The organism is Streptomyces azureus (genome assembly GCF_001270025.1).
Classification (GTDB): domain Bacteria; phylum Actinomycetota; class Actinomycetes; order Streptomycetales; family Streptomycetaceae; genus Streptomyces; species Streptomyces azureus.
Window position 1 is genome coordinate 1 of record NZ_DF968185.1, and the last position, 57671, is coordinate 57671.

The following is a 57671-nucleotide window of genomic DNA, read 5'->3' on the forward strand; positions in this document are numbered from 1 at the left end:
CGGCGGCTCGTCGTACACCAAGTACAACTACCCCGGCCTGTACTCGTCGTACGACTTCGACGACTGCACCTCCCGGATCGGCAACTACCGGGACCGCTGGAACGTCCAGCGCTGCGAGCTGGTGGGCCTCGCCGACCTGGACACGGGGGAGGGCTACGTCCGCGGGGCCATCGCCGGGTACATGAACGACTTGCTGTCCCTCGGCGTCGACGGCTTCCGCATCGACGCGGCCAAGCACATGGACGCGGCCGACCTGGCGAACATCAAGTCCCGGCTGAGCGATCCGTCGGCGTACTGGAAGCAGGAGGTCATCTACGGCAGCGGAGAGGCCGTGCAGCCGACCGAGTACACGGGCAACGGCGATGTGCAGGAGTTCCGTTACGCGTACGACCTCAAGCGGGTCTTCCAGAACGAGAACCTCGCCTATCTGAAGAACTACGGCGAGGGCTGGGGGTACATGAACAGCTCGGTGGCCGGTGTCTTCGTCGACAACCACGACACCGAGCGCAACGGCTCCACCCTGAACTACAAGGACGGTGCCCATTACACCCTGGCCAACGTCTTCATGCTGGCCTGGCCCTACGGCGCGCCGGACATCAACTCGGGCTACGAGTTCACCGACCACGACGCCGGCCCGCCCGGCGGCGGCCAGGTGAACGCCTGCTGGCAGGGCGGCTGGAAGTGCCAGCACAACTGGCCGGAGATCAAGTCGATGGTCGGCTTCCGCAACGCCACACGCGGCGAGCCGGTCACCGACTGGTGGGACAACGGCGGCGACGCCATCGCCTTCGGCCGGGGCGGCAAGGGCTTCGTGGCCATCAACCACGAGCCGGCCTCCCTGACCCGGACGTACCAGACCTCGCTGCCGGCGGGGACGTACTGCGACGTGCAGAACGACACGACGGTGACGGTGAACTCCGGCGGGCAGCTCACGGCCACCCTCGGCGCGAACACGGCTCTCGCCCTGTACGCGGGCAGGGCGGACTGCTGAGCGCGAGGGCCCCGCATCGCGAACACTCGCCCCTCGGGAACCCCGAGGGGCGACCGCCCGTGGCGGCTGGGTCTGCTGACCCAGACCAACTCGACCTGCTGAAAGTTCTTTCCAACGGTTTCAGGACTCTTGCTGTAAGCGTTTCGGCGGCGATACGGTCGCGCGGGGTCGGACCCGAGAGAGCCGCAATCGCAAGGAGTCCACGTCAGTGATACCGAGATGGCCGGTGCCGTCCAGGCGCCGAACCTCCCGTGCCGGACGGGTCGCTGCGGTCACCGCCACCGCGCTTACCGCAGCACTCGTCCAGCCTCTCGCCGCCGGGGCGACCACCCCACCGGCGCCCCCGTCCGACGCGAAGCTCGCAGCCGAGCCCACCCGCCACGACGCCACCCGTGAGCAGTTCTACTTCGTCCTTCCGGACCGCTTCGCCAACGGCGACCCACGCAACGACAAGGGCGGCCTGACCGGTTCGCGCCTGTCCACCGGTTACGACCCCACCGACAAGGGCTTCTACCAGGGCGGCGACCTCAAGGGCCTGACCGAGAAGCTCGACTACATCAAGGGCCTCGGCACCACCGCCCTCTGGATGGCCCCGATCTTCAAGAACCAGCCCGTGCAGGGCACGGGGAGCAACGCCTCAGCCGGCTACCACGGCTACTGGATCACCGACTTCACCCAGGTCGACCCGCACTTCGGAACCAACAAGGATCTGGAAACCCTCATCTCCAAGGCGCACGCCAAGGGCATGAAGGTCTTCTTCGACGTCATCACCAACCACACGGCGGATGTCGTCGACTATGAGGAGAAGTCGTACGACTACCTCTCCAAGGGCGCCTTCCCTTACCTGACCAAGGACGGCGAGCCCTTCGACGACGCCGACTACGCGGACGGGCGGCGGGACTTCCCCGAGGTCGGCAGCGGCTCCTTCCCGCGCACGCCCAAGGCGACCAGGACCGACAAGGTCCCGTCGTGGCTCAACGACCCGACGATGTACCACAACCGCGGCGACTCCACCTTCGCCGGTGAGAGCTCCACCCACGGCGACTTCTCCGGCCTCGACGACCTGTGGACCGAGCGGCCCGAGGTCGTGCGGGGCATGGAGAGGATCTACCAGCGCTGGGTGCGGGACTTCGGCATCGACGGCTTCCGGATCGACACCGTGAAGCACGTGAACATGGAGTTCTGGACGCAGTGGGCGACCGCCCTCGACGCCTACGCGGCCAGGCAGGGCCGCGACGACTTCTTCATGTTCGGCGAGGTCTACTCGGCCGACACGGACGTCACCTCCCCGTACGTCACCCGGGGCCGCCTCGACGCCACGCTCGACTTCCCCTTCCAGGAGGCGGCCCGCCAGTACGTCTCCCAGGGCGGCAGCGCGCGGAAGCTCGCGAGCGTCTTCGGCGACGACTACAAGTACACGACCGACAAGGCGAACGCGTACGAGCAGGTCACCTTCCTCGGCAACCACGACATGGGCCGGATCGGGTACTTCCTCAAGCAGGACAACCCCAAGGCCACCGACGCCCAGATCCTCGCCAAGGACAAGTTCGCCAACGAGCTGATGTTCCTCAGCCGCGGCAATCCCGTCGTCTACTACGGCGACGAGCAGGGCTTCGCCGGCGCGGGCGGCGACAAGGACGCCCGGCAGAGCATGTTCGCCTCCCGCACCGCCGACTACCTCGACGACGACCGGATCGGCACCGACCGCACCCACGCCGAGGACGCCTACGACACGAGAGCACCGCTCTACCGCCAGATCAGCGCTCTCGCGGGGCTCCGCAAGGCCCATCCCGCCCTGGCCGACGGCGTCCAGCAGCAGCGGTACGCGGCCGACGGCCCGGGCGTGTACGCCTTCTCCCGCACCGACGCCAAGAGCGGCATCGAGTACGTCGTCGCCGTCAACAACGCGGACGAGGCGAAGACGGCGACGTTCGCGACCGGTTCGGCCGGCATGGCCTTCAGGGGCATCCACGGCACCGACGCCTCCCTGAGGAGCGACGGCGACAGCAAGCTCACCGTCACCGTCCCGCCCGGCTCGGCGATCGTCCTCAAGGCGGTCGGCAGGCTCGCCGCGCCCGCCACCGAGCCGACGATCACACTGAAGGCCCCGGCGGCCGGAGCCACCGGCACGGTCGAGGTCACCGCGGACGTCGACGGCGGACAGCTCAACCGTGTCGTCTTCGCCGCCCAGACCGGCAACGGAAAGTGGCAGGTCCTCGGCTCCGCCGACCACGCCCCGTACAAGGTCACCCAGACCGTCACCGAGGACGTACCGCCCGGCACGGCCCTGCGCTACAAGGCCGTCGTGGTCGACTCGGCCGGCCGCACCGCGAGCGCCCTGGCCGCATCCACCACCGGCACCCCGCCCGCCGAGGAGCCGCCCGGCGCCTCCTCCCGCGACTACGCGATCGTCCACTACAAGCGCGCCGACGGGAACTACGCCGACTGGGGCCTGTACGCCTGGGGCGACCTCGCCGACGGCGAGGCCACACCATGGCCCGACAGCCACCCTTTCACCGGCCGCGACGCCTACGGAGCCTTCGCCTACGTCAAGCTCAAGCCCGGCGCCTCGACCGTCGGCTTCCTCGTCGTCGACAAGGACGGCGACAAGGACGTCGCCACCGACCGCACCATCGACGTCACCAAGAACGGCGAGGTCTGGATCGAGCAGGGCGAGGAGACCGTCACGACCGAGCGCCCGGACCACCCGGCGCCCGACAGGACCAAGGCCGTCCTGCACTACCACCGCGCCGACGGGAACTACGACGGCTGGGGCCTCCACGTCTGGACGGGCGCCGCGCACCCCACCGAGTGGTCGAACCCCCTGAAGCCGGTCAAGACTGATACGTATGGTGCGGTCTTCGAGGTACCGCTCAGCGACGGTGCCACCAGCCTCAGCTACATCATCCACAAGGGCGACGAGAAGGACCTGCCCGCCGACCAGTCGCTCGACCTCCGGGCGAGCGGCCACGAGGTGTGGCTGTTGAGCGGCCAGGAGAAGTACCTGCTCCCGCAGCCCGCGGGCACCTCGGCCGCGCTCGACCTGACCACGTCCAAGGCGGTCTGGATCGACCGGAACACCGTCGCCTGGAACGGCTCCGAGGCCGCCGCCTCCACCCAGCTGCTGTACAGCCGGGACGGCTCGATCGCGGTGCAGGACGGCGCGCTGACCAGCGACGACGAGAAGTGGCTCCGTCTGTCACAGAGCACCCTCACCGATGCCCAGAAGGCGAGGTTTCCGCACTTGAAGGACTACGCCGCCTGGACCGTCGACCCGCGCGACCGCGACCGGGTCCGCCAGGCCCTGCGCGGCCAGGTCGTCGCCACGCAGCGGGCGGCTGGGGGCACCTCCCAGGCATTCGGCTCTGGGGGAGGGGCCGTCCTGGCCGCGACCGGTGTGCAGATCGCCGGTGTGCTCGACGACCTGTACGACGCGACGAAGGCCGACCTGGGGCCGACGTTCTCCCGGGGCCGCCCCACGCTGTCGGTGTGGGCACCGACCGCGCAGTCCGTGGCACTGGAGCTCGGCGACTCCACCGTGCCGATGAAACGCGACGACACCACCGGCGTCTGGTCCGCCACCGGCCCGAAGTCCTGGAAGAACAAGCCGTACCGGTACGTCGTGAAGGTCTGGGCGCCCAGCGTCCGCAAGGTCGTCACCAACAAGGTCACCGACCCCTACGCGGTCGCCCTCACCACGGACTCCGAGCGCAGCCTCGTCGTCGACCTGGACGACAAGGCCCTCAAGCCGGCGGGCTGGTCGACGTACACCAAGCCCAAGGCCGTCCCGATGAAGGACGCCCAGATCCAGGAACTGCACATCCGGGACTTCTCCGTCGAGGACCGCACGGCGAAGCACCCCGGCACCTACATGGCCTTCACCGACAAGGCGAGCGACGGCTCCAAGCACCTGCGCGAGCTGGCGAAAGCCGGCACCTCGTACGTCCATCTCCTGCCCGCCTTCGACATCGCCACCATCCCGGAGCGCAAGGCCGACCAGGCGGGCGTCGACTGTGACCTGGCCTCCTACCCGGCCGACTCGGACAAGCAGCAGGAGTGCGTCGGGAAGATCGCCGCGAAGGACGCCTACAACTGGGGCTACGACCCGTACCACTACACGGTCCCCGAGGGCTCCTACGCCACCGACCCGGACGGCACGGCCCGTACGGTCGAGTTCCGCAAGATGGTCAAGGCCCTCAACGACGACGGCCTGCGGGTCGTCATGGACGTCGTCTACAACCACACCGCGGCGAGCGGCCAGGCGGAGACGAGCGTCCTCGACCGGATCGTCCCGGGCTACTACCAGCGGCTCCTCGCCGACGGCTCGGTGGCGAACAGCACCTGCTGTGCCAACACCGCCACCGAGAACGCCATGATGGGCAAGCTCGTCGTCGACTCGATCGTCACCTGGGCCAGGGAGTACAAGGTCGACGGCTTCCGCTTCGACCTCATGGGCCACCACCCGAAGGCCAACATCCTCGCGGTCCGCAAGGCCCTCGACGCGCTCACCCCTCAGAAGGACGGCGTCGACGGCAAGAAGATCATCCTGTACGGGGAGGGCTGGAACTTCGGGGAGGTCGCCGACGACGCCCGGTTCGTCCAGGCCACCCAGAAGAACATGGCCGGCACGGGCATCGCCACCTTCTCCGACCGGGCCCGTGACGCCGTGCGCGGTGGCGGCCCCTTCGACGAGGACCCCGGCGTGCAGGGCTTCTCGTCCGGCCTCTACACCGACCCCAACTCCTCGGAGAGCAACGGCGGTCCGGCCGAGCAGAAGGCCCGCCTGCTGCACTACCAGGACCTGATCAAGGTCGGGCTGTCCGGCAACCTCGCCGGCTACCGGTTCACCGACACCGGCGGCAAGGAGGTCAAGGGATCCGAGGTCGACTACAACGGCTCACCCGCCGGCTACGCGGACGCCCCCGGCGACGCCCTCGCCTACGCCGACGCGCACGACAACGAGTCCCTGTTCGACGCGCTCGCCTTCAAGCTCCCTGCCACGACCAGTGCGTCCGACCGGGCCCGGATGCAGGTCCTGGCCATGGCGACGGCCACCCTGTCCCAGGGTCCGGCCCTCTCCCAGGCGGGCACCGACCTGCTCCGCTCCAAGTCCCTGGACCGCAACTCCTACGACAGCGGCGACTGGTTCAACGCCGTCCACTGGAACTGCGCCGACGGCAACGGCTTCGGCCGCGGACTGCCCATGGCGGCCGACAACGCCGGCAAGTGGCCCTACGCCAAGCCTCTGTTGAGCAAGGTCAGGGTGGGCTGCGAGCAGATCGAGGGCGCCTCGGCGGCCTACCGGGACCTGCTGCGGATCCGTACCACCGAGCAGGATTTCTCCCTCGGCACCGCCGAGCAGGTGCAGTCCCGGCTCTCCTTCCCGCTGTCCGGCAAGGACGAGACACCCGGCGTGATCACCATGCGGCTCGGTGACCTCGTCGTCGTCTTCAACGCCACGCCCGAGCGGCGGGAACAGCGCGTCCCGGCACTCGCCGGGTCCGGCTACCGGCTGCACCCGGCGCAGGCGGCGGGGGCGGACCCTATCGTCAAGTCGTCCTCCTACGCGGCGGAATCGGGCACGTTCGCCGTTCCGGGGCGCACGGTCGCCGTCTTCACCCGGTCCGCCGGATAACCGCACTACGTTGGGTGGGCAGGCCGCGACCGACGGTCTGCCCACCCAGGTACGCCCCGAGGGGCAGTCGAGATGTACGGCAACGGCACGCAGCAGACCCCAGGCATCACCGTGCTGGTCGTGGACGACGTCGCGGCCAGCCGGTACGCCATGGGAGCGGTGCTGAGCCGGGCCGGCCACCAGGTCGTGCCGGTCGCCAGCGGCGGCGAGGCGCTCGTCGAACTCGACGTCCGGCTGCGGGACGGCACCCTGCCCGACGTGGCCCTCGTCGACGTGGGCCTGCCGGACATGAGCGGCTTCGAACTGTGCCGTCGGCTCCGGGCCCGGCCGCCCATGGCCGCACTGCCCGTCGTGCACTTCTCCGCCGCCGCGACCGCGCCCGGCGACCGGTGCCGGGGACTGGACGCGGGCGGCGACGCCTATCTGACCGTGCCCGCCGAGCCGCAGGAGATCCAGGCCGTCGTACGGGCCGCAGTGCGCGGTGCCCGCCGCAGCACGGGCGCCGAGACCGCCGTCCACCGTCTGACGCTGCTGTCCGAGGCCATCGTCACCGTGCAGGCCGCCCGCTGCCCGCGAGAACTCGGCGCCGCGGCCGCCGAAGGCGCCGCACACCTCACCGACTCGCCCGCCGTGGTGTTCGTGATCGGCCCGGACGGCGAGCCGTACCGGGGCACGGCCCGGTGCCGCCCCGCACCGGCGGACAGCGGCGCGCACCAGGCGGCGGCACGGCTCGTCACCCGGCTCGCGGAGGGCCGTACGGGCGTCACCAGCACCGTCGTCCCCGCGCCGCTGTGGCCGGCCGGGATGTTCCGGCCGGGCGTCGAGGAGGACGCCCGCCTGACCGTGGCGACCGCCCAGGACGGCCGGACGGCGGTCTGCCTCGCCACGCCCGTACGGCGCGCCGCGATCACCGACCCCGCGGCCGACGGGCTGCTCGCCCGCCTCGCCCAAGCCTGCGCGCTCGCCGCCGAGCCGCTGCTGCTGTACCGGGTGGAGCGGCATGTCGCCCTCACCCTCCAGCGCAGCTTCCTGCCCCAGCCGCACAAGCTGCCGCATCTGCCCGGCGTCGACATCGTCGTCCGCTATGTGCCCGCCTCCCGGCAGACCGAGATCGGCGGCGACTTCTACGCGGCCCTGCGTACCGGTGAGGGCGTGCTCACCGCCGTCGGGGACGTCGTCGGGCACTCGCTGGACGCGGCCACCGTCATGGTCGAGATCCGGCACGCGCTGCGCGCCTACTGCGTGACCGAGAGCGACCCGGTGGTGCTGGCCGGGCGGCTCGACCGGATGCTCCAGCAGTACCACCCCGACGTCACGGCCACCGTGTGCCTGGCCCTGGTCGATCCCGGCAGCGGGCGGGTGCGGATCGCCAACGCCGGTCACATCCCGCCGTTGATCCTGAGCGACGGGGGCGGTGCCGAGTACGTCGACGCGTGCGGTCCGCTGCTCGGGCTGGGCCTGGACCGGCCCGCGCCGACCGAGCGGCACCTGGCCCCCACCGACCGCCTCCTCATGGTCACCGACGGCCTCATCGAGACCCGCGGCACTCCCCTGGAGACCTCCCTGGAACAGCTCCGCACGGCCGCGGCAGACGCCCCGGCCGGCCTCGACACCCTCTGCGACGTGCTGCTCGGCTGTTTCGGCCGGGACCGGGAGGACGACATCGCGATGCTGGCGCTGCGGTTAGGGTGAGCCAGTCCGCCGCCCAGAAGAGGAGTGCTCATGCCGCAGATCACCGTCGACTATTCCGCCGACCTCGCGGACGACTTCGACCGGCCCGGGTTCGCGAAGGCGCTGCACGAGGCGACGGTCGAGATCGCGGCCGCCAAGCCGTCCGCGTGCAAGACCCGGTTCCGCCGGACCGAGGACGTCGTGGTCGGCCCCGAGACCGAGGGGCACGCCCATGTGCACGTCCACATCGCGCTGCTCGCCGGCCGCACGGAGGAGACCAGGGCCCGGCTCACCGAGGCCACCCTGGAGTTGCTGCGCACCTACCTGAAGGCCGCCGAGGGACGCGCGCTGCACGCCTCCGCCGAGGTGCGCGAACTGGACGCGTCCTACCGGAAGTTCGAGAGCTGAGCCGTCTCAGGTCGCCAGCGCCGGCAAGCGGCCGGTCAGGTTGGCGAACGGGCCGTCGGCCGGCTCCTCCTGGGCGATGCGGCGCAGCAGGGCGGCCATCTCCGCGTCCTGGGCGGCGCTGACGGCGGTGAGCGCGGCGAAGTCGTGGACGAGCTGGACCTCCAGCTCGGCCCGCGGGATGCGCCGGCCGTCCAGCCAGATCAGCGCCGTCGACTCGGCGAGCGAGATCCAGGAACGCACGACCAGTTCCAGCCGCGCGGGCGGATCGGTCACGCCCAGGTGCGAAAGGATCTGGACATACGCGGCCTGCCGTACGGAGTCGATGAGCGCGTTGGTCGTCGAGGAGCCGACCGCCGGACCGCCGCGCATGAGGGCGGAGAAACCGGGGCCGTGCTCGTCCACGAAGTCGAAGAAGCGGCGCATCACACGCAGCAGCCGCGCCCCCAGCGGCCCGTCGTGCGGCTCCACGAACCGGGCCGCGAGATCGTCCGAGGCCCGCTTCAACGCGGCCTCGTACAGGCTGAGTTTGCCGGGAAAGTAGTGGTAGACCAACGGGCGTGAGATGCCCGCGGCCGTCGCTATCTCGTCGATGGAGACCTCGTCGGGCGAGCGGCGGCTGAACAGTTCGAGGGCGACGCCGATCAACTGCTGCCGCCGCTCCTCGACTCCCAATCTGCGGCGAACCCCGGTAGTCATGCGAACACCTTACCGATCGATTCCGGCCTCGAACGGATCGGATCGGTCGGGGATGGTCACCCGAGTGCGCCGGCCGGGCGCCTCAGCCGCCGCTCAGCGCAGCCCGCCGATCGAACGCCCGTCCCGCAGTGTTCCCTTCAGCTCGGCCCGCGCCCCCCGCTCGGCCGGCACGGTCAGCAGATTTGTCTGCGATGACCCGCCGACCCCGCCCGTCGCCCGGATCGAGGCGGTCTCCCGGCTGCCGGCGGCCAGCAGATACCAGTCGCCCGCCTTTGACTTCCACAGCACTCCGGCCAGCACATGCGGCTGGCGCGCGCCGCACGCGAGAACGTTCTCGGCCTTCGCCGCCACCGCCCCGTACGTGCCGCCCGGCGTGTGGAACTGGGCCAGCACCCGCGCCCCGCCGCCCCGCCAGGTCTCGGCCCGGGTGCACACCCACGCGGCCGAGCCGCTCGCGTCCGGCAGCGGCTGCTCGTTGAACGCCCAGGCGCTGACGCTCCGCACACCCGCGGAGCGCACCGTGCCCAGCGAGCAGGCGAACGGCCCCCAGGTGCGCAGCGCCTCGGCGCCGGACGCCTCGCCCGGGGAGCCGGGCCGTCCGGCGGTGAGCCGGGCCGGGACCAGTTCGCCGAGGTCGGTCAGCAGCCGCGTTTTCGTGCCGTCGGTCAGTTGCAGCACGTTCCACGACGTACACGCGCCGGACCGCAGAACCGGACTGGCCAGCGGCGCGGTCACACCGTCCGTGAGGGCCAGGTCCATCGCGCCGGAGCCCGGCTTCATCAGGTCCCGCTCGCCCGCCTTCTTCACCCAAGGGGCGGTCAGATAGCGGACGTTGCCGTCGGCCCGGCCCAGGACCACCGCGCCCGCCTCGGCCCGGCCCGCGCCGTCGACCCGGGCGAAGTCGAGGGCGGCGCCCTGTGTGCCCTCCTTCGGCTCGGCGTACCGGGCGATGCGCAGACCGTCGTAGAGGATCACCACGCGCGCCACGTCGACCGTCCCCGCGTACAGCAACTGGGGCGGTCCGGCCGGGCCGCCGGACGGGGTGCCCGGCGTCGCGGACACCCGGACCGTCTCGCCCGGGCGGGCCCAGACGGTCAGGGCGCGGCGCAGCAGGGACGAGTCGCCGGTGAGGTCGCCGCGGGCCGGCCACACCGAGAAGTCGGTGCGCGCCGAGCCGCGCCACGCGGTGGGGGAGACCCTGGTCAGTTTCGCCGGGTCCAGGGCGGCCTGGGCGGCCGGGTTCCGCGCGTACGGCGGCGCGGCGGCGCCGTCGGGGCCCCAGCCCTCGCCGGGCAGACCCAGCAGCGCCCCGCACACCAGCAGGGCCGCCCCGGCGGCCAGCGCGGCCTTCAGGTGCTGGCGGCGCCGCATCAGGTCGGTGGGGCGGGCCTGGAGCGAGCACGGGTCGAACTCGGAGGAGTCGAGCAGTCCGTACTGCGCGGGGATCCCGTCGGCCTCCAGCAGCGCACCGTCCGCGTCGGCGACCCCCGCGGCCGTGAGCACCTTGCGTACTCCGTCGTCCGCCAGCCGCTCCAGGCCGCGCAGCGCGTACGCGGCCCGGGCCGGGCCGGACAGGGTGGACAGCCGCTGATCCAGGGCGAGTTCCTCGGCGCCGCCGGACCGCGGGAACAGCTTCAGGCCCCACACCTGCGGCAGCACCGGCGGCAGCTGGGACCGCTTCGGCCAAGCCTTGCGCTTCAGTGGCAGCCCCGCCTCCAGCGCCATACGCAGCACCTGGAGACGGACCAGGGCGTAGCCCGGGTCGCCGTCACGGCCGTCCCCCAAGCTCTCGACTCCGCTCGAGCAGGGGGGACCCCCGTGCTGGGCCGGGATCACCGGCGCCGGTGTGCGGTTGCGGGGGAGTGCGCGCTGGGCGAGGGCGTGTGCGGTGAGGACGCGCCTGCTGCGGCCCAGGCCGGGCGGCAGCACCAGATAGGCGAGCCGCACGAGCCGCGGATAGTGCTCGACGAGCGCGGCCTCGGCCTGCTCGACATCGACGACCGGGCCGGCGGAGGAAGGGGGCGCGGGGCGCTGGGCGACATCCTGTGACTGCACGTTCAGCAGAACGAGCGAATCGGAGGATGGTCACCTGACCACGGGGCGTCACGCCCCCGGCTGCTCCCCGGGCTCCACGAGCAGCCGGGCGTAGTTCGCCATCGACCGCTGGTAGCGCGGCAGGTGCGGGGCCAGGGCGCCCAGGGCCAGCGACAGCGCCTCGCGATCGCGACCCAGGCTGGACAGGCACAGCGCGAGCGTCGCGCGCACCGGGTCGTCCAGTTCGTCGGACGGAGCGTCCAGCTCGGCTTCGAGGAGCTTGACGCCCTCCGCTGCCTGCCCGATGTTCCGCAGGGAACTGGCCAGCTGGATCTTCGTCCGGCGGGCCTTGTAGGGGCTGACGTCGGCGAGGCCGAGCCCGAGCGCCTCCCGGTACAGCGGGACCGCCAAGTCCGAGCGGCCCGTGGAGTCCCAGGCACAGGCCTGTTCGAACGGCCCGAGCGGGCTGCCCTCCGGCAGCTCGGCGACGAGGGCGTCGACGTCGGCACGGAAGCGGGCCTCGTCCTCCTCGGTTTCGGCGTAGTCGTCGAACCGGTCCCACAGGGCGGTCACGCGATCTTCCCAGTCCTGGTCCACCGGGACACACTCGCACGGACGTGCCTACGGTCGCACCCGGATTTGAGCGCTGCGCCCGCCACAGCCGTATCGAAGGCGAGAGCCTCTTGCCGGGGCTCCGTGCGGCATGCGTCCGGACCGTGCCGTGACAAGGACCGGAGGAACAGATGAGGGTGACCCGACCGATGCTCGCGCTGAGCGGCGCGGTGGCGATACTGGCGCTGACCGGCTGCGGATCCGGCGGCAAGGGCGAGGCGGCCGTGCCGGAGACGGCGACCGGCAGCCTGGAGCACATCGCGGCCGAGGCCAAGTGCAAGCCGAACATGCAGACCGACGCCGACACCATCCGCCAGGCCCTGTGCAAGAAGGGCAAGGAGAAGTACGTCCTCGCGACCTTCGCCACCGACCGCGGGCAGCGCGAGTGGCTGAACGGGGCGAAGGACTACGGCGGCTACTACCTGGTCGGCCGCAAGTGGGTCGCCGTCGGTGAGGAGAAGACGGTCATGGCGCTCCAGGGCACCCTCGGCGGGACCATGGAGGAAGGCTCCGAGCACATGAATCCCGGTGGCAGTCACAACAGCGGCAACCACGACAGTGGCAGCAACCACGGCTGACCGCGCGGGCCGGGCAGGCGAAAGCCGGCGGTGGGAATTCCCACCGCCGGCTTTCACTTACGTGCGGACTACTGGCAGTCCTCGCCGTTGTTGATGCACTGGACCATCTCGTTCATCACGTTCTCGTCGAAGAAGTTGATGAAGTCGTTGTGGTCGGTGATCGGCTTGTGCAGCTGCTCCGGGAAGCCGTCGAGCGCGTACGCGTTCTGCACCTGCCCGTTCTCGATCTGCGGGGCCGGGATGTCGTAGACCAGCTTGGCCTGCAGCTGGGGGATCGCCTGGAACCCCTGGGGGCAGCTGCCGTCCGCCTGGACGAAGGCCACGTGGTCACGGTGGTTGGCGCTGTCGATGTTCTGACCGTCCCAGCAGCTCTGGAAGTTGGACGTCCGCACCACGGAGCTGCCCTCGGGGCAGATCGGGTACTTGTCCGTCACCTGCCGGTCCTCGAAGCCTGTGCAGCTCCATGAGGTGTTGGCGTTCTTGAGGCCGTTGGTGAAGGCCTTGGCGTCACCGGTGATGATGCGCAGGGCCGTCGGCATCGCGACAACGTCGCTCTTCTTGTTGCCGACGAACTTCAGCTCGACCTGGGCGACTTGCTGGATCGTGCCGACGTTGCCGTCCTGACCGCCACCGGGGGCGTTCGCGTCGACTTCGTTCTGTCCGTCCTGGACACGGAGGACCGGCCAGTAGTACGTCGACTTGTCGCCCTGGTTCTGGCAGCTGGTGTCGGCCTGGAGGAACTGCTCGTCGCTGGTGAACGCGTCGTTGTCCTGGTTGCCGACGTAGTCGTGCTGGTGCTGCGCGCCGTTGGAGACGCCGGGCGCCACGATCACGTTGTCCGAGTTGCGGTTCTCGTTCTCGTTGGTGCCGCAGTTCGTGGTGAACGAGCCCGTGGAACCGCCCTCGCCGTTCGCCGCGAGACCGTTCGGCAGGTTGCGGGAGTTGGGCTGGACGTCCTCGATGTTGATGAAGTCGCCCGCCGCGGGGCCGTTGTCGGCCTGACCGCCGTTGCCGCCCTGACCCTGGTCCTGGCCGTTGTCCTGGCCCTGGTCCTGACCGCCGTTGTCCTGGCCCTGGTCCTGACCGTCGTTGTTCTGACCGCCCCCGGGGTTGCCGTCGTTGGTGTTCGCGTCGGCGGCCATGCCCTTGCACTCGGCCAGCTGGGCGAGGTTGTCCGGGGCCTGGCCACCCACCCGCCGGATGTTGATGCCGATCCGGTCGATCGCCGCGACCCGCTTGGACTTCAGCGGGCCGAGGATGGCGTTGTTGACGAAGCCCGGGTCACCGGCCTGGGCCTGACGCGTGGAGGCGAGCCGGGTGTAGGCCTCGCTGATCTGCTTGTCGAGGTTCGCCAGCTCCTTGTCCACCCCCTGGCGAGCGCCGTCCGGCACGTCGGTCAGCTTCTGTCCGACGTCCGGGCACTGGATCGTGGCGATCTGCGCACCCGCGGCCTTCGTCTGGTTCGCCGAGTTCTCCTCGTGCGCCGAGGCGTAGAAGTTTGCCCAGATCAGCCCGCCCCCACCGAGCGCTAGGGCCGCCGATGCGGCTACGGCCTTGGTGGCCAGCGGCGTCCGGCGTTTTCTTGTGTTGCGTCCCATGGAACTCCTCTGACTTCCTTTTTCGGGGGCATCGAGGCGCCCGACAGGAGTGAAGCGGCTCCCTTCCATACGGAGGCCGTCCCAGGGGTGTTCAGATGTCTCGGAAATTGATGCCAGATTCGTGAGGGAGCTGTGTCCTCAACAGCGTCTTACGCACCGGGAGTTGTTGATCCCCGACAGCGGGTGAATAAGCAGGTCCGGTTTCACCGGCCGTGGTCGAGATACGCGAGAACGGCCAGCACGCGCCGGTTGTCGTCGTCCGAGACCTCCAGACCCAGTTTGGCGAAGATGTTCGCGGTGTGCTTGGCGATCGCCCGTTCCGTCACGACCAGCCTTCCCGCTATCGCCGCGTTGGACCGGCCCTGCGCCATCAGCTCCAGCACCTCCCGCTCGCGGGGAGTCAGCCGGGCCAGCGGCCGGCCGTCGCCCGCCTGTCGAGCCAGCAGCTGCTGGATGACCTGCGGATCCATCGCCGTACCACCGGCGGCGACCCGCCGTACCGCGTCCACGAACTGCTCGGCGTCGAACACCCGGTCCTTCAGCAGGTATCCGACGCCGCCGCTGCCGTCGGCGAGCAGCTCACGCGCGTACAGCCGCTCCACGTGCTGGGAGAGCACCAGCACCGGCAGCCCGGGCCGTTTCCTGCGGGCGTCGAGCGCGCACTGAAGTCCCTCGTCGGTGTGCGTGGGCGGCAGGCGGACGTCGACCACGGCGACGTCCGGTTGCAGCTCGGCCAGCGCGGCGGCCAGTTCGGGACCGGACTCGACGGCCGCCACGATCTCGAAGTCGTGCGCCTGGAGCAGCCGGACGAGTCCGTCGCGCAGCAGGAAGAGGTCTTCGGCCAGGACTACGCGCAAGGGATCTCCATGGTGACCATGGTGGGACCGCCCGCGGGGCTGCTGACGGCCAGGACGCCGTCGAATGTACCCAGTCGCCGCTCCACCCCGGCCAGCCCGGAACCGGCCTCGATCACCGCACCTCCCTTGCCGTTGTCGGTGACGGTCGCCCGCAGATGGCCGTCCGCGTGGTGCAGGTCGACCCAGATCCGGTCGGCGCCGGAGTGCTTCACGGCGTTGGTGAGCACCTCGCTCACGGCGAAGTACGCGGCCGACTCCACGGGCGCCTCCGCCCGCCCGGGCAGGTCCACGTTCACCTCGGCGGCCACCGGCAGCCGCAGCGCCAGCGCCCGTACGGCGTCACCCAGTCCGCGCTCGGCCAGGACCGGCGGATGGATGCCGCGCACCAGCTCGCGCAGCTCGGCCAGTGCCTCGACCGAGGACGTGCGGGCCTGCGCGATCAGCTCCTTGGCCTTGGCCGGGTCCTTGTCGAGGAGCGCCTCGATGGTGCCCAGGTCCATGCCGACCGCCACCAGACGGGCCTGGGCCCCGTCGTGCAGGTCCCGTTCGATGCGCCGCAGCTCGGCGGCGGAGGAGTCGACCGCGTCCCGCCGCGTCGCGGTCAGAACCCGTACGCGCTCGGCCAGTTCGCGCTGGTTCGAGCCGAGGACGGCCCGGGTGAGCCGGAAGTGGGCGTCCAGCAGGCGCGGGGTGAGGAAGTGCGCGAAGAAGAGGATGACGAGGCCCAGGGCGGCGGCGCCGAGCGCGGACACCTGACCGGTGACCGGTACGAACCCGTACCAGTACCCGTCGGGGAAGACCCGCCACAGCCCGGCCGCGATCGCGAAACCCTCCAGCGGGTACAGCCACAGCACGGCCGGCAGCAGTGCGGTGAGGAACCCCGCCGTCATGTCGACCGGCAGCCACCTCAGGTCCCGCCAGGTCGCCGGGTCGCGCAGCATCCCGAAGGTGCGCGTCCACGGGTTGGCGTTCCTCGGCAGCGGCCGGTACGCCGGAGGTATCCGCACCCCGCCCCACTCCGCCGCGAGCGCCCGCCGCCAGTTCGCGAACGCCCGCACCATCGTCAGCACGTACGGCGTCGTGACGAGCCCGATCCCGATCGGGATGAGTGCGAGGGAGACGAGGGACAGGCATAAGCACAGCACCGCCCCCGGCAGGGACACGAGGGCGACCCCCAGCCCCCGCATCGCGGCGAGCGCGACGCCCCGCCCCTTCGTACGCCCGTTGCCGTTCTTCGTGTCGATGGTCATGGAGTCAGTCTCGCCGAGCGGGGTGCCGGGGTCACTGGGCCGGAACACCCGGTCGGGGGGTGGTGCTACCTACACCCCTCACGCCTCAGCCCGTCCCGAGCACCTTCGCCTCCACCTCCGGGTCGAGGCCCGGGCGCGGCCGGTCCGGGCGCTGGGGTGCCACGCCGCCGGCGTCCTGGAGCCACCGCCAGGTGTCGGCCACGGTCTCCTCGACGGGCCGGCAGTTCAGCCCCGCCCCGAGCGCCCGCGAGACATCCGCGCCGTGCAGGGCGTCGTGCAGGTCGCTGCCCGGGGGCACCCACACCGGCAGCTCGGTCCATGGCGCGATGCCGGCATCGAGGATCACCTCGGGCTCGGTCCACCGAAGTTCGGCGCCGCCGCCGGTGACCCGGACACACGTGTCCAGCAACGTGCCCATAGTGGTGTGTCCTTGCGGGCTCATCAGGTTGTACGGCCCGCTCAGCTCCCGCTCGGCCGCGTGCAGGATCCACTCGGCGAGGTCACGGACGTCCACGTACTGGAGGGGCAGGTCGCGCGGGCCCGGGGCCAGCACCGGTCCGCCGCGCGCCGTCCGGGCCAGCCACCAGGGCAGCCGGCCGATGTTCTCGTACGGGCCGAGGAGCAGCCCGGCCCGTGCCAGCACCGACCGGTCCTCGCCGAAGGCGTCCAGGACGGCCAGTTCGCCGCCGCGCTTGTCCCGCGGGTAGTCGGTCTCGTCCGCGTCGGCCGACGCGCCCTCCACCAGGGGCGCGTCCTCGCCGTATCCGGCGGGCGGGGCCCACGCGTACACCGAGCAGCTCGACACGTAGACGTACCGGCGGGCGCGGCCCCGCAGCAGCCGCGCCGCGTCCCGCACCGCGCGGGGCGCCGCCGACCAGGTGTCGACGACGACGTCCCACTCGCCCCGGTCCTCGGCGAGGGCGGCCAGACCGTCGGGCGCGGTGCGGTCGCCGAGCAGCGACCGCACGCCCGGTGGCGCCTCGTGCCGCCCCCGGTGGAAGACGGCCACCTCCCAGCCCCGCCCCAGGGCCGCCTCCACGACGGCCCTGCCGGCGAACTCCGTACCACCCAGCATCAGAAGTCTCATGCCGCTGACTCTGCCCGCCGGGGAGACGGGACGGAACGGGGATCTGCCGTCAGCAGACGGGCGGGCGCCGGCGGCTCAGTGGCCCGCGGGGGGTACTGGGGACACCGGGGGCACGTACTTGTAGCCGACCCGGCGCACCGTGCGGATCGTCTCGCGGTGCTCGGCACCCAGCTTGCGGCGCAGGCGGGCGATGTGGACGTCGACCGTACGGCCGTCGCCCACGTGCCCGTAGCCCCACACCGTGCTGACCAGCTGGTCACGGGTGTGGACCCGGCCCGGATGTGCCACCAGGTGGGCCAGCAGCTCGAACTCCAGGTAGGTGAGGTCGAGCTGACGCCCGGCCACCTCGGCCGTGCGCTGCACGGTGTCGACCCGGATCAGCGGCTCGCCGCCCGGCTCGGGGCCTGCGGGGCTTTCGGGGCGGGTGGCCTCCGACCGGTCGGGCACCGCCGCCGGGAACGGCGGCTGCTGGTCGGCCGGTACGAGCACCAGATAGCCGATCATCGGCGGCTGCCCCGGCAGCGTGGGCAGGGTGTGCTGGGGCGCCGGGAGCCAGGTGGCACCGGGCGGCAGCAGGTCCGCGACGGTCTTCCCCAAGCTCTCAACTCCGTTCGAGCAGGGGAGACCCCGATCCTCATCCCGGTCGACGGCACGCAGCCGGTGCCGGGGCCCGGTGGCCGACGGGGCGTTGTAGGGGGCGGCGGGAGACAGGGAACGAGTGGTCGCCATGAGAGGTCAGCTCTTTCGCGCGAGGAGTTCGTCGGAGAGGTCGACGGCCGCGATTCGTGGTCGGGCTCGCCGAGGGACGTACGCGGTTCGCGCTGGCCGAAGGCCGGGGGTGTACGGCTTTAGATGGCCGGCGCGTTCGTCGCGCGGCAACACACCCGGTCGAAGTCGTGGTCCTGACGGGACGGCCAGAAGGGCTCGAGGTCATGGCGACCCGTCGCGGTGTGCTTCTGGTAGGCGGCCATGAGGCCATTGAAGCAGACGGGGGCCAGGCGACGGGACCCTCCTCTCACAGCTTGGACATCCGCCGAGCGGGCGGACGGCCCAACTCGCACCTCATCCCACCAGGCGCTTGCGCCACTCCAGGGGCGCGACGTCGATCGCCTTGCCCGGGTCACCGTCCCACCGCGCGGAGAGCCCGGCCGCGGCCAGTGCCGCCACGACCTCGTGTCCGACGGCCTTCGTGGTCTCCTCGGAGCCGTCGAACCCGCCGTAGTAGAGCGACAGGCCGTGCCCCTGCGCCGCGCCGCGCGTGCACTGGTGGTGGAAGAAGACGAACCCGCGCACCCCCGGCTTGCCGTCCGCCTCCGCGCCGATCTCCGACATACCGCAGCCGCGGCAGCAGGTGAAGTCCTCCCGGGCGACGATGCCGTCGTCCTCCAGGGTCGCGAAGGCCTGCTCCAGCCGGTCCGGATCGGTCGGCTCCGCCCACGTCTGCTGCTCGCCGAGCCGGTCCAGCCACAGCCGCTCGACGATCTCGCGGGCCTGCGCCTGGGAAACAGGGGAGGCGCCCTCGCGGCCCCCCATCAGGTACACCGTCTCGCGGATCATCGCGTCGATGCCCAGATAGCCGTCCTGGAGCATGTCGCGGACGTGCCCCTCCGCCCGGGCGGCGGCCTCGGGGGCGAGGGCGGGGGCCTCCTCGGGCAGCCCGAACTCCTCGCGCTCCCAGGCGACTCCGGCGTCCCAGTCGTCCTCCTGCCGCGCCCAGCGCGCCATCACCTCGGCGACGAGGCCCGGGTCGGTCGCCCGGGTCACCCACATGTGGGGGACGCGGCCCGTGCGGTGCTGGAGGTCGTATGCCCCGTCCGCATCGCGGGCCGTCTGGATGAAGACCAGCGGCCGGTCAGGTATCCGCTGCACCACGAGGAAGTGGTCGTCGTCCCCGCCGATCCGCTCCACCAGCTCCCGCAACTGCCGCGCCGAGACCCGCGCGTACGTCTGCCCGCTCTCCGTCATGACCTTGACCGGAAGGCCCCCGTCGATCTTCATGCGCCCACGATGGCATGCCCCACTGACAACGCGAGGGGCGCCCACCGCGAACGGTGGGCGCCCCTCGGGAGCCGTTGAGCGTCGAGCCGCGTGGCGTCGAGCCGTGCGGCGTCGGTCAGACCTGGCCGGCCTTCTCCAGCGCCGAGCAGCAGGTGTCGACGAGCAGGCGGGTCACGACGTACGGGTCGACGTTGGCGTTCGGACGGCGGTCCTCGATGTAGCCCTTGCCGTCCTTCTCGACCTGCCACGGGATACGGACCGAGGCACCGCGGTTGGAGACGCCGTAGGAGTACTCGTTCCACGGGGCGGTCTCGTGCAGACCGGTCAGGCGGTCGTCGATGCCGGCGCCGTAGTTCTTGACGTGGTCCAGCGGCTTGGAGCCCTCACCGAGCGACTCGCAGGCGGTGATGATCGCGTCGTAGCCCTCACGCATCGCCTTGGTGGAGAAGTTGGTGTGCGCGCCGGCGCCGTTCCAGTCGCCCTTGACCGGCTTCGGGTCGAGCGTGGCGGCGATGTCGAAGTCCTCGGCGGTGCGGTAGAGCAGCCAGCGGGCCACCCACAGCTGGTCGGAGACCTCCAGCGGGGCGAGCGGGCCGACCTGGAACTCCCACTGGCCGGGCATGACCTCGGCGTTGATGCCGGAGATGCCCAGGCCCGCCTTCAGGCAGTTGTCCAGGTGCGCCTCGACGACGTCACGGCCGAAGATCTCGTCGGCGCCGACACCGCAGTAGTAGCCGCCCTGCGGGGCCGGGAAGCCGCCCTTGGGGAAGCCGAGCGGGTAGCCGTCCTTGAAGAAGGTGTACTCCTGCTCGATGCCGAAGATCGGCTCCTGCGCCGCGAACTTCTCCTCGACCTCGGCCAGCGCGGCGCGGGTGTTGGTGGCGTGCGGGGTGAGGTCGATGTTCAGGACCTCGCACAGGACCAGTACGTCGTCGCCGCCGCGGATGGGGTCCGGGCAGGTGAAGACCGGCTTGAGGACGCAGTCCGAGGCGTGGCCCTCGGCCTGGTTGGTGGAGGACCCGTCGAAGCCCCAGATCGGCAGCGCGTCGAGACCGGCGGGGGAGCCCGCGATGATCTTGGTCTTGGAACGCAGCTTGGCCGTCGGCTCGGTGCCGTCGATCCAGATGTACTCAGCCTTGAAGGTCACGGGCCACATCCTTCGGGGGTGTGTCTGGGCGCGTATCGCGGGTGCTTGCGGCGCTGCGGCACTGGGGCGCCGCGTCAATGCCCGGCAGCCTGTCAACAGGCGATTTCCCGGCCATTGCTCGAATGTGAACCCCGTGTTACCTGGTGTCGCCGTGTCCTGCCTCACGCTGTGAGGGTGTTTGGTCCCGAGACAGGAGCTGGTCACCGGCTTCCCTCCGTCAAGCCGGTGACCGGCGCCGCGTGTCGCACAGCGCGCCGGTCCTGCCGCTCCTGGCCGGGAGCGGCAGGACCGTTGACACGTACGAGGAGGTGGCCGAGGGGTGGCCGCCGCCTCAGTGACTCACTCTTCCTCGCCCGTCCGGCGTCACCCCACCTTCTCGATCACGGCCCGGCGGATCAGGAACTTGCCGGGCTCACGGACCTGTTCGAACGCCGCGTTGTTGAGCAGCACACAGCTGCCGGAGACCGAAGTGACCTCCACCGTCGTGGACTTGTTGTTGTCCAGGTTGGTGACCTTCAGCTTCGTGCCGGCCGGGAACTGGTTGCTGGACGCGGCAGGCGCACCGTCCTCGCCGGAGAGGGTGACGGTGGAGCCGTTGCACACCTGCTGCCCGGAGGCCGCAGCGCCACCGCCGGGGTTCTCCGCGGGGGCGGACTGCGCGGGCTGCGAGGGCTGGGCGCCACCGGCCTGCTGACCGCCCTGCGCGGGCTGCGACGGCTGCGCGGCCCGGGAGTCCTGAGCCGACTCCCCCACCACGCACCCCGACGCTTCCTGCTTCCGCTGGATCTCCGCGACGACCGCCTCGCGGTTGGCGATCCGCGCCTCGGACTGCGCGTCGGGGTTGGCCCGCTGGTCCGCGATGAACTTCTGGTTGTTGCCGAGGGCGGTGGCGAGGCCCTGGCAGACCGTCGACTCCGCCGCCGACTTGGGCGTCTGCGCGGCGTTCGACGTACTCGCCATGACGAAGGCCCCGCCTCCCGCCACGGTCGCCGCGCTCACCAGCAGCGCGATCTTCTTCTTCGTGCCGAGAGTTCTCCTGCGCGACATGCGCGCCTCCTGAAGAGGTAGGGGAGCGTACGCCGCTATGTACGAGATACCGAACGAGGTTACTCAGCGGTTACAGGAGTCACGGAAGTAACGTCCGTCACACAAGAAGGAGACGTCTAACGGGAGAGGGCGTCCCGTACGGCCTCGTCGGTGCGCGCGACCACCGCCGTGCCGTCGTCCGCGGTGATGATCGGCCGCTGGATCAGCTTGGGATGCTCGGCGAGGGCCTTGATCCACCGCTCCCGCGAACTCGCGTCGCGGGGCCACTCCTTGACGCCGAGTTCCTTGGCGGCGGCCTCCTGGGTGCGGGTGATGTCCCAGGGCTCCAGCCCGAGCCGGTCCAGCACGCCCCGGATCTCGTCCTCGCTCGGCACGTCCTCCAGGTAGCGGCGGACGGTGTAGTCGGCGCCCTCGGCGTCGAGCAGCTGCACGGCACTGCGGCACTTCGAACAGGCCGGGTTGATCCAGATCTCCATGGCCCCACGGTACGCCCCCGTGACGCCGGGGAGCGTGGCTCGAAACCCGTTCTCCACTTGTGTCACCGCACCCCCGAAAGCCCTTGTGGCCAGGGCCTTTTGTCAGTGGTGGGCAGTAGAATAGAAGCAGTGTTCGAGGGTGGCGCCGGGATCGCCGAGGACCCCGGTGAGCCGCCCTCACCGCGACAGGAGGATGCCTGTGCCCGCTGCCGCACTCAAGCCGAAGCCGCTGCCCACCCAGTCCACCGCGAAGCGCCCCGTCCTGCTCGACCTGCCGTACGTGCCCGTGGAGAAGCGGCCGCTGCCCCCGGGCCGGCCGCGCGAGTGGTACGTCTCGCACAACCGTCGCCTCAAGGCGATGCGCCTCGCCATCGCCCTGCTCGACTCCGGCGTCTACATGCCGAACCAGGCCCGCAACGAGACGATCCGCGACACGGCGGAACTGATCGGTGTCCACCCGCCGTCGGACACGACGTGCCACATGGTGAGGGCGCTCATGCGCTACTCGCGATGAGCTGACCCGGAGCGCCGGGTGCCCGTTCTTCAGGGCACCCGGCGTCGGTGTTCTCAAGCGTCCTGGCCCGCCGCCAGCTCCTTCTCCAGCGGCGTCCGGAAGCGTGGCGTGATCCTGGTCGTCCCCACCCACCCGCTCAGCCGCTCCGCTTCCTTCTCGATCGCCGTGAGCGCCTCCCGGCCCACCCCCTCCTCGTCGAGGATCCGCCAGACGATCTCCCCGTCGGGCCGCTGGGCCCACCCACCGACCACGCGTCCGTTCCACCACACCGTCGGCCCGACGTTCCCGCTGCGGTCGAACAGCCGGGGCCGCAGCTCCGGCGCGAGATACCAGTCGCGCTGCTGCCACCCCATCGCCGTCGAGTCGAGGGCGGGCAGCAGTGCGGCCCAGGGCTCGCCGGGCGCGGCCACCTCGTCGACGTCGCCGTCGGTCACGTATCCCGTGCCCTCGTCCAGCGACACCGGCTGTGCCCCGATCGCGGACAGCGCCCTGCGGACCTCCGTCACCCGCCATCCCGTCCACCACTTCAGATCGGCCTCGGTCGCCGGACCGCACGCGGCGAGCCACAGCCCCAGCAGCTCCGCCTGCGCCTGCGCCGGGTCCAGTCCGGGGTGCTCGGGCGCCACGGCCCAGCGGAACTGGCTGGACGTCCAGGAGCCGAGCGGCCGGCCGCGTACGACCTTCCCCTCGACGCCCAGTACCTTCAGCAGCCGGGTCGAGACCGTGTGCACGCCCTCGTAGCTCTTGCCGGCCGCGTACACGAACTGCTCCCGCAGCCGCGGCTCGTCCTGGGCGAGTTCGGCGGCCGTGGCCTGCCCACGCCGGGCGAGTGCCGCCAGCGCCGACTCCTCGACCTCCTTCAGCCAGGCCGCGTCCGGCGCCCCGGCCGCCGCCATGTCCTTGAGCAGTGCGGCCCGCTCCCGGGCGGCGACCGCCAGGCCGGTCGAGGCGTGCACGACGGCGGTCAGGGCCGTGGGGAACACGAACACCGTGTGCCGCATGCCGTGCATCCGCACCAGGGAACGGTCGTCGTACAGGGCGCGCCCGGTCTCCGCCGCCGTCTTCGCGGGGTCCGCGAGCCGCGCGCCCACGGCCAGGTACACCGCCGCCGGGTCCGTGCCGTGCAGGGCGACGAGCGAACCGGCGACATCCTCGGGGGTTCCCGCCCGCCCCTGCCCGGCCAGCCGCTGCCGCAACGCGAGCCGGGCCCGCCGCTCCGCCACCCCGATGTACCGCTGAGCCCTACCGTCCACACCGGCCTCCCATCGTCACATCGCTCCGATCCGACCGCATCATCGCGAACACCACTGACAATCGGCCGGCACGCACCGGCCACCGCCTCTCAGGCGTACCGCTCCAGCAGGCCCGCCACATACGCCTCCAGCCGCCCGCCCAGCACCTGGGGCGTCAGATCGGTCCGGCCCAGTTCCCGCCAGGGGCCCGCGAGCTTCACCGCGTCGGGGGCGTAGGCCAGGGCGTCGAGCAACCGCCAGTACAGGTGGTCCGGGCCGTCGGCCAGGCGCCGGCCACCGTGTGCCTCGTAGCGCTCCCGGAAACCGAGGCCGTACTCCGGGCCGTGCAGCAGCGCGAGGGCCGTCGAGCAGTGGGCGACGTCCAGATCGGCGGGGCCCCACGAGGTCTCCACCCAGTCGACGACGCCGCTGATCCGCAGGCCGGTCCCCGAGCCGGTGAACAGCACGTTCCCCGGGTGGAAGTCGCGGTGCAGGAAGCAGCCCTCGTACGGCGGCGGGTCGCGGCGGATCACGTTCACTGCTCGCTCCCACATCTCATCACCCTCGGGCGCGAGCACCCGCTCTGGGGACGTCCAGGCTTGGTACAGCCGCGGGCGCTCCTCGGGAACGACCCGGTGGATCCGGGCCAGTTGGGCAGCCAGCAGGTCCACCCGCAGGTCCAGCTCGTCCTCCTCGTCCTCCTCGTCCACCCGGACCCGGCCCGGCAGCACGGACATCAGCAGGGACGGGTGGTCGCAGTGCTCGGCGGTGGCGTCCACGCCGGTCAGCTCCGGCGCCGGAACGCCCTCCTGCCCGGCCAGCAGCGTGAGCACGTCCGCCTCGCGGGCCAGCAGCCCGGGCGCGTGCCGCCGGAAGAAGGGCTTCACGAAGGTCCGCAGCGCCAGCTCGGTGCCGTCGTCGAGGGTGAGCCGCCGCATCTGGGCGCTCCAACCACCGCTCATGAAGGCCGACTTGTCGACTGTACGGCCTTCCGGCAGCTGCTTGGCCACCCACGCGCGCGTGGCCGTCCAGCCCTGCTCGCCCAGCCCGGTCAGTACAGCCGTGACGAACTCCCGCCGGTCGCCCGGGTTCTCACGGAACCACAGACCCAACCGGTGCCGCGCCCCGGGGAGTTCCCAGTGGGCGAACTGGGCGCGCCGGGCCAGCGCCTCCGAGACGACGTCCGTCACGGCGGGCGGGATGACCTCGTCCGTGCCCGGCACCGCGAGCACCGCCCGCCCCTCGTACCCCCGCAGGACGTCGAGCGCGGGCGACTCCCGCCAGCTTCCGGGCCGCCGGATGATCTCGCTGAACCGCCCGTCACCCGCTCCGAACGGCACTTCCCACGCCTCCGCCGCGTACACCGCCGGCGCGCACAGCCCCAGCGCCGCCACCCGGCCCCCGTAGTGCCGGACGAGATCGGCCACCGTCTGGCCGCTCATGCTGAAGCCGACGAGGACCAGCGGCCCGTCCACGCGCGCGTGCGCGTCGATGACGGACACGGCCTGCTCGAATCGGCGGCGCAGGCTCAGCTCGGACAGCAGGCCGGTGCTCTCCCCGTGCCCGGAGAAGTCGAAGGCGAGGGCGTGGCAGCCGCGCGCGGCGAACTCCGCCAGCAACGGCACCAGCCGCTCCTTGCTGCCGTTGCCCGCGCCGTGCAGAAGTACGGCGGTCGCCCTGGCCGGCTCACCCGGACCGGTGCCGCCGGACAGCCCGCTGAGTCGTTCACCGTCGACGCTATGCGCGAAGGGGATCAGCTCACTCATACGGCCATTCATTCACGCGGCCGGGCCTTGTGAGGGGCGATCACACAGAGGGCGGTCACAGGCCCGGTGCGCCCCACACGGGGAACCAGCGGCCCAGGTCCTGTTCGATCGGCAGGTCGTCCGCGAGCGCCGCCCGCACCTGGAGTTCCAGCGCGTTGTCACGCCGCTGGGATTCTCCCGGCAGGGGTGCGAACGGGTAGAAGGTGCCGCGCTTGTAGAGGTAGACCAGCGCGATCCGTCGGCCCGACCGGTCCCGGAACCCCGCCAAGGAGCAGAGCAGTTGAGGGCCGAACCCGTTGACCTCCATCTGGCTGTTCACGGCGTGCAGGTCCGTCACGAGCGGTGCCAGCTGGTCGGGGGCGCGGTGCGAGACCAGCCAGGAGTAGCCGTAGTCGTCCTGCCGCAGTTCCACCGGCGGGCCGTCGCGGTCGCTGTCCGCGTCCAGCAGCGCCCGCACCTCGCGGTGGGTCTGCTCGAAGGCCGCACCCTCGACCGTGGCGAAACACACCGCGCCCTGACCGGTCGGGGTGAAGCCCGCCGCGGCCTCCAGCGTCACGGCTGCCGACGGCAGCGCGAAGAGCCGGTCGAGATCCGGCGCGACCGGCTTGGTCCGGCCGAGCAGGATGTCCAGCAGTCCCATGCCCCGCTCACACCCCTCCGGGCGCCGCCGCCTCGCCCAGCTCGGCGGAGATCCGGCCCAGCTGGTCGAGCCGCTGCTCCAGGCTCGGGTGCGTCGAGAAGAGCCGCGCGACACCGGGCTCGCGGCCCAGCGCCGGGGTGAAGTAGAAGGCGTTGAAGGCCTGGGCCGTGCGCAGGTCCTTCGTCGGGATGCGGGCGATGTCCCCCGACACCTTGGTGAGGGCGGAGGCCAGCGCCGAGGGCCGGCCGGTGAGCAGCGCCGCCGCGCGGTCCGCGGCCAGCTCCCGGTACCGGGACAGGGACCGGATGAGCAGGAAGCTCACCGCGTACACGGCCGCCGACACGCCCATCACCGCGGCGAAGACCACCGCCGTGTTCTGGTCCCTGCGGCCCCCGCCGAACAGCTGCGAGTAGAAGGCGAACCGCACGATCAGCCCCGCGAGCACGCCGAGGAACGAGGCGACCGTGATCACTGCGACGTCCTTGTGCGCCACATGCGACAGCTCGTGCGCGAGCACGCCCTCCAGTTCGGCCGGCTCCAGGCGCCTGAGCAGCCCGGTCGTCACACAGACCACGGCATGGTCGGGGTTCCGCCCCGTCGCGAACGCGTTCGGCATGTCCATATCGGACACGGCCACCACCGGCTTGGGCATGTCCGCGATGGCACAGAGCCGGTCCACGACCCCGTGCAGCTCGGGATACTCCTCGCGCTCCACGACCCGCCCGCGCATCGCGAACAGCGCGACCCGGTCCGAGAACCAGTACTGGGCGCCGAGCACCGCCGCCGCGACGACCACGACCAGCACCCACGACTTCAGCAGCACGATCAGCGCCGCGACGAACCCCACGTACACCAGCCCGAGCAGGAACAGCGTGATCCCCATACGGGTGGTCAACCGCCGGTCGCTCCGGAAACGGCTGTGCATCTGCATCACCCCGCAGTCAGGCACTCGTCCCACTGCCAGTGTGCACCCGCCCCCGCCCATGAACGGGTCGCGATCATCCCCAGACCGGGCAAAGGCGTCAGCCGCCCCTGACCACCGCGTACCCGGGCACGGACGGCCACCGGACGGTCAGCACGACCGACTCCTCCTCGGCGAACCAGGAGTGATCGACGCCGCGCCCCCACACGACGTAGTCCCCCTGTCGCTCCAGCAGGACACTGCGGCCGGGGAGTTCCACCCGGAAGCGCCCGCTGACGAGAACCAGCAGCGCGGTCCGTTCCTCACCCCGCACCCACTGCGACCGTTCGTCACCGGCCGGGTGGACACCCCACTTGACCTCGACGGCCTCGCTGTGGCGCGGATCGCCGACGTCCTTGAAGTGCCCGAGAAGCCACCCCCGGTCCAGCGCCGCGTCCTTGCCCGCGTTGCCCACGTACACACCGTCATCCACGTGGCCGGACGTTAGCAGCCGCCGCCTTGACCGGTGCCGCGCACGCTCTAGTGCTCCGGCAGGCAACGTTCGCTCCGTCGCGACGCCCGGTACGCCCTCTCGCCGCACCGGCCGAAAGCCCGAGTGCATCCAGTACGAGGGCTTCCGGCCGGCACTCCCCCAAGCTCTTCGAGCAGGGGGTACCCCCAGAGCACGCACCGGACGCCGCTCCTTGACGGGCAAACGTTGCCCGCCGGGGCACTAGTACGGCGCCCGGAAGTTGATGTACCCGAGCAGCACGATCACCGCGGCCACACAGCCGAGCACCACGACCGTCGACACCCACGGCGAGCGGGAGCGACGACCGGCCCCCCTGTGGTCGGGCTCGGGCCGGAAGGGCACGGGCCCGGGCGGGTTGTGCTTCCAGCGCGCGGCGAGCATACGGGCCCGCGCCGAGGGCTCCTTGTGCTCGGCGCTGTCCGCCCATCTGAGGTCGAACTCGCGCTCCTGGCCGTCCTGTTCGTGCTCGGGCATTCCCTCTCCACCCCCGTGTGGGTCCTCCCAGCAGAATAGAACATACGACCGCGCCCCCGCTGTCCGTACGGACAGCGGGGGCGCGGTCGTAGTGCCTCGATCAGGCGTCGATCACACGTCGAAGTACAGCTCGAACTCGTGCGGGTGCGGACGCAGCTGAAGCGGCGCGATCTCGTTCGTGCGCTTGTAGTCGATCCACGTCTCGATCAGGTCCGGCGTGAACACGTCGCCCTGGAGGAGGAACTCGTGGTCGGCCTCGAGGGAGTCGAGGACGGCCGGGAGCGAGGTCGGGACCTGCGGGACGCCCGCGTGCTCCTCGGGAGCCAGCTCGTACAGGTCCTTGTCGATCGGCTCGGCCGGCTCGATCTTGTTCTTGATGCCGTCCAGGCCCGCGAGCAGTAGCGCCGAGAACGCCAGGTACGGGTTGCCGGAGGAGTCGGGCGCGCGGAACTCGACGCGCTTGGCCTTCGGGTTCGAGCCCGTGATCGGGATACGCATGGCCGCGGAGCGGTTGCGCTGCGAGTAGACCAGGTTCACCGGGGCCTCGAAGCCGGGGACCAGGCGGTGGTACGAGTTCACCGTCGGGTTGGTGAAGGCCAGCAGCGACGGGGCGTGCTTGAGGATGCCGCCGATGTAGTAGCGGGCGGTGTCCGACAGGCCCGCGTAGCCGGCCTCGTCGTAGAAGAGCGGGGAGCCGCCCGACCACAGGGACTGGTGGACGTGCATGCCCGAGCCGTTGTCACCGAAGATCGGCTTCGGCATGAAGGTCGCCGTCTTGCCGTTCTTCCACGCGACGTTCTTCACGATGTACTTGAAGAGCTGGAGGTCGTCGGCGGCGGCGAGCAGCGTGTTGAACTTGTAGTTGATCTCGGCCTGGCCGGCGGTGCCCACCTCGTGGTGCTGGCGCTCGACCTGCAGGCCGGCCCGGTTCAGCTCCAGGGAGATCTCGGCGCGCAGGTCGGCGAAGTGGTCGACCGGCGGGACCGGGAAGTAGCCGCCCTTGTAGCGGACCTTGTAACCACGGTTGTCCTCGAGGGCGCCGGTGTTCCAGGCGCCGGCCTCGGAGTCGATGTGGTAGAAGGACTCGTTCGCGGTGGTCGCGAAGCGGACGGAGTCGAAGACGTAGAACTCGGCCTCGGGACCGAAGTACGCCGTGTCGGCGATACCGGTGGAGGCGAGGTAGGCCTCGGCCTTCTTCGCCACGTTGCGCGGGTCACGGGAGTACTGCTCGCCCGTGATCGGGTCGTGGATGAAGAAGTTGATGTTCAGCGTCTTGTCACGGCGGAACGGGTCGACACGGGCGGTCGACAGGTCCGCGCGCAGCGCCATGTCGGACTCGTGAATGGCCTGGAAGCCGCGGATGGACGAGCCGTCGAAGGCCAGCTCCTCGTCCGCGTCGAACGCCTCAGCAGGCACCGTGAAGTGCTGCATCACGCCCGGGAGGTCGCAGAAGCGGACGTCGATGAACTTGACGTCCTCGTCCGCGATGAACTTCTTGGCCTCGTCGGCGTTCTGGAACATCCAGCTCCTCCTACTCCCGACCGTCCCGCCGGGGTGGTAGTTCGTTCGTGCGGCCAGTGCGGGTGGCACACGCTGACCTCGACCCTAGGGACGGGTGGTTTCTCGGGCGTGACTCATTTGTTTCGCACAAGTTAACCGGCTCACCTTCCACCGTAGCCCCGACGCACCCCGCCGTGCCCTGGTCATTTACGGGCGCAGTACCGTGGACGGGTGGACAACAGACAAGCACTCGGATCGTGGCTTTCCGGGCCCCGCGCGGCCGCGGAAGAGGCCGGTGCCGACTTCGGATACCGGGGCGAGCAGCTCGGTCTGCCCGAGGAGGGACCCGGCTCGATCGCCCGCCCGGGGCGACGGCTCGGCGCCCTCGCCGTGGACTGGGGTCTGAGCCTCCTGATCGCATACGGTCTCATCACCCAGAGCTACCACGAAGCGGCCCAGATCTGGGCGCCGCTCATCATGTTCACCCTGATGGTGCTCACGATCGGTACGGTGGGCTTCACGCCGGGCAAGCGGCTCCTCGGCCTGCGGGTGCTCGCCCTGGACACCGGCCGGGTCAGCCCGTGGCGCGCGGTGCTGCGCACCGTCCTTCTCTTCCTCGCGATCCCCGCCCTGATCTGGGACCGCGACGGCCGGGGCCTGCACGACCGGCTGGCGGGCACGGTCGAGGTCCGCATCTGACACGAACGAACGGACATGAGTGAAGGGGCGGCCGGATCACTCCGGCCGCCCCTTCACTCATGTGGTGTGCGGGTTGTCAGCGAGCCTTCGGCCCGCCGCCCTTCGGCATCCGCATGCCCTTCGGCATCGGCCCCTTGGGCAGCGGCATGTTGCTCATCAGGTCGCCCAGGGCACGCAGCCGGTCGTTGGTGGCGGTGACCTGCGGGCCGGTCAGCACGCGCGGCAGCTTCAGCATGGTCGTGCGCAGCTTCTTCAGCTCGACCTGGCCCTCGCCCGTGCCCACGACCAGGTCGTGCACCGGGACGTCCGCGACGATGCGGTTCATCTTCTTCTTCTCGGCGGCGAGCAGGGACTTCACCCGGCTCGGGTTGCCCTCGGCGACCAGCACGATGCCGGCCTTGCCGACCGCGCGGTGCACCACGTCCTGGTTGCGGTTCATCGCCACCGCGGGGGTCGTCGTCCACCCCCGGCCGATGTTGTCGAGCACCGCCGCCGCGGCACCGGGCTGGCCCTCCATCTGCCCGAAGGCGGCCCGCTCGGCCCGGCGCCCGAACACGATCGCCGTCGCGAGGAAGGCGAGCAGGAGGCCCAGGATGCCGGCATAGATGGGGTGACCGATCAAGAAACCGATCGCGAGGAAGACACCGAAGGTGACGATTCCGACTGCCGCGAGTACAAGACCGATCTTCTTGTCGGCCCTGCGGGTCATCTTGTAGGTCAGGGCGATCTGCTTCAGTCGCCCGGGGTTCGCAGCGTCCGCTGCGGTTTCCTTCCTCGCCATGCCCCGAAGTCTACGTGGCCCCACAAGCGCCTACGACGGCAGTGTCCGCGGGAGCGCTCGAGGGGGAGGGGGCGGGTCTCAGGGGTGGACGGAGAGGGACCGGGAGACGGACTGATCGAGGACGCGCTGCGCCTCGACCCGGTCCTTGGCGCGACGGCGGTCCTCCAGCACGGAGGTCCAGGCGTTGCGGCGGGCGGTGCGCTGACCGCTGCTCAGCAGCAGCGACTCGACGGCACGCAGGGCGGTGGTGAAGGACGGAATCGCGGTGGCGCGAACGGGCGCGGCCTGCATGGGTGAGGTCCCCCCTCGGGAGCGGGTGTACGTGCTGTGAGTCCAGCGTCACTGATTGGTGTTACCAGGGCATGACCGACCGGTCAAACACCCATGAAGCCCTGGTTGGGAACCGTCGAACGACGACGCGGTCCTGACATGTGCCCTCATCTGCGAGGACGGTCAGGACCGCGTCATATCGGTCGCTACCGGCGGGTAGTTTCTTGTGCGCGAATTCACACGCTTGTCCCGCCCTTCGGCGGGAAGGGCGATGGCAGCCCGTCAGACCGCCTGGGCCGCGATGCGCGCGTCCCGCTGCTCCATGGCCATCTGGTAGAGCCGCCCGGCACGGTACGAGGACCGCACCAGCGGGCCCGACATCACGCCGGAGAAGCCGATCTGCTCGGCCTCCTCCTTCAGCTCCACGAACTCGTGGGGCTTGACCCAGCGCTCCACCGGGTGGTGGCGCACGGAGGGTCGCAGGTACTGCGTGATGGTGACCAGCTCGCAGCCCGCGTCGTGCAGCTGCTTCAGCGCGTCGCTGACCTCCTCGCGGGTCTCGCCCATGCCGAGGATGAGGTTCGACTTGGTGACGAGGCCGTAGTCGCGGGCCTCGGTGATCACCTTCAGGGAGCGCTCGTAGCGGAAGCCGGGGCGGATCCGCTTGAAGATCCGCGGGACCGTCTCGACGTTGTGCGCGAAGACCTCGGGACGGGAGGAGAAGACCTCCTCCAGCTGTTCCGGGACGGCGTTGAAGTCGGGCGCGAGCAGCTCGACCTTCGTCCGGCCGGCCTCGCGGCTCGCCGTCTGCTGGTGGATCTGGCGGACCGTCTCCGCGTACAGCCAGGCGCCGCCGTCCTCCAGGTCGTCGCGGGCGACGCCGGTGATCGTGGCGTAGTTCAGGTCCATGGTGACCACGGACTCACCCACGCGGCGGGGCTCGTCGCGGTCGAGCGCCTCGGGCTTGCCGGTGTCGATCTGGCAGAAGTCACAGCGCCGGGTGCACTGGTCGCCGCCGATGAGGAAGGTGGCCTCGCGGTCCTCCCAGCACTCGTAGATGTTGGGGCAGCCGGCTTCCTGGCAGACCGTGTGCAGGCCCTCGCTCTTCACGAGGTTCTGCATCTTGGTGTACTCGGGGCCCATTTTCGCCCGGGTCTTGATCCACTCGGGCTTGCGCTCGATGGGGGTCTGGCTGTTGCGGACCTCCAGGCGCAGCATCTTGCGTCCGTCGGGTGCGACTGCGGACACGACCGGCTCCCTAGCGATTGATTCTTCGGCGCCCTCAAGGGTACGCCCGTTGATTTGAATGCCTGTGTGGGTGCTAGCCCGTCCAGGAGCGGCTTTATGCCGCCGGCGTCTTCTCGATCTCCCGCGGCTTCGGCTCCGCGTTCTCCAGTACGTCCCTCAGGTGGCGCTCGACGACCGGCAGGACCTCCTCGATCGTCACGTCGCGGCCCAGTTCGTTCGCCAGGGAGGCGACGCCCGCGTCGCGGATGCCGCAGGGGATGATCCGGTCGAACCACTTGTTGTCGGGGTTCACGTTGAGCGCGAAGCCGTGCATGGTGACGCCCTTGGCCACGCGGATGCCGATCGCGGCGATCTTGCGGTCCTCCCGGCGCTGGCCCGCGTTGGAGGGCGCGTACTCCGGGCCGTTCATGCGCGGGTCGAACTCCTCGTCGTGCAGACGCGGGTCGAAGTCCAGGGCCAGGCCGCCGAGCACGGGCCGCTGCTCGACAGGGTCGCCCAGGACCCATACGCCGCTGCGGCCCTCGACCCGGGTGGTCTCCAGGCCGAACTCCGCGCAGGTGAGGATCAGGGCCTCTTCGAGGCGGCGTACATGGGCCACGACGTCCACCGGGCGGGGGAGCTTCTGGATCGGGTAGCCCACCAACTGGCCGGGGCCGTGCCAGGTGATCTTGCCGCCGCGGTCCACGTCGATGACCGGCGTGCCGTCGAGGGGGCGCTCGTTGTCCGCCGTGCGCCGTCCCGCCGTGTAGACAGGGGGATGCTCCAGAAGCAGCACGGTGTCGGGGACCTCGTCCGCGAAGCGCGCCGCGTGCACACGGCGCTGCTCGTCCCACGCCTCCTGGTACTCGACGGCCTCGTCACCGAACCCCATGCGGACGAACCGCAACCCACTCACGGCAAGCGCCTCCCTCGGACGGGTGTGTCAGGCACGTATCGCGCCCAAGCCACTGTACGTCCGGCCCGGACGCGTCAGTCCTGGGGCCAATCCTCACACGATCGGATGAATGTCCGGGAAAATGTGTGATGGGGTGCTTACTCTCCGCTACATTCGCGCCGTCCAGCAAGCCATAAGGCCTGCTCACAGGTAATCCGGCAGATCACCCACACCGGAAGGCAGGAGACCGCACCGCACCATGACGGAACGACCCGCGCAGCGCACCCCCAACCGACAGCTCGCCGCGCTCATCGCAGAAGCGGGGTTCTCCAACGCGGGTCTCGCCCGTCGCGTGGATCAGCTCGGTCTCGAACACGGGCTTGATCTGAGATACGACAAGACATCCGTCACCCGGTGGCTGCGCGGCCAGCAGCCCAGGGGTACCACGCCGGCGCTGATCGCCGAGGTCTTCACCCGGCGCCTGGGCCGCCGCCTCACCGCCCAGGACCTCGGCCTGGACGCCTGCGCGCCCGTCTACGCGGGGCTGGAGTTCGCGTCCACCCCCGAGGAGGCCGTCGACATCGTCAGCGGGCTGTGGCGCAAGGACTCCGGCAGCCACGCCGAGCTGCGCAAGATCGCCTTCACGCCGGCCGGGCTCGTCGTGCCGAGCCGGGACTGGCTGATCGGCCGGGCCGACGAGAAGGTGGCCCGCGGCGAGCCGCCCTCCGCCCGTATCCCGGCCCAGGGCCGGGCCGCCCTCCGGCCCCCGGCCGAGCCGGGGGTGCCGCCCCTGCCCCGCCAGCGGGGGCAGGCCGAACGCGGACCCGGCCAGAAGGTGACCGCCGGCGACATCGCCGCCCTGCGCTCGGTCGGGGAGCTGTTCCGCACCCTCGACGACGCCTACGGCGGCGGCCACGCCCGCCAGGCCCTCGTGCGCTATCTGGAGCACGAGTGCGAGCCCATGTTGCGCGGCACGTACGGCGAGCAGACCGGCCGCCGGCTGTTCGCGGCCGCCGCCGACCTGACCCGGCTCGCGGGCTGGACGTCGTACGACATCGCCGCGCACGGCCTCGCCCAGCGCTACTTCGTGCAGGCGCTCCGGCTCGCCCAGGCGGCCGGGGACCGGACGTACGGGGCGTACGTGCTGGTCACCATGAGCCGGCAGGCCGTCTACCTCGGGCACGGGCGGGAGGCCGTGCAGCTCGCGCGCGTGGCGCAGCAGGGCGTCGGCACCTCCGCGCCGCCCGTCGTGCAGGCGCTGCTGCACGCCTCCGAGGCACGCGGACACGGCGTGCTCGGCGAAGTGCGGGCCTGCACGGCCGCACTGGTCCGTGCCGAGCGCGCCCTGGAGACGGCCCGGCCCGGGGACGACGTCCCGCACTGGGCGAAGTTCTTCGACGAGGCGCAGCTCGCCGACGAGTTCGGGCACTGCCACCGGGACCTTCAGCAGTTCCGCGCCGCCGCCCAGCACGCGGAACGCTCACTCCAGCTCCGCGCCCCGTCCTACGCCCGCAGCCGCCTCTTCTGCCGTGTGGTCCTGGCCACCGCCCGCCTGGGCCTCGGCGAACTCGACCAGGCCTGTCAACTGGCCGCGGAGGCGGCGGGCCAGGCGGCGGAGATGCGCTCGGTGCGGGCGGTGGAGTACGTGAGGGACTTCGAGCGAAGGCTGGAGCCGTACAAGGACGCGGCGCCGGTGCGAAGTTACCGTGACAAAGTGGCGGCCCTTGGCTGAGTCGGCCTTCTCTTAGGGGCGCGGGGCTGTGTCGCTCTGCGGCTCCGCCGCGTGGGCGCGAACAGCCCCCACGCACCCGCACCCGACGAGCTGCCTACGCAGCCCGTGGCACAGTCGGCTCAGGGTCGGCGACATGCAGAGACCGCCCGGCCCCCAAGTCCGTCAGAATCGCCGCCGACGCCCGATGGCCAGAGTGCAGAGCGCCCTGGACAGTACTGGTGTCCCGGTGGTCACCACACACATACAGTCCCGCGAGCAACCGCACCGGCCGCCGCAGATCATGCGGCGGCCGCATCGCCGGCACAGCCTCCGCCGTGTGACGCACGGCCAACGTCTCCCACCGAGCCGTCGACACCCCGTACAGCCGCGCCAGATGCATCCGCACAGCCGTGTCGACATCCCCCGGCGGCCGCCCCAGCACCGTCGAGGACACCAGCGCCCGCCCCGCCGGAGCACGGGACGGATCGACCCGGCTGACCACAGCCGTGTGCGCGACCGGCCCACCCAGGTCCGCGTCGAGCAGCAGCGACGCCCCCGTCCCCGGCGGCTCGTCCGTCGTGTGGTGCACCACCGTCACGGGGTGGAAGTCCGGCACCCGCAGTCCGGGCAGCAGTTCCGCGGCGGCCCTGGCACCGGTGGCCACCAGTACCGCCCGGCAGCGGATCTCGCCGTGCTCGGCGGTGGTCACCGAGGTCGTGGAGACGGAGGTGACGCGCACGCCGGTGTGCACGGTGCCCGCCGGCAACGTGCCCGCCAGCAGCTCCGGCAGGGCCTCGGCACCGCCCTCCGGCAGGCACAGCCGGCCGCTCGCGAAGGCGCGCAGCGCGAGGTCCGCGCACCGGCTGGACGTCGTCAGGTCCGGGTCGCACAGCAGGGCGGCGAGCAGCGGACGCAGGAAGCCGTCGATCGTACGGGCGGGCAGCCCACGGGCCGCCAGGGCCTCACCGGCGGGCAGCTCCGGGCGAGCCAGCAGCCGTTCGGCCGGTGTGCCCGCCAGCCGGGTCAGGGCGGCTCCCAGGCGGGCCTGGTCGACCGCCGTGCCCAGCGGGGTACAGGACCGGCTCCGGGGCACGGAGACCTGCCGTCCGGGCACCGCCACCGGCCTCCTGGGCGGCCTGGGCGCGGACGGCGACCGGGGGGCGCCCGCCAGGGCGCGCACCGCGTGCAGTGCGCCCCGTGCGCCCCCTGCGCCCGCCTGGACGCCCGCGCGATGGTGGCGTCCGTCGCCGTGCAGCAGGACACCGGGCGCGAAGGGGCGCAGCACGAGCCCGCCGAGGCCGGGTGTCAGCCGTAGTTCCGGGTACGCCGTGGACAGCAACTGGCCGATTCTGTCGAGCCGGAAGCCGTCGACCTTCTCCGTCGCCATTCGGCCGCCGACACCGTGGGCGGCCTCCAGGACCATGGTCGTCACTCCTGCGCTGGTCAGCCGGTGCGCGGCCGAGAGTCCGGCGACCCCGGCCCCCACGACGACCACGTCCGCCTGGTAAGCGGGCTCAAGCACGTGCCCCTCCTCGAGGTTGCGCGGGCGCTGGAGACGTCATGCCCTCAACGGGCTCCAGGGATACGCGAGTTCTGGTCGAGGGTAGGGCTGTGATCGGTCAGCGGAAGTCGCGCATCGACAGGGCACGGTCGCACAGCGGTCGCATAAGGAGGCCTTGTGGGCGTGAAGTGGTCACAGGGGGCTGGGGTGCGGCGCGGAGGGCTGTCTCGGAACCGCCGGTCGCGGTCTCGGGCGCCCGTCACAACGCCGCCCGGATCGCCCCCTCGATCTCCGGGAAGGCGAACCGGAACCCCGACTCCAGCAGGCGCGTCGGCAGCACCCGGGCGCTGCCGAGCACATCCCCGGCCATCTCGCCGAGCACGGTCCGCAGTACGGGCGCGGGCACGGCGAACAGCGTCGGGCGGTGCAGCACGCGGCCCATCGCCGCCGTGATCTCACGGTTCGTCAGGGGGTTCGGGGCGGTGAGGTTGAACGGCCCGGACAGGCCGTCGGTGTCGATGAGATGCCGGATCGCGGCGACCTCGTCATGCAGCGCGACGAACGACCAGTACTGCCGCCCGTCGCCCATCCGCCCGCCGAGACCGGCCTGGAACAGCGGGACCAGCCGCCCCCAGGCACCGCCCTCGCGGGATACGACCAGCCCGGTCCTGGTGAACACCGTGCGTACGCCGGCCTCCTGGGCCGGTGCGGTGGCGGCCTCCCACTCCACGCACAGTTCGGGCAGGAAGCCCGCGCCCGCCGGCGCGCTCTCGTCGACGGTCCGGTCCCCGGTCTCGCCGTAGTAGCCGATGGCGCTGCCGTTCACGAAGACCCGTGGCCGGTCCTTCTCGTCCAGCGAGGCGACGGCCCGGGCGAGCGCCGCCGTGCCGTTCACCCTGCTGTCGCGGATCCGTTGTTTGTAGGCGTCCGTCCAGCGGCGGTTGCCGACCCCCGCACCGGCCAGGTTCACCACCGCGTCGCACCCGGCGAGCCCGGCCGCGTCCACGCGCCCGCCCTCGGGATCCCACCGGACCTCGTCCGCCGCCCGGGGCGTACGGCGCACGAGGCGCACCACCTCGTGCCCGTCCGCGGTCAGGGACCGCGCCAGGGCGCCGCCGATGAGACCGGTCGCACCGGCCACTGCGATACGTGAGCGTTCCATGGGCCCATCCTGCCTGCCGACGCCGCAGATCCGGCGTACGGCCACAGGCCCTCACCGTAGGGTGACGCCATGTCCGAGCCCCTCGAACTCCGCATCCGCACCGCCGTGCCCGGTGACGACGAAGGGCTGGCCCTCCTGGACCGTCTGGCGTGGTCGCACCTGCACGCGGTGATGCCCCGGCCGCAGCCGCCGTACCCGCCGTTCTTCAGCGAGCGGCACACACCCGAGGACTGCCTGGTCGCCGAACTCGGTGACCGCTTGGCGGGCTACGTGCATCTCGGCTTCCCGACGCCGGTCGACTCCAACCGGCACGTCCGCCAGATCCAGGGCCTCGCCGTCTCGCAGGAGGCGCGCGGCCGGGGTGTCGGGCGGGCGCTGGTCCGGGCCGCCGTGGACGAGGCCCGCCGGCGCGGTGCCCGCCGCCTCACCCTGCGCGTCCTCGCCCACAACACCCCGGCCCGGGGACTCTGCGAGGGCGAGGGATTCGTGGTGGAGGGGACCCTGCCCGAGGAGTTCCTGCTCGACGGGACGTACGTCGACGACGTGCTGATGGGGCGCTCCCTCTGAGCCGGGGCCCCTACGACTCGGCCAGCTCGCCCGTGTCCACCGGCGCCGTCGCGTTCGCCGCGCGCTCGGCGTCGGAGGAGACCTCGGCCGCCGTCAGCACGTAGCCCGTCTCGGCGTCCGAGGTGGAACGTGCGAAGACCACGCCGAAGACCCGGCCGTCCGTGGTGAGGAGGGGGCCGCCGGAGTTGCCGGGGCGGACGGTGGAGCGGATCGAGTAGATCTCGCGGGTGACGGTGTCGTCGTTGTAGATGTTCTGGCCCGTCGCCCGGACCCGGTTCGCGACCGTCGCCGCCTGGAGGTTCAGGTCGCCGTCCTGCGGATAGCCCGCGACGACCGCCGAGTCGCCGCGCCGGGCCTCGTCGTCGAAGCGGAGCACGGGCGCCTTGAGACCCGGCACGTACAGCACGGCCACGTCCTTCTGCGGGTCGAAGAGCACCACCCGCGCCTCGTACGTCCGCCCGACCCCGCCGATCTGCACGGTCGGCTCGTCGATGCCGGCCACGACGTGGGCGTTGGTCATCACGTGCTCCCGCGCGTACACGAACCCGCTGCCCTCGCGGCCCTGGGTGCCCGCGACGCCCTCGACCTTGACCGTGCTCAGCTTGGCGGCATTGGTGGCGGCCGCCGTGACACTGTCGCCGGAGGGCTCGGCGACCTCGGCGGTCGACTCGTTCTCGAACGGGTTGAAGACCTGCGGGAAGCCCGCCTCGGTCAGCGCGGACGTGGCCCCCGAGAACCAGGCCGGCGTGGTGTCCGGCATCGTCCGCTGCACGGCGCCCAGCAGCCGCGAGTCCCGGATCGCCGAGGTGACCAGCGGCGAGGAGGAAGCGCCCAGGACGCTCGCGGCCACCCACGCGACGATCAGGACCGCGACCGCGTTGGCCACCGCCCCGCCGATCCCGTCCGCCACTCGAAGCGGCCCGCGGTCCAGCTCCCGCCGCAGCCGGAGCGCGAGGCGCCCCGCCAGTTCGTGCCCCACCACCGCCGGGAGCAGCACCGTGAGCACCGCCGTCACCGTCGCGCGCGTCGTACCCGGCGGCACCAGGTCCATCACCCACGGCAGGATCCACACGCCGACGACCGCACCGCCCACGAAGCCCGCCAGCGACACACAGCCGGCCACCAGCCCGCGCCGGTAGCCGGATGCCGCGTAGGCCATGACGACCAGCAACAGCAGGATGTCGAGCAGGTCCACGCACGCCTTCTTTCTCTCGGAACCCCCTCAGAGGGTGTGGAAAGTGCCCCTAAGTACGTGGGGGAAGGGCCCGGTGATCAGTCACACGCGCGTGGATGATCAGAACCGGCCACGCACGCGTGCACTCGGGAAAACGTCGCGGACCGTGATGATGGTTCCACCGGGTGGCACATCACACATCGCGGACGGACCGGATCAGGCCGACAGTGGGATCATGCGTGTCTTCCGAAGGCGGCGGGGTACGCGCAGGCACCGCGCCGCCGGGGCACCCGGCATAGCCGGACTGCCGCGCGCGGCCCGGGCGCTGCTCGGCTGCCTGCCGGGCGTCGCCGCCGTCGTGGCGCTGGTGCTGTGCGCCCACGGCGTCGAGCACGCCGCCGAGACCAAGGCCCGCACGGGCACGCACCGTCCCGCCGCCACGCCCTACGCAGCCCCGCGCCCCCACATCGTGCCGCGATCGCAGTGGCTGGGCGACGCCGCCCGCAAGCAGCCGCGCCCGCGCTACGACGACCGGGTCGCCGCCGTCTTCGTCCACCACACCGACTCGCCCAACGGCTACGACTGCGCCGACGCGCCCCGCATCCTCCGCGACCTCTACACCGGCCAGACCGGCACCCGCGACTGGGACGACATCGGCTACAACTTCGTCGTCGACCGCTGCGGCACCGTCTACGAGGGCCGCGCCGGCGGCGTCGAACGGGCCGTCACCGGCGCCCACACCCAGGGCTTCAACCACCGCACCACCGGCATCGCCGCCCTCGGCACCTTCACCGCGGGCATGCCCGTACCGCGGGCGATGATCCACGCCATCGCCGCGCTGTCCGCCTGGAAGCTGGGCCTGACCGGCACCGACCCGCGGGCGAGCGTCCGCCTGGTGTCCAGCAACGGCCTGAGCCGGTACGCGGCCGGCACCACCGCGGAGCTGCCCGCCCTCGCCGGCCACAACGACGGCTACATGACCAGCTGCCCGGGCGCCGCCCTGCACGCCCGGCTGCCGGAGATCAGGCAGCTGGCCGCCCGGTTGCAGGGCCGGCCGGCGGGTCCACAGGAAGGCCACAGCCGGCGCGCAGGGTCCTCAGATCCCGGTGCCCTACGGTCACCACCACAGGCAGCCGACTGGAGGTGGGGACCATGAACAACGCTCGTACGGGGAACCCGGGGATCCGAGCCGGGGTCACGCGCGGCCTCTGGGCGGTGCTCTGCGCGGTCGCGGCCGTCGTCCTGGGCCCGGCCGCGGCCACCGCGTCCGCCCTCGACCAGGCCAACGCCGCCCCGCTGCACCACGCCGTCAAGGCCGACCGGACGCACGCGTGCCTGCCGTCCGACACGAGCCGCCGCCGGGGCGCCTGATCAGCCCCTGAAGCGCTCCCACAGCCGGGGATAGCGCTCGGCGAGCAGGTCCTCGTTCTCGAAGTCGAGCGGGGTGCCCTCCGGTTCCGGGGGCGCGGGCGGGATCCCCAGAGCGGGGGCGACCGTGCCGGTGAGCTGCTCGTAGGCCTCGTCCGCCGCGTAGCCGAGCTCCTCGCCGTCGCCGTCGATCTCCTCGTCGAAGTCACCCAGCAGCTCGGCGAGCGAGTCCGGATCGTGCACGGCGCCCTCGAAGACATGGCGGCCCTGACCGATCAGCCAACACCGGAAGAAGTCGAAGGCGTCGTCGCTCGCCCCGTCGAGCAGCACCCAGGCGGCGCCCCACAGGTCCCACCGGTAGGCGCGGTTGTAGCGGGACTCGAAGTGCCGGGCGAAGTCCAGGACCGAGTCCGGGTCCAGCTGCGCGAGCCGCTCCACGAGCAGGTCGGCCTGCTCCTCCGGGTCGCCCTCGGCGGCCTCCCGGGCGTCGTCCACCAGCTCCCAGAACTCCGTCTCGTCCATCACGGGTCCAGCATCGGCCCTGGGGCACAGGGGCGCACCCGGAGTGGGCGGGATCGTTATACGCCGTCCCGGGGGTGGTACAGCCCGGCCAGCCGCAGCGCGTCCCCGGCGAACCGCTCGCGCAGGCTCTCCGGCGCCAGTACCTCCACCTCCGGGCCCAGCGCCGTCAGCTGGGTGTGCGCGACCTCCTCGGACTCCACCGGAAGGGCCACCGTCACCCAGCCGTCGTCGTCCGGGGCGTCCGCGTCCGCCAGGGCCTCGCGGGCGGACAGCGAATCGAGGGCGTACGGCAGTCGGCGCACACCGTCGAGGGACAGCCGCACCACGACCCGGGCCCGCAGGATGGACCGCGCGAACTGCTCCGCCCGCTCCTCCCAGAAGGCCGGCAGGTCGAACTCCGGCTCCCGTTCGAAGCGCTCCCCGGCCGTGTCCACCGCCGTGAACCGGTCGATCCGGTACACCCGGAAGGACCCGCCCCCGGCCACCCGTGCGCACAGGTACCAGACGCCCGCCTTCAGCACGAGCCCGTACGGCTCCAGCTCCCGGACGACCTCGTCCTCCCCGCGCCGGTAGCGCGCGGTGATCCGCCGGTCGTCCCACACCGCGTCGGCGACCGCCGGCAGCAGCACGGGCGTCTTCGGCTCCTTGAACCAGTTCGGCGCGTCCAGGTGGAACCGCTGCGCCGCCGTCCTGGACGCGTCCCGCAGGGACGGCAGCAGCGCTGCCGACACCTTCAGCCGGGCGGCCGAGGCGGCGTCCTCGAGACCCATCTCGCGCAGCGCCCCCGGTACCCCGGACAGGAACAGCGCCTCGGCCTCGCCGCGGTGCAGCCCGGTCAGCCGCGTCCGGTACCCGCCGACCAGGCGGTAGCCGCCGGCCCGGCCCCGGTCCGCGTACACCGGCACACCCGCCTCCGACAGCGCCTGCGCGTCCCGCGTCACGGTCCGCTCCGACACCTCCAGCTCACGGGCGAGCTCGGCGGCCGTCATGGAGGGCCGGGACTGGAGCAGCAGCACCATCTTGATGAGCCGGGCAGCGCGCATGCAGCACATGATGCAGCAGGAGGCCCCCGCCGCAGCGGGGGCCTCCTGCTGACAAGCCCTTACAGGCCGTACTTCGCGCGCGCTTCCTTCACGGCCGTCGCCTTGACCTCGCCGCGCCCCGCGAGCTGGGCCAGGGCCGCGACGACGATCGACTCGGCGTCCACGCCGAAGTGGCGGCGGGCCGCCTCGCGGGTGTCCGAGAGGCCGAAGCCGTCGGCGCCCAGGGAGGACCAGTCCTGCTCGACCCACTGCGCGATCTGGTCCGGGACCTGGCGCATGTAGTCGGAGACCGCCAGCACCGGGCCCTCGGCGCCCTGGAGCGCCTGCCGGACGAACGGAATCCGCTCCTCGCCGCGCAGCAGCGCCTCGTCCGCCTCCAGGGCGTCCCGGCGCAGCTCGCTCCAGGACGTCGCCGACCAGACGTCGGCCGCCACGCCCCACTCCTCGGCGAGCAACTGCTGCGCCTTGAGCGCCCAGTGGATCGCCGTACCGGAGCCGAGCAGCTGGATCCGCGGGGCGTTGGCCGGAGGCGTGATGCCCGCCGACTCCGCCGTGTTGAAGCGGTACAGGCCCTTGACGATGCCCTCGTCGATGCCGTCGACGGACGGCTTCGCGGGCTGCGGCAGCGGCTCGTTGTAGACCGTCAGGTAGTAGAAGACGTTCTGGTCCTCACCCGGGGCCGCCTCGCCGTACATCCGGCGCAGGCCCTCCTTGACGATGGCCGCGACCTCGTACGCGAACGCCGGGTCGTACGTCAGCGCCGCCGGGTTCGTCGCGGCGATGACGGGGGAGTGGCCGTCGGCGTGCTGGAGGCCCTCACCCGTCAGCGTCGTACGGCCCGCCGTGGCACCCACGAGGAAGCCGCGGCCGAGCTGGTCGCCGAGCTGCCACATCTGGTCGGCCGTGCGCTGCCAGCCGAACATCGAGTAGAAGATGTAGAACGGGATCATCGTCTCGCCGTGCGTCGCGTACGACGTCGAAGCGGCGATGAAGTCGGCCATCGAACCGGCCTCGGTGATCCCCTCGTTGAGGATCTGGCCGTTCTGGGCCTCCTTGTAGTACATCAGCTGGTCGCGGTCGACCGGCTCGTACGTCTGGCCCTTGGGCGAGTAGATGCCGAGCGACGGGAAGAGGCTCTCCATACCGAAGGTGCGCGCCTCGTCCGGGACGATCGGCACCCAGCGCTTGCCGGTCTCCTTGTCGCGGACCAGGTCCTTCACCAGACGGACGAACGCCATGGTGGTGGCCACGTTCTGCGAGCCGGAGCCCTTGTCGAAGGAGGCGAACGCCTTCTCCGCCGGGGCGGGCAGCGGCGCCACCGGGTGGACGCGGCGGGCCGGGGCCGGACCGCCGAGGGCGGCGCGGCGCTCCTGGAGGTAGCGGACCTCGGGGGAGTCGGTGCCCGGGTGGCCGTAGGGCACGACTCCGTCGACGAAGTCGCTGTCCTTGATCGGCAGGCCGAGCAGGTCGCGCATGTTCTTGAACTCGTCCACCGTCAGCTTCTTCATCTGGTGGTTGGCGTTCTTCGACGCGAAGCCCTCGCCGAGGGTGTGGCCCTTGACCGTCTGGGCCAGGATCACGGTCGGCGCGCCCTCGTGCTCGACGGCCGCCTTGTACGCGGCGTACACCTTGCGCGCCTCGTGCCCACCGCGCGACAGGTGGAAGCACTCGAGGATCTTGTCGTCGCTCAGCAGCTTCGCCATCTCCGCCAGCGCCGGGTCGGCGCCGAAGAAGTCCTGGCGGATGTAGGCGGCGTCGCGCGTCTGGTACGTCTGGATCTGCGCGTCCGGTACCTGGCGCAGACGGCGTACGAGCGCGCCCGTGGTGTCGAGCTGGAACAGCTCGTCCCAGGCCGTGCCCCACAGCGTCTTGATGACGTTCCAGCCGGCGCCGCGGAACTGGGCCTCCAGCTCCTGCACGATCTTGAAGTTGGCGCGGACCGGGCCGTCGAGGCGCTGGAGGTTGCAGTTGATGACGAACGTGAGGTTGTCCAGCTCCTCACGGGCCGCCAGCGCGAGGGCCGCCGTCGACTCGGGCTCGTCCATCTCGCCGTCGCCGAGGAACGCCCACACGTGCGAGGCGGAGGTGTCCTTGATGCCGCGGTTGGTGAGGTAGCGGTTGAAGCGCGCCTGGTAGATGGCGGAGAGCGGGCCCAGACCCATGGAGACGGTCGGGAACTCCCACAGCCAGGGCAGCCGGCGCGGGTGCGGGTAGGAGGGCAGGCCGTTGCCGCCCGACTCGCGGCGGAAGTTGTCGAGCTGCTCCTCGTTCAGACGGCCGTCGAGGAACGCGCGGGCGTAGATGCCGGGGGAGGCGTGGCCCTGGATGTAGAGCTGGTCGCCGGATCCGTCGGCCTCTTTGCCTTTGAAGAAGTGGTTGAAGCCGGTCTCGTACAGCCAGGCGGCGGAGGCGAAGGTGGCGATGTGGCCGCCGACGCCGTACTTGCTGCCGCGAGTGACCATCGCGGCCGCGTTCCAGCGGTTCCACGCGGTGATCCGCTGCTCCATCGCCTCGTCACCGGGCACGGCCGGCTCGGCGGCGGTGGGGATGGAGTTGACGTAGTCGGTCTCGAGGAGCTTCGGCAGCGCGATGCCGGCGCCCTCGGCGCGCTCCAGCGTGCGCCGCATCAGATACGCGGCACGGTGCGGCCCGGCAGCCGTGGCGACCGCGTCCAGGGAGGCCTGCCATTCGGCGGTCTCCTCCGGGTCCCGGTCCGGGAGCTGGTCGAGCTCGCTCGGCTGGATGGCGTTGGGGTCGGTCATGTCGCCGCCTTCCTCAGTCGAAGGGGGTTCCCTCATCGGTAAGGGTTCGGGGGTGCCCTTTGTCTTTGGCAGGACAGGGCTGGGGCTCGGGTGGCAAGCCCGTCGGCGACTGTAACTCGCTGATCGATGATCGATCAAAGGGTTGAGGGGCAAAACCTCTTGATCACGAGAAAGTAGGCACGCGGTGCCTCCGACGGTGGCACGCGGTGACGGCCCTTCGTGGGGTTTTCGCAGGTCGGAGGCGATTGAGCGGGGGTGCGCTCGGGTGTCACGCCCGGGGCGCGCAGCCCAGGACGTGCGCCTTCACGAGTTCCGCGATGCGGGGGTCGCGGCGCTTGAAGGCGGCGACCAGCTCCTCGTGCTCCTCGGCGTACGACTGCTGCTGGGTGCCCAGCCAGCGGATCGAGAGGGCCGTGAACACCTCGATGCCGAGGCCTTCCCAGGTGTGCAGCAGGACGGAGTTGCCGGCCGCACGGACCAGTTCGCGGTGGAAGGCGACGGTGTGGCGGACCTGGGCCGTGCCGTCGGACATGCGGTCGGCCTCGTACAGGGCGGTGACGTGGGGTTCCAGGGCCGAGCAGTCCTCCGACAGGCTCTGGGCCGCCAGTTCCGCCGCGATGGCCTCCAGGCCGGCCCGGACCGGGTAGCTCTCCTCCAGGTCGGCGGCGCTCAGGTTCCTTACACGGACGCCCTTGTTCGGAGCGGACTCGATCAGACGCAGGGACTCCAGTTCGCGCAGGGCCTCCCGGACCGGGGTCTGGCTGACTTCCAGTTCGGTCGCGATCCGGCGCTCCACGATCCGCTCACCCGGCTGCCAGCGTCCGCTGATGATCCCCTCCAGGATGTGCTCGCGGATCTGCTCGCGCAGCGAGTGGATGACGGGCGCGGTCATGAAGGCTCCTTATGCGGGATTGACGTTTAGACAATACGGCGGGTTCGCTCCGCGGGTGGGGTGGGTGACGGCGCTTTGGTGCAGGTGAGACGAGGCTTACACGGGGGGTGCCCGCTTGTCGTTCGGCTGACGGTCGTGTGTGGCTCGTCGCGCCCACGCGGCGGAGCCGCACATCGATACAGCTCCGCGTCCCCCGACGAAAAGCCGGTGCCCCCGCCCGGAGATATCCGAGCGGGGGCACCGTACAGCCGTTCCGGCGTTGGAGATCAGAGGCCGAGCTCGACCTCGAACTCGCCCGCCTCCAGGATGGCCTTGACCGCCGTCAGGTAACGGGCGGCGTCGGCGCCGTCCACCAGGCGGTGGTCGTAGGACAGGGTCAGGTACGTCATGTCGCGGACGCCGATGGCCGTGCCCTCCTCCGTCTCGATGACGGCGGGGCGCTTGACCGTGGCGCCGATGCCGAGGATCGCGACCTGGCCCGGCGGCACGATGATCGTGTCGAAGAGCGCGCCGCGCGACCCGGTGTTGCTGATGGTGAAGGTCGCGCCGGACAGCTCGTCCGGGGTGATCTTGTTGGCGCGGACCTTGCCCGCCAGCTCGGCCGTGGCCTTGGCGATACCGGCGAGGTTGAGGTCACCGGCGTTCTTGATGACCGGGGTCATCAGGCCCTTCTCGGAGTCCACCGCGATACCGATGTTCTCGGTGTCGAAGTAGGTGATCGTCCCCTCGGCCTCGTTGATCTTGGCGTTGATGGCCGGGTGGGCCTTCAGCGCCTGGGCCGCGGCCTTGACGAAGAACGGCATCGGGGAGAGCTTGACGCCCTCGCGGGCGGCGAAGGAGTCCTTCGCCCGGCCGCGCAGCTTCATCAGACGGGTGACGTCGACCTCGACGACCGAGGACAGCTGGGCCTGCTCGTGCAGGGCCTTGACCATGTTGTCGCCGATGACCTTGCGGATCCGCGGCATCTTGATGGTCTGGCCGCGCAGCGGGGACGCCTCCAGGGCCGGGGCCTTCTTGGCGGCGGCCGGAGCGGCCGCGGCCGGAGCCGGGGCAGCGGCGGCGGCCTTGGCGGCCTCGGCGGCGGCCATGACGTCCTGCTTGCGGATACGGCCGCCGACGCCGGTGCCCTTGACGGTGGACAGGTCGACGCCGTGCTCGGCGGCGAGCTTGCGCACCAGCGGGGTGACGTAGGCGCCGTCGTCGGCCGGCTGGGCGGCGGCCGGAGCAGCCGGAGCCGGGGTGACGGGGGCCGGGGCGGGCGCCGGAGCGGACGGCGTCGGCTCGGGAGCCGGCGTGGTCTGCTGCTGCGGGGCCGGGGCCGTGGGCGCCTGCGGAGCCGGAGCGGCCGGGGCGGCCGGGGCGGGCGCCGGGGCGGGCTCGGGCTGGGCCGGGGCCTCCTGCGCCGGGGCGGCGGCCGGAGCGGCACCCGCCTCGCCGATGACGGCGAGCTTGGCGCCGACCTCGGCGGTCTCGTCCTCGCCGACCACGATCTCCAGCAGCGTGCCCGAGGTGGGCGCCGGGATCTCGGTGTCGACCTTGTCGGTGGAGACCTCGAGCAGCGGCTCGTCGGCCTCGACGCTGTCACCGACCGACTTCAGCCAGCGGGTGACGGTGCCCTCGGTGACGGACTCGCCGAGCGCGGGCAGGACCACGTCCGTGCCCTCGGCGGAGCCGCCGCCGGCGGCGGCGTCGGCGGTGGGAGCGGGCGCCGGGGCGGCCTGCTCGGTGGACGGGGCGGCCGGGGCCGGCTCGGGAGCGGGCTCGGCGACCTGCTCCGCCTCGGGGGCCGGGGCGGCGGCGGGCGCGCCGCTGCCGTCGTCGATCAGGGCCAGCTCGGCGCCGACCTCGACCGTCTCGTCCTCGGCGACCTTGATGGAGGACAGCACGCCGGAGGCGGGGGAGGGGATCTCGGTGTCGACCTTGTCGGTGGAGACCTCGAGCAGCGGCTCGTCGGCCTCGACGCGCTCACCCTCGGCCTTCAGCCAACGGGTGACAGTGCCCTCGGTGACGCTCTCGCCGAGCGCCGGAAGGGTTACGGAAACCGCCATGGTTTCGGTTGCTCCTTACGGAAAGTGCGGAAGTCTGTGTCGTCGCGTTCGTCGACCGAGGGGTCAGTCGTGCGCGTGGAGCGGCTTGCCGGCCAGGGCCAGGTGGGCCTCGCCGAGCGCCTCGCTCTGCGTCGGGTGGGCGTGGATGAGCTGCGCGACCTCGGCGGGCAGCGCCTCCCAGTTGTAGATCAGCTGGGCTTCGCCGACCTGCTCGCCCATGCGGTCGCCGACCATGTGGACGCCGACGACGGCACCGTCCTTGACCTGGACGAGCTTGATCTCGCCCGCGGTGCCGAGGATCTTGCTCCTGCCGTTGCCCGCGAGGTTGTACTTCAGAGCGACGACCTTGTCCGCGCCGTAGATCTCCTTGGCCTTGGCCTCGGTGATACCGACGGAGGCGACCTCCGGGTGGCAGTACGTCACCCGCGGGACACCGTCGTAGTCGATCGGAACGGTCTTCAGACCGGCCAGGCGCTCCGCCACCAGGATGCCCTCGGCGAAGCCGACGTGCGCGAGCTGGAGGGTGGGGACGAGGTCGCCGACGGCGGAGATGGTCGGCACGTTGGTGCGCATGTACTCGTCGACCAGGACGTAGCCGCGGTCCATGGCGACGCCGGCCTCCTCGTAGCCCAGGCCCTGCGAGACCGGGCCGCGCCCGATGGCGACGAGCAGGATCTCGGCCTCGAACTCCTTGCCGTCGGCGAGGGTGACCTTGACACCGTCCTGGGTGTACTCGGCCTTCTCGAAGAAGGTGCCCAGGTTGAACTTGATGCCGCGCTTGCGGAAGGCGCGCTCCAGCAGCTTGGAGGAGTTCTCGTCCTCGACCGGGACGAGGTGCTTCAGGCCCTCGACGATGGTGACGTCGGTGCCGAAGGACTTCCACGCGGAGGCGAACTCGACGCCGATGACACCGCCGCCCAGGATGATCGCGGACTTCGGCACGCGGTCCAGGACGAGGGCGTGGTCCGAGGAGATGATCCGGTCGCCGTCGATGTCCAGACCCGGCAGCGACTTCGGCACGGAGCCGGTCGCGAGGAGCACGTGGCGGCCCTGGACGCGCCGGCCGTTCACGTCGACGGAGGTCGGGGAGGACAGTCGTCCCTCACCCTCGATGTAGGTCACCTTGCGGGAGGCCACGAGCCCCTGGAGCCCCTTGTAGAGGCCGGCGACCACGCCGTCCTTGTACTTGTGGACGCCGGCGATGTCGATGCCCTCGAGGGTGGCCTTCACACCGAACTGCTCGCTCTCGCGGGCCTGGTCGGCGATCTCACCCGCGTGCAGCAGGGCCTTGGTGGGGATGCATCCTCGGTGCAGGCAGGTGCCGCCGACCTTGTCCTTCTCGATCAGGGCGACGTCCAGGCCCAGCTGCGCCCCGCGCAGGGCCGCGGCGTAACCACCGCTGCCACCGCCGAGGATCACTAGGTCGAAAACGGTGCTGGCGTCGTTCGCCACGTCACGTCCTCCATGCATGTGCGCCGTACGCCGGTCTTCACTGACCGGCAGGCGGCTGGTGTCCGGCCGCTCGTTCTTCGGCCCTTCGGTGGGGCCCTGTCCTGCCGAGCCCCATCTTCGCACTTGTCAGCACAGAAGGAGACGCCGGGCTGCTGTGTGAGACGCCCCACGTTCAGATGAGAGACGCCCCTGAAGGGCAGCGCCCCCTTCAGGGGGGCGGGGAACTGCGCGAACAGCCCCACGCCCCCGCACTCGCCACACAACGGCGAGACCGAGCTCTCAGGCGGAACTCAGCCCAGATCACCCGCAGCCGTCAGCTCCGCCAGCCGCACCAGCGTCCGCACGCCACTGCCCGTGCCGCCCTTCGGCGTGTACCCGAACGGCCCGCCCTCATTGAAGGCCGGCCCGGCGATGTCGAGGTGCGCCCAGGTGATGCCCTCGCCCACGAACTCGCGCAGGAACAGCCCGGCGACCAGTCCGCCGCCCATCCGCTCACCCATGTTCGCGATGTCGGCCGTGGGCGAGTCCATCCCCTTGCGCAGGTGCTCCGGCATCGGCATCGGCCACGCCGGCTCCCCGACCTCCTCCGCCGCCTCGAACAGCGCCGTACGGAAGGCGTCGTCGTTGCCCATGATCCCGAACGTCCGGTTCCCCAGCGCCAGCACCATCGCCCCGGTCAGCGTCGCGACGTCCACGATCGCGTCCGGCTTCTCCTGCGACGCCGCCCACAGGGCATCGGCCAGCACCAGCCGGCCCTCCGCGTCGGTGTTGAGCACCTCCACCGTCTTGCCGCTGTACATCCGCAGCACGTCACCCGGACGGGTCGCGGAACCGGAGGGCATGTTCTCGGCCAGGGCCAGCCAGCCGGTGACGTTGACCTCCAGGCCGAGGCGCGCGGCGGCGACGACCGCGGCGAACACGGCGGCCGCGCCGCTCATGTCGCACTTCATCGTCTCGTTGTGACCGGCCGGCTTCAGCGAGATGCCGCCCGAGTCGTACGTGATGCCCTTGCCGACGAAGGCGAGGTGCTTCTTCGCCTTGGAGGAGCTGTACGACAGCTTCACCAGGCGCGGTCCCGCCGCCGAGCCGGCCCCGACGCCGAGGATGCCGCCGTAGCCGCCCTTCTCCAGGGCCTTCACGTCGAGCACCTGCACCTTGATGCCGTGCTCCTTGGCCGCGGCCTGGGCGATCGCGGCGAACGACTCGGGGTTCAGGTCGTTCGGCGGGGTGTTGACCAGGTCGCGGGCGCGGTTGAGTTCCTCGGACACGGCGACGGCACGCTCGACGGCGGCCTTGTACGCCTTGTCGCGGGGCTTGCCGCCGAGCAGGACGGCCTCGGCGAGGGGGGCCTTGCCGTTCTTCGCCTTGGGATCCTTGCCGTTGTCCTTGTAGGCGTCGAAGGAGTACGCCCCGAGCAGCGCGCCCTCCCCGACCGCGGCGGCGTCGGCGGCGTCGGTCAGCGGGAGGGCGAAGGCGGCCTTCTTGGACCCGGTCAGGGAGCGGGCGGCGACGCCGGCGGCCTTGCGCAGGGCCTCGGAGTCGTAGGCGGCGTCCTTCTCGGGCACCGGGCCCAGGCCCACCGCCAGCACGAGCGGTGCCTTGAAGCCGGACGGTGCCGGCAGTTTCGTCACCTCGCCCTCGGCACCGGAGGCGCCGAGGGTCTCCAGAACGCCGGCGAGCCTGCCGTCGTACGCCTTGTCCACGGCCTCGGCGCCCGGCGCGACGACCGGCCCCTTGGCACCCTTGGCGACACCGATCACGATGGCGTCGGCCCGCAGACCGGGCGCCGCGGCGGTGCTGAGAGTGAGAGCAGTCACGGTGGTGAAATCTCGCTTCCGATGTGAAGTTGCGGTGGTCGAACGGTGTGGGTCGACCGGGCCCGACAGCCGACCCTATTGCGACCTCAGGGTTCGGATATCACGGGGCCTTCCCCGGTGCGGCGAACACTCGACGACGAGACTACGCGCGTGGTCGTGTTCGCTCATTCCTGCGGGCGTTCACCTGACGGTGGCGTAGTGGCCATTTCTTGATCCTCCATGTCGGTGAACTGAGTCACACTCGTCGGGATCCGGTGAGCGCCCTGCTCGCCGCTTTGCATGATTTCCACGGATCCTCCTCTGTTCGACCGCAAGGGGATCTCTGGGATCTCAGGGGGAGGAACCATGGCGCAGCGTGCGCGCAGGTGGAGAAACACGGCCGCCGCGGTGACGGCGGCGGGCATGATCACGGCCGGGGCGGTGGCGCCGGGGGCGGCGACCGCGGAGGAACCACGCATCGATCTGAAGGTGCTCGTGGTGGACAACGGCGACAGCCCCGTCCGGGCCGTCACCGCCCGGCTGAAGAGCACGGGCGTCCCGTACACGACCATCGACCTGAACGACGCGGACCGTCCGGAGATCACCGAGTCGTTCCTGAGCGACACGGTGAACGGCCGCCCCCGCGCCAAGTACCAGGGCGTCGTCCTGCCGAACGAATCCCCGTTCGGCGCGGGCTCCGCCGAGCAGACCGCCCTGGAGACCTACGAGCGGACGTACGGCATCCCGCAGGTCGACGCCTACACCTGGGCGCATCCGGAGGTCGGCCTCGACTACACCAGCGAAGGTGGCTGGGCGGGCACTCTTGACGGACGCGAGGCATCCGTCACGGCGGCCGGGAAGGCAGGCTGGTTCGGCTACCTCGACGGCGCGTTCCGGTTCGAGGACAACTCGGCGTCCGTCCAGGAGAGTTACGGCTACGTGGCCCGGCCCCGCGCCGGCTTCACCAGCTACGTCGACATCCCCGTGCCCGGCGGCACCGGCCGTGGCAGCCTCGTCGGCGAGTACGCCCACGACGGCCGCCGCGAACTCGTCGTGACCTTCGCCTACAACGGCAACCAGCAGCAGTTCCGGCTGCTGGCCCGGGGCATCGTCGAGTGGCTCACCCAGGGCGTGCACCTGGGCCAGGCCCGCAACTCCTTCGCCGTGCACATCGACGACGTGTTCGCCCCGGACAGCCGCTGGGACACCGAGCGCGACTGCACCCCGGGCGACTTCGACTGCGCGGGCGGCGACGGCGAGGGCACCACGCCGATCCGCATGGCCGCGGACGACGCCGCCTACGCCGCCCAGTGGCAGCGCGAGCACGGCTTCACCATGGACATGGTCTACAACGCCGGCTCCGGCGAGGAGTGGAAGACCGAGCACGGCGGCGCCGACGCGCTCACCGACCGGCTGCTCGCCGACAAGGCGCAGTACCGCTGGGTCAACCACACCTACACGCACCCCTTCCTCGGCTGCGAGCAGGACACCTCCAGCGTGCCGTGGAGCTGCGCCAAGAACGCCGACGGCTCGACCAAGTACATGAGCCGCGCCGAGATCGCCGCCCAGATCCGCGACAACCACGACTGGGCCGTGAACAAGGGTCTTCCCGTCGACCGCGCGGAACTGGTCACCGGTGAGCACTCGGGCCTGAAGACGCTGCCCCAGCAGCCCGCCGACAACCCGAACCTGGCCGGCGCGCTCGCCGACACCGGCGTCAAGTGGATCGCCTCGGACAACTCCCGCGAGCCCGAGCAGCGCGCGATCGGCAACGCACTGACCGTCCCGCGCCACCCGATGAACGTGTACTACAACGTGGGCACGGCGGCCGAGATGGCCGACGAGTACAACTGGGTCTACACCTCGCGGGCCGACGGCGGCAGCGGCGTCTGCGAGGACAACCCCACCTCGACCTGCCTCGACGAGCCGCTCGACCCCACCACCGGCTACGCCGAGCACATCGTCCCGCAGGAGGCGCGCACCGCCCTCGGACACGTCCTCGCCGGCGACCCCCGGCCGCACTACGCGCACCAGTCCAACCTGGCCGAGGACCGGCTGCTCTACCCGGTCATGGAGAAGGTGCTGGACGACTACCGGGCCCTCTTCGCCGACAACACCCCACTGGAGAACCCGCGGCACAGCGCCATCGGCACCGAGGTGCAGCGCCGCGCCGCCTGGCAGACCGCCCTGGCGAACGGGCGCGTGACGGCGTACCGGATCGGCACCACCGTCACCGTCACCGCACCGTCGGGCACCCGGATCCCGGTGACCGCGCCGGAGGGCACGCAGAAGCAACTGCTGCTGGGCACCAGCGCGTTCGGCACCCCGTACGCGGGATCCCGCTCGGCCTGGACGACCCCGGCAGCACTCCAGTCGGCTCTCACGCTGAAGTTGCCCTAGAGCCATTCAGGGGCGCGGGGAAGTGCGCGACCAACCACACGGAGCCCGCAGTCGGCACCCTGGCAGCAGTTCCCCGCACACCATCCGCGACACAGGGGGAAACACGCATGAGGCGAACAGGCCGTCATGTCACCATGCTCACGGAAGGCACCTACCCGCACGTCCACGGCGGCGTCAGCACCTGGTGCGACCAGCTCGTCAAGGGCATGCCCGAGGTCGACTTCCACATCGTCTCGCTCACCGGCAGCGGCCGCGAACCTGTCACCTGGGAACTGCCGCCCAACGTCTACGCGCACACCTCGGTCCCCACCTGGGGCCCGCGCCCCGGCCGCAGAAGGCCCCCGTACGGCAGGGCCCGTAGCCGCTTCACCGAGACCTACGAGCGTTTCCTGCTCTCCTTCCTCGACCCCGGCTCGCACGCCGACTTCGGCGAGTCCCTGAACGAACTGGCCGAACTCGCCCGGGACGGACGCCTGTCGGCGGCCCTGCGCACCGAGTCGGCGCTGCGGTCGCTGATGTGGATCTGGGCGATGCCGCATCTGCCGACGGCCGCCGCCCGCCCCACCGTGCACGACGCGCTGACCGCTACCGACCTGCTGGAACACGCCCTGCGCCCGCTCGGCGTCCGCATCCCCGAGGGGTCCGTCGCGCATGCTGTCAGCAGCGGCCTCGCGACCCTGCCCGCGCTCGCCGCCCGCCACCTGGACGGCGTGCCGTTCCTGCTCACCGAGCACGGCATCTACCTGCGCGAGCGCTACCTCGGCTACCGCCGTGACGCCCAGCGCTGGCCCGTGAAGGCGTTCATGCTGGGCTTCTACCGCGAGCTGAACTCCTACGGCTACCGCGCCGCCGACCTGATCACGCCGTGCAACCAGTACAACCGCCGCTGGGAGGAACGCGGCGGCGCCGACGCCGACAAGATCCGCACCGTCTACAACGGCGTCGACCCGGCCGCCTTCCCGCACGCCGGTCCCGAGCCCGAGGTCCCCACCCTCTCCTGGTGCGGCCGGATCGACCCCATCAAGGACCTGGAGACCCTGATCCACGCCTACGCGATGGTGCGCGCCGAGATGCCGGCGGCCCGGCTCAGGCTGTTCGGCCCGGTCCCGCCCGGCGGCGAGGCCTACCGCACCCGCCTTGAGAAGCTCGCCGCCGAACTGGGCGTCACCGACGGCCTGACCTTCGAGGGCCGTATCACCGAGGTCTGGCGCGCGTACGCGGCCGGGCACCTCGTCATGCTGTCGTCGGTCTCCGAGGGCTTCCCGTTCTCCATCATCGAGGCCATGTCGTGCGGCCGTACGACCGTGTCGACGGACGTCGGGGGAGTGCGCGAGGCCGTCGGCGACACCGGCCTCGTGGTGCCTCCGCGCGAGCCGGAGAAGATGGCCGCCGCCGCGCTGACCCTGCTCAAGGACGACGAGCGGCGCCTGGAACTCGGCCAGTTGTCGCGCCAGCGCGTCATCGACCGGTTCACGCTGCGCCGCTCGGTGGACGCCTTCCGCACCATCTACAAGGAACTCGCGGGCGAGGGCGAGGTGTACGAGCCGACGCTGGAGACCGTCGCCGACTGGACCCTGGAACTGCGCGACCCCTGGTACGCGGCCGTGGCGACGGACGGGGCCGGCTGGTGAGCGGAAGCGTCTGGCTGCCCCCGGGCTCCCGCCCGGACACCCTCCCGGGCATCCCCCGGCAGCGCACCCTCAGCTGGGCCGAGCCCGACCCGGTCGACGAACTCGCCGCCCGCCTGGAGGACTTCGTAGCCGCGGCCGTGCACCCGGACGAGATAGCCGCCCTGCTGGAGTCCGACGGCCTCTCCGACGACCAGATACGCGAACGGTACGGCGTGAAGAACTCCTTCGCGCTCGCCGAAACCCTCTACGAACGCGTCGAGCGCCGCTACCCCGAGCCCGACGGCCCGGTCCACGACCCGTGGCGGATCGGCCTGCTCGGCTGCCTGCTGCGCGGCGTCGTCTTCGCCCTGCCCGGCCTCGCCTACGTCCTCGGCGCGCCCCTGTTCACGGGCCCCGGCGACTTCGGCCTCCCCGCGGGCACGGTCCCGCTTCTGGCCGGCGCTCTGTGCGGCTGGGCTTGGAACCAGGGCCTTGCCCACCGGGCGTACGCCTGGCTGGGTCTGGGCGACCGGACGGCCGCCCGGCGATCCCTGCTGCTCGGCGCTCCGGCCGGCGCGCTGCTCGGCTCGCTGGTCGCCCTGGCGTTCGCGGGCGGCGCCGCCCCGGCCGTGGTCGCCTTCGCCGCCGGGCAGTCCTGCTATCTGGCGGCGGCGACCGTGCTGCTGGTGCTGGGCCGCGAACGGTTCCTGCTGGCCGCGCTCGCGCCGATGGCGATGGGCGCGGTCCTGTCCCTGGTCGACCCGCTGCCCGAGGCCGCGAGCCTGGCCCTGCTGCTGGGTTCCCTGGCGGTGGTCGCGGCCCTCGCCGTCCGCGAAGTGGCACCCGCCCTCAAGGAACCGGGCGAGGGCGGCTGGACCGCCGGCCTCGTCGCCCTGCTGCCCTTCGGCGGGTTCGGCGCCGCCCCCGCACACCGGCGCCCCGCCGGACCCCGGCTCACGGGCTCCCTGCCGTACGCCCTGTTCGGGCTCGCCACCGGCGTCCTCGTGCTGTACGCGGCGCTCGGCGACGTCCTCGCCGGCGAGGACCACAGCGCGGTCGCCGCGCCCGCCGCCGTAGCGCTCACCCTCAGCATGGGCCCCGCCGAGTGGCTGCTGTACCGCTTCCGCAGCGACAGCCTCGCCGGACTGCGCTCCAGCAGCACCGCCCGGGACTTCTGGCGGACCACGGTCCTGACAGTCGTCCAGTGCCTGGCCGCCTATCTCGCCGCGCTGCTCGCGCTGAGTCTCACCGCCTCCCTCCTGTGGCCGCACTCCCCGGTCCCGGGCGGCGTCCGGCTCGCCGGGCTGCTCCTGCTGGGCGTGGTCCTCTGGACGGGTCTGCTGCTCCAGTCGTTCGGCGCGGTGACCGGCGCGACGGCGGTGTGCTGCGCCGCGGCACTCGTCCAGACCCTGCTGATCACCACCCGCACCGGCGACCCGCACACGGCGGGCCTGGCCGTGTACGGCGCGGCGGCCGTCGTCCAGGCCGTCCTGGTGTGCGCGCTGCTGGGGAGGGCAACCGCCCACCGATGAGCACTCTCCTGGTCCCGTACTACGAGCACCCGTCCGCCCGCCCCGCCGAATGGGAGGCGATCGTGGCGGCCGCGCCCCGCCTCTACGGGGTCGTCCTCAACCCGGCCAGCGGCCCCGGCGACCGCCCCGACGCGGCCTTCGCCGAGGTCGCCGGCCGGCTGCGGGCGGCGGGCGTCCGGGTCCTCGGGTACGCCGACACCGACTACGGCCGCCGCGCCGCCACCGACGTCGTCAGCGACCTCACCCGGCACCGCGACTGGTACGGCACCGACGGCGCCTTCCTCGACCAGGTCCCCTCCGGGCCCGAGCAGTTCGAGCACTACCAGAGGCTGGCGGTGGCCGCCTGGGGCGTCGGCTGCGGCACCCTCGTCCTCAACCACGGCACGGCACCGCACCCCTGCTACGCCCGTATCGCCGACGTCCTCGTCACCTTCGAGGGCACCTGGGACTCCTACCGGGCCCTGCCTCCCCAACCCCGGCCGGACGGCGGCGGGGTGCGACTGTGCCACCTGGTGTACGGCGTGCCACCCGGCGCCGACCCCGAGGGCCTGGCGCGGGAGCGGGGCGCGACGGTGCACTGCGCGGTGCCCGGCACCGGAGATCATCCTTGGGGCA

49 protein-coding genes (1 of these 49 running past the window's edge) are annotated in these 57671 nt (G+C 71.5%); 15 read left to right on the top strand and 34 right to left on the bottom strand.

The genetic code is table 11. The features are described from left to right. The 4 genes from AOQ53_RS00005 to AOQ53_RS00020 form a co-directional block, all read left to right on the top strand. On the top strand, window positions 1-991 hold a 991-nt coding region (locus tag AOQ53_RS00005; RefSeq protein ID WP_059413652.1), incomplete at its 5' end, for an alpha amylase C-terminal domain-containing protein. Window positions 992-1199: 208 nt separating this feature from the next. Then, the gene (gene pulA, locus AOQ53_RS00010) at window positions 1200-6626 is read left to right on the top strand and encodes a pullulanase-type alpha-1,6-glucosidase (RefSeq protein ID WP_059413655.1); all 5427 of its coding nucleotides are present in this window, start codon (window positions 1200-1202) and stop codon (window positions 6624-6626) included. Window positions 6627-6698: 72 nt separating this feature from the next. Beyond that, a complete protein-coding gene (locus AOQ53_RS00015) occupies window positions 6699-8318 on the top strand; it encodes a fused response regulator/phosphatase (protein ID WP_059413657.1) in 1620 nt (539 codons plus the stop codon). Window positions 8319-8348: 30 nt separating this feature from the next. After that, complete coding sequence (locus tag AOQ53_RS00020; RefSeq protein ID WP_059413659.1) at window positions 8349-8705, top strand: 5-carboxymethyl-2-hydroxymuconate Delta-isomerase; 357 nt, start codon at window positions 8349-8351, stop codon at window positions 8703-8705. Between the two features lie 6 nt (window positions 8706-8711). Here the strand turns inward: AOQ53_RS00020 and AOQ53_RS00025 are convergent, their stop codons facing one another. From AOQ53_RS00025 to AOQ53_RS00035, 3 genes are all read right to left on the bottom strand, one after another. Then, window positions 8712-9401, bottom strand: coding sequence for a TetR/AcrR family transcriptional regulator (locus AOQ53_RS00025; protein ID WP_099054495.1), 690 nt, complete (start codon window positions 9399-9401; stop codon window positions 8712-8714). A gap of 93 nt (window positions 9402-9494) precedes the next feature. Then, a complete protein-coding gene (locus AOQ53_RS00030) occupies window positions 9495-11456 on the bottom strand; it encodes a hypothetical protein (RefSeq protein ID WP_059413664.1) in 1962 nt (653 codons plus the stop codon). Window positions 11457-11504: 48 nt separating this feature from the next. Then, complete coding sequence (locus tag AOQ53_RS00035; protein ID WP_059413666.1) at window positions 11505-12032, bottom strand: tetratricopeptide repeat protein; 528 nt, start codon at window positions 12030-12032, stop codon at window positions 11505-11507. Between the two features lie 146 nt (window positions 12033-12178). Between AOQ53_RS00035 and AOQ53_RS00040 the strand changes: the two genes are divergently transcribed. Next, window positions 12179-12625 carry a hypothetical protein gene (locus tag AOQ53_RS00040; protein ID WP_078945074.1) on the top strand — a complete coding sequence of 149 codons (447 nt, stop codon included), beginning with the start codon at window positions 12179-12181 and terminating at the stop codon, window positions 12623-12625. A 68-nt stretch (window positions 12626-12693) separates the two neighbouring features. On the opposite strand, the gene AOQ53_RS00045 is transcribed toward AOQ53_RS00040, so the two are convergent. The 9 genes from AOQ53_RS00045 to AOQ53_RS00085 form a co-directional block, all read right to left on the bottom strand. Next, window positions 12694-14223, bottom strand: coding sequence for a DUF1996 domain-containing protein (locus tag AOQ53_RS00045; protein ID WP_059413669.1), 1530 nt, complete (start codon window positions 14221-14223; stop codon window positions 12694-12696). Between the two features lie 203 nt (window positions 14224-14426). Further along, window positions 14427-15080, bottom strand: a complete 654-nt coding sequence (locus AOQ53_RS00050) for a LuxR C-terminal-related transcriptional regulator (RefSeq protein WP_059413671.1) — start codon at window positions 15078-15080, stop codon at window positions 14427-14429. Continuing rightward, complete coding sequence (locus AOQ53_RS00055) at window positions 15071-16330, bottom strand: sensor histidine kinase (RefSeq protein WP_059413750.1); 1260 nt, start codon at window positions 16328-16330, stop codon at window positions 15071-15073. The genes AOQ53_RS00050 and AOQ53_RS00055 overlap by 10 nt, the downstream gene beginning before the upstream one ends. 85 nt (window positions 16331-16415) lie before the next feature. Continuing rightward, window positions 16416-17417, bottom strand: a complete 1002-nt coding sequence (locus tag AOQ53_RS00060) for an NAD-dependent epimerase/dehydratase family protein (RefSeq protein WP_099054496.1) — start codon at window positions 17415-17417, stop codon at window positions 16416-16418. Window positions 17418-17492: 75 nt separating this feature from the next. Then, window positions 17493-18146: a winged helix-turn-helix domain-containing protein gene (locus AOQ53_RS00065; RefSeq protein ID WP_059413674.1), complete on the bottom strand. Its 654-nt coding sequence runs from the start codon at window positions 18144-18146 to the stop codon at window positions 17493-17495. A 333-nt stretch (window positions 18147-18479) separates the two neighbouring features. Then, on the bottom strand, window positions 18480-19415 hold the full coding sequence (locus AOQ53_RS00070) for a DUF6891 domain-containing protein (protein ID WP_059413676.1): 936 nt from the start codon (window positions 19413-19415) through the stop codon (window positions 18480-18482). Between the two features lie 115 nt (window positions 19416-19530). After that, window positions 19531-20562, bottom strand: coding sequence for a glutamine synthetase (gene glnII / locus AOQ53_RS00075; protein ID WP_059413678.1), 1032 nt, complete (start codon window positions 20560-20562; stop codon window positions 19531-19533). 363 nt (window positions 20563-20925) lie between these two features. Beyond that, the gene (locus tag AOQ53_RS00080) at window positions 20926-21609 is read right to left on the bottom strand and encodes an RlpA-like double-psi beta-barrel domain-containing protein (RefSeq protein ID WP_059413680.1); all 684 of its coding nucleotides are present in this window, start codon (window positions 21607-21609) and stop codon (window positions 20926-20928) included. 116 nt (window positions 21610-21725) lie between these two features. Then, window positions 21726-22085, bottom strand: coding sequence for an arsenate reductase family protein (locus AOQ53_RS00085; protein ID WP_059413682.1), 360 nt, complete (start codon window positions 22083-22085; stop codon window positions 21726-21728). Between the two features lie 199 nt (window positions 22086-22284). Here AOQ53_RS00085 and AOQ53_RS00090 point away from each other — a divergent pair, with 199 nt between their 5' ends. Further along, a complete protein-coding gene (locus tag AOQ53_RS00090; RefSeq protein ID WP_059413684.1) occupies window positions 22285-22599 on the top strand; it encodes a hypothetical protein in 315 nt (104 codons plus the stop codon). A 53-nt stretch (window positions 22600-22652) separates the two neighbouring features. Here the strand turns inward: AOQ53_RS00090 and AOQ53_RS00095 are convergent, their stop codons facing one another. The 7 genes from AOQ53_RS00095 to glnA form a co-directional block, all read right to left on the bottom strand. Continuing rightward, window positions 22653-23852, bottom strand: coding sequence for a winged helix DNA-binding domain-containing protein (locus tag AOQ53_RS00095; RefSeq protein WP_059413686.1), 1200 nt, complete (start codon window positions 23850-23852; stop codon window positions 22653-22655). 89 nt (window positions 23853-23941) lie between these two features. Further along, a complete protein-coding gene (locus AOQ53_RS00100) occupies window positions 23942-25597 on the bottom strand; it encodes an alpha/beta fold hydrolase (RefSeq protein ID WP_236711510.1) in 1656 nt (551 codons plus the stop codon). 55 nt (window positions 25598-25652) lie between these two features. Next, the gene (gene pspAB / locus AOQ53_RS00105) at window positions 25653-26237 is read right to left on the bottom strand and encodes a PspA-associated protein PspAB (protein WP_059413690.1); all 585 of its coding nucleotides are present in this window, start codon (window positions 26235-26237) and stop codon (window positions 25653-25655) included. A 7-nt stretch (window positions 26238-26244) separates the two neighbouring features. Continuing rightward, the gene (htpX, locus tag AOQ53_RS00110; protein ID WP_059413752.1) at window positions 26245-27162 is read right to left on the bottom strand and encodes a zinc metalloprotease HtpX; all 918 of its coding nucleotides are present in this window, start codon (window positions 27160-27162) and stop codon (window positions 26245-26247) included. A 97-nt stretch (window positions 27163-27259) separates the two neighbouring features. Further along, window positions 27260-27631, bottom strand: coding sequence for a cupin domain-containing protein (locus tag AOQ53_RS00115; RefSeq protein WP_059413692.1), 372 nt, complete (start codon window positions 27629-27631; stop codon window positions 27260-27262). Window positions 27632-27871: 240 nt separating this feature from the next. Then, window positions 27872-28144 carry an SCO2583/SCO2584 N-terminal domain-containing protein gene (locus AOQ53_RS00120; RefSeq protein WP_059413694.1) on the bottom strand — a complete coding sequence of 91 codons (273 nt, stop codon included), beginning with the start codon at window positions 28142-28144 and terminating at the stop codon, window positions 27872-27874. A gap of 111 nt (window positions 28145-28255) precedes the next feature. Then, window positions 28256-29665 (bottom strand): type I glutamate--ammonia ligase, encoded by a 1410-nt coding sequence (glnA, locus tag AOQ53_RS00125; protein ID WP_059413695.1) that lies wholly within the window; start codon window positions 29663-29665, stop codon window positions 28256-28258. A gap of 210 nt (window positions 29666-29875) precedes the next feature. Between glnA and AOQ53_RS00130 the strand changes: the two genes are divergently transcribed. Next, window positions 29876-30343 (top strand): RDD family protein, encoded by a 468-nt coding sequence (locus AOQ53_RS00130; RefSeq protein ID WP_059413698.1) that lies wholly within the window; start codon window positions 29876-29878, stop codon window positions 30341-30343. 76 nt (window positions 30344-30419) lie between these two features. On the opposite strand, the gene AOQ53_RS00135 is transcribed toward AOQ53_RS00130, so the two are convergent. The 4 genes from AOQ53_RS00135 to lipB all read right to left on the bottom strand — a co-directional run bounded on the left by AOQ53_RS00135 (window position 30420) and on the right by lipB (window position 33537). Further along, window positions 30420-31124, bottom strand: coding sequence for a DUF4191 domain-containing protein (locus AOQ53_RS00135; RefSeq protein WP_059413700.1), 705 nt, complete (start codon window positions 31122-31124; stop codon window positions 30420-30422). Window positions 31125-31202: 78 nt separating this feature from the next. Then, window positions 31203-31415: an SCO2195 family GlnR-regulated protein gene (locus AOQ53_RS00140; protein ID WP_059413702.1), complete on the bottom strand. Its 213-nt coding sequence runs from the start codon at window positions 31413-31415 to the stop codon at window positions 31203-31205. Between the two features lie 261 nt (window positions 31416-31676). Beyond that, window positions 31677-32642, bottom strand: a complete 966-nt coding sequence (gene lipA, locus AOQ53_RS00145; RefSeq protein WP_059413704.1) for a lipoyl synthase — start codon at window positions 32640-32642, stop codon at window positions 31677-31679. Window positions 32643-32736: 94 nt separating this feature from the next. After that, on the bottom strand, window positions 32737-33537 hold the full coding sequence (gene lipB, locus AOQ53_RS00150; protein ID WP_059413706.1) for a lipoyl(octanoyl) transferase LipB: 801 nt from the start codon (window positions 33535-33537) through the stop codon (window positions 32737-32739). Window positions 33538-33775: 238 nt separating this feature from the next. On the opposite strand from lipB, the gene AOQ53_RS00155 reads away from it, so the two are divergent. Next, entirely contained in the window at window positions 33776-35248 is a 1473-nt protein-coding gene (locus AOQ53_RS00155) for a hypothetical protein (protein WP_059413708.1), read from the top strand. Window positions 35249-35342: 94 nt separating this feature from the next. Here the strand turns inward: AOQ53_RS00155 and AOQ53_RS00160 are convergent, their stop codons facing one another. Together AOQ53_RS00160 and AOQ53_RS00165 are read right to left on the bottom strand one after the other, a co-directional pair. Beyond that, window positions 35343-36749 (bottom strand): NAD(P)/FAD-dependent oxidoreductase, encoded by a 1407-nt coding sequence (locus tag AOQ53_RS00160; RefSeq protein WP_059413710.1) that lies wholly within the window; start codon window positions 36747-36749, stop codon window positions 35343-35345. Between the two features lie 238 nt (window positions 36750-36987). Then, window positions 36988-37890, bottom strand: a complete 903-nt coding sequence (locus AOQ53_RS00165; protein ID WP_059413712.1) for a TIGR01777 family oxidoreductase — start codon at window positions 37888-37890, stop codon at window positions 36988-36990. Window positions 37891-37959: 69 nt separating this feature from the next. On the opposite strand from AOQ53_RS00165, the gene AOQ53_RS00170 reads away from it, so the two are divergent. Further along, complete coding sequence (locus tag AOQ53_RS00170) at window positions 37960-38457, top strand: GNAT family N-acetyltransferase (RefSeq protein WP_059413714.1); 498 nt, start codon at window positions 37960-37962, stop codon at window positions 38455-38457. Between the two features lie 10 nt (window positions 38458-38467). On the opposite strand, the gene AOQ53_RS00175 is transcribed toward AOQ53_RS00170, so the two are convergent. Beyond that, window positions 38468-39652: a MarP family serine protease gene (locus AOQ53_RS00175; protein ID WP_059413716.1), complete on the bottom strand. Its 1185-nt coding sequence runs from the start codon at window positions 39650-39652 to the stop codon at window positions 38468-38470. Between the two features lie 214 nt (window positions 39653-39866). On the opposite strand from AOQ53_RS00175, the gene AOQ53_RS00180 reads away from it, so the two are divergent. Together AOQ53_RS00180 and AOQ53_RS00185 are read left to right on the top strand one after the other, a co-directional pair. Beyond that, window positions 39867-40787: a peptidoglycan recognition protein family protein gene (locus tag AOQ53_RS00180; RefSeq protein ID WP_236711511.1), complete on the top strand. Its 921-nt coding sequence runs from the start codon at window positions 39867-39869 to the stop codon at window positions 40785-40787. After that, a complete protein-coding gene (locus tag AOQ53_RS00185) occupies window positions 40784-41002 on the top strand; it encodes a hypothetical protein (protein ID WP_059413718.1) in 219 nt (72 codons plus the stop codon). Before AOQ53_RS00180 ends, AOQ53_RS00185 begins: the two co-directional genes overlap by 4 nt. Here AOQ53_RS00185 and AOQ53_RS00190 read toward each other — a convergent pair whose 3' ends face one another. The 8 genes from AOQ53_RS00190 to AOQ53_RS47210 form a co-directional block, all read right to left on the bottom strand. After that, on the bottom strand, window positions 41003-41521 hold the full coding sequence (locus tag AOQ53_RS00190; RefSeq protein WP_059413719.1) for a DUF4240 domain-containing protein: 519 nt from the start codon (window positions 41519-41521) through the stop codon (window positions 41003-41005). Between the two features lie 56 nt (window positions 41522-41577). Next, entirely contained in the window at window positions 41578-42564 is a 987-nt protein-coding gene (locus AOQ53_RS00195) for a helix-turn-helix transcriptional regulator (protein WP_059413756.1), read from the bottom strand. 59 nt (window positions 42565-42623) lie between these two features. Continuing rightward, window positions 42624-45326, bottom strand: coding sequence for a pyruvate dehydrogenase (acetyl-transferring), homodimeric type (aceE, locus tag AOQ53_RS00200; protein WP_059413721.1), 2703 nt, complete (start codon window positions 45324-45326; stop codon window positions 42624-42626). Window positions 45327-45594: 268 nt separating this feature from the next. Beyond that, window positions 45595-46218: a GntR family transcriptional regulator gene (locus AOQ53_RS00205; protein ID WP_059413723.1), complete on the bottom strand. Its 624-nt coding sequence runs from the start codon at window positions 46216-46218 to the stop codon at window positions 45595-45597. A gap of 266 nt (window positions 46219-46484) precedes the next feature. Then, window positions 46485-48266, bottom strand: a complete 1782-nt coding sequence (gene sucB, locus AOQ53_RS00210) for a 2-oxoglutarate dehydrogenase, E2 component, dihydrolipoamide succinyltransferase (RefSeq protein WP_059413725.1) — start codon at window positions 48264-48266, stop codon at window positions 46485-46487. A 63-nt stretch (window positions 48267-48329) separates the two neighbouring features. After that, window positions 48330-49718, bottom strand: coding sequence for a dihydrolipoyl dehydrogenase (gene lpdA, locus AOQ53_RS00215; protein ID WP_059413728.1), 1389 nt, complete (start codon window positions 49716-49718; stop codon window positions 48330-48332). Between the two features lie 290 nt (window positions 49719-50008). After that, window positions 50009-51535: a leucyl aminopeptidase gene (locus tag AOQ53_RS00220; RefSeq protein ID WP_059413730.1), complete on the bottom strand. Its 1527-nt coding sequence runs from the start codon at window positions 51533-51535 to the stop codon at window positions 50009-50011. Between the two features lie 164 nt (window positions 51536-51699). Continuing rightward, a complete protein-coding gene (locus AOQ53_RS47210; RefSeq protein WP_269085425.1) occupies window positions 51700-51825 on the bottom strand; it encodes a hypothetical protein in 126 nt (41 codons plus the stop codon). A gap of 55 nt (window positions 51826-51880) precedes the next feature. On the opposite strand from AOQ53_RS47210, the gene AOQ53_RS00225 reads away from it, so the two are divergent. The 4 genes from AOQ53_RS00225 to AOQ53_RS00240 all read left to right on the top strand — a co-directional run. Beyond that, window positions 51881-53914 (top strand): hypothetical protein, encoded by a 2034-nt coding sequence (locus AOQ53_RS00225; protein WP_059413732.1) that lies wholly within the window; start codon window positions 51881-51883, stop codon window positions 53912-53914. 107 nt (window positions 53915-54021) lie between these two features. Then, the gene (gene pelF / locus AOQ53_RS00230) at window positions 54022-55545 is read left to right on the top strand and encodes a GT4 family glycosyltransferase PelF (RefSeq protein ID WP_059413733.1); all 1524 of its coding nucleotides are present in this window, start codon (window positions 54022-54024) and stop codon (window positions 55543-55545) included. After that, window positions 55542-57056, top strand: coding sequence for a hypothetical protein (locus tag AOQ53_RS00235; RefSeq protein WP_059413735.1), 1515 nt, complete (start codon window positions 55542-55544; stop codon window positions 57054-57056). The genes pelF and AOQ53_RS00235 overlap by 4 nt, the downstream gene beginning before the upstream one ends. Next, on the top strand, window positions 57053-57671 hold the 5' portion of the coding sequence (locus AOQ53_RS00240) for a spherulation-specific family 4 protein (RefSeq protein ID WP_059413737.1). It continues 41 nt past the right edge of the window; the window shows 619 of its 660 coding nt (coding positions 1-619); the start codon lies at window positions 57053-57055; its stop codon lies off the right edge, out of view. The genes AOQ53_RS00235 and AOQ53_RS00240 overlap by 4 nt, the downstream gene beginning before the upstream one ends.

Coding starts and splice junctions, on each gene's coding strand:
- AOQ53_RS00015 (WP_059413657.1), top strand. CDS start 6,699: ATGTACGGCAACGGCACGCAGCAGACCCCAGGCATCACCGTGCTGGTC.
- AOQ53_RS00020 (WP_059413659.1), top strand. CDS start 8,349: ATGCCGCAGATCACCGTCGACTATTCCGCCGACCTCGCGGACGACTTC.
- AOQ53_RS00025 (WP_099054495.1), bottom strand. CDS start 9,401: ATGACTACCGGGGTTCGCCGCAGATTGGGAGTCGAGGAGCGGCGGCAG.
- AOQ53_RS00040 (WP_078945074.1), top strand. CDS start 12,179: ATGAGGGTGACCCGACCGATGCTCGCGCTGAGCGGCGCGGTGGCGATA.
- AOQ53_RS00045 (WP_059413669.1), bottom strand. CDS start 14,223: ATGGGACGCAACACAAGAAAACGCCGGACGCCGCTGGCCACCAAGGCC.
- AOQ53_RS00055 (WP_059413750.1), bottom strand. CDS start 16,330: ATGACCATCGACACGAAGAACGGCAACGGGCGTACGAAGGGGCGGGGC.
- AOQ53_RS00060 (WP_099054496.1), bottom strand. CDS start 17,417: ATGAGACTTCTGATGCTGGGTGGTACGGAGTTCGCCGGCAGGGCCGTC.
- AOQ53_RS00065 (WP_059413674.1), bottom strand. CDS start 18,146: ATGGCGACCACTCGTTCCCTGTCTCCCGCCGCCCCCTACAACGCCCCG.
- AOQ53_RS00070 (WP_059413676.1), bottom strand. CDS start 19,415: ATGAAGATCGACGGGGGCCTTCCGGTCAAGGTCATGACGGAGAGCGGG.
- AOQ53_RS00080 (WP_059413680.1), bottom strand. CDS start 21,609: ATGTCGCGCAGGAGAACTCTCGGCACGAAGAAGAAGATCGCGCTGCTG.
- AOQ53_RS00085 (WP_059413682.1), bottom strand. CDS start 22,085: ATGGAGATCTGGATCAACCCGGCCTGTTCGAAGTGCCGCAGTGCCGTG.
- AOQ53_RS00100 (WP_236711510.1), bottom strand. CDS start 25,597: ATGAGTGAGCTGATCCCCTTCGCGCATAGCGTCGACGGTGAACGACTC.
- pspAB (WP_059413690.1), bottom strand. CDS start 26,237: ATGGGACTGCTGGACATCCTGCTCGGCCGGACCAAGCCGGTCGCGCCG.
- htpX (WP_059413752.1), bottom strand. CDS start 27,162: ATGCACAGCCGTTTCCGGAGCGACCGGCGGTTGACCACCCGTATGGGG.
- AOQ53_RS00120 (WP_059413694.1), bottom strand. CDS start 28,144: ATGCCCGAGCACGAACAGGACGGCCAGGAGCGCGAGTTCGACCTCAGA.
- glnA (WP_059413695.1), bottom strand. CDS start 29,665: ATGTTCCAGAACGCCGACGAGGCCAAGAAGTTCATCGCGGACGAGGAC.
- AOQ53_RS00135 (WP_059413700.1), bottom strand. CDS start 31,124: ATGGCGAGGAAGGAAACCGCAGCGGACGCTGCGAACCCCGGGCGACTG.
- AOQ53_RS00140 (WP_059413702.1), bottom strand. CDS start 31,415: ATGCAGGCCGCGCCCGTTCGCGCCACCGCGATTCCGTCCTTCACCACC.
- AOQ53_RS00155 (WP_059413708.1), top strand. CDS start 33,776: ATGACGGAACGACCCGCGCAGCGCACCCCCAACCGACAGCTCGCCGCG.
- AOQ53_RS00165 (WP_059413712.1), bottom strand. CDS start 37,890: ATGGAACGCTCACGTATCGCAGTGGCCGGTGCGACCGGTCTCATCGGC.
- AOQ53_RS00170 (WP_059413714.1), top strand. CDS start 37,960: ATGTCCGAGCCCCTCGAACTCCGCATCCGCACCGCCGTGCCCGGTGAC.
- AOQ53_RS00180 (WP_236711511.1), top strand. CDS start 39,867: ATGCGTGTCTTCCGAAGGCGGCGGGGTACGCGCAGGCACCGCGCCGCC.
- AOQ53_RS00185 (WP_059413718.1), top strand. CDS start 40,784: ATGAACAACGCTCGTACGGGGAACCCGGGGATCCGAGCCGGGGTCACG.
- AOQ53_RS00190 (WP_059413719.1), bottom strand. CDS start 41,521: ATGGACGAGACGGAGTTCTGGGAGCTGGTGGACGACGCCCGGGAGGCC.
- AOQ53_RS00195 (WP_059413756.1), bottom strand. CDS start 42,564: ATGCGCGCTGCCCGGCTCATCAAGATGGTGCTGCTGCTCCAGTCCCGG.
- aceE (WP_059413721.1), bottom strand. CDS start 45,326: ATGACCGACCCCAACGCCATCCAGCCGAGCGAGCTCGACCAGCTCCCG.
- AOQ53_RS00205 (WP_059413723.1), bottom strand. CDS start 46,218: ATGACCGCGCCCGTCATCCACTCGCTGCGCGAGCAGATCCGCGAGCAC.
- sucB (WP_059413725.1), bottom strand. CDS start 48,266: ATGGCGGTTTCCGTAACCCTTCCGGCGCTCGGCGAGAGCGTCACCGAG.
- AOQ53_RS00225 (WP_059413732.1), top strand. CDS start 51,881: ATGGCGCAGCGTGCGCGCAGGTGGAGAAACACGGCCGCCGCGGTGACG.
- pelF (WP_059413733.1), top strand. CDS start 54,022: ATGAGGCGAACAGGCCGTCATGTCACCATGCTCACGGAAGGCACCTAC.